Consider the following 57,671-nt stretch of genomic DNA (forward strand, 5'->3'; position numbering starts at 1 on the left):
TCCACTGCTTTGGGAGGAATCACAAAACGAAGGTTGCCTAAGTCATCATAAGCATAGTACGTACACAACCATCCCATATGCCCGGTACCAGGCGTAGCAGATAATTGTACTTTCTTGAGCACCATCCGGTTTTCTTTGTCTTTGTACTCCACTACCTGATTGCCAGCTTCATCGATCGCTACATTCTTATATAACTGGCCCGCGGCATATACGCGGCCGGCGACACTGGTAGGTATTACCTGGCCGTTTGCGAAGTCCCATATTCTTACAGAGTCACTGGCAGCATTTACCAGGTACTGGTTCTCTACGTACTTATTTCCACCCCGTTCTACACCAGCAGGATTGTTCTTTGCCCAGCTGGCCCCAGGAGCATATGTTTTCAGCACCCGGTTTAAAGGAGAGGCTTCGAAATCAACACTGCTGTAATGCACTTTTTCACCCGGCGTTTGGGATAAGTAAAAAGTGTTTTGTGCATTAAACGGATCGGTTTTAAACTTCCCATCGGCGGTTCCGGGAGCCACATAAGGCAGGTACTTCTGTTGTTCCCTGCCAAGGGCATCGTATATAACCGGTGCCACCAGGTCCTTTCCTCCCGGGGTAATGGCTTTGGATACTGTTTGCAATGGCCTGCCAAGACCATCAAAGTATTGAGTAGTTTGCCGCACCTGGTCTACCGTACGTGCGGCAGCCGTAACATAGGCAGTATCCGTAGTGGCTACCGCCGGCTCCCAGGTACGTACGTAGTTGATAGTAGTATTAGTATACGCCGCTGGTACAGCTACCGGCGTGGCTGCCGGCCGCACCGTGGATGTTGGAGTTTGTGCACCCGCCATTACTCCTGCACCTAGCAACAGCATAATAGCCACCAGCTTTTTATTTAAAATAGGGATGTTTTTCATGCTACATTCATTAAGGGGATTAACGCAACAGGGATTGATACTGGTAATCGAATTGTTTAAGGATGCTTTTATTCTGATCTCGGATCACTTTCAGTCTTCCCATTTCATCATACTCGTAATAGATCGTTTTACCAGATGGATCTGTTTCACTGGTCATACCAAACAAAGGAGTATAGGTGAAAGTGGTCACCAAAGCCTGTGGCAGGCTCGTACGAATACCATTTAAAGCTGTCCTTAACTGATCGGGAGTATAACTATCCGTATTGGTTAAATAAGCTGGAGCGATATACTTCATCACCGTATCGTAGGTACTACCCACAATCTTGGCTACAGGAAATTGCTCATTATAACCCCACAGGTATACCTCACGGACGTCATTGGCATTAGCCTTCTCTTGTATATTTCCTTTAGATGTATAAGAGATCACGCTTACCCGGTCCTCTGTCGGACTATTAGTGATCTGCTCTTTCAGGTTTTGAAAAGCGATGATCTGCTTATCAGGCCTGGTAAACATATAAGATACCGTTTTCTGATTCATTTGCCCAGTGCCTACCTTCTTTGTTAATGATATGATCGGGGCAACCATATTTCTGTTAATCATGCTGTCATATACCGCGCCCGTTCCTTTAAGGTCCAGCGGGTAAGTATAGGCCATTGACTGCACTTTTCCACCACTCTGGTTTTCCGACACATCCCTGATCATAACACGATTTGAATCATTGATATAAGAATAGGTCTGCATCTTTTCTACCAGCTTGCCTGAGTTATCACTGGCGTATGTTCTTTCGGTTGTTGATTGCAATGCCTTTCGCATAAAAACAAGTGGGTATCTCTCTATATCCAGGCACGAAATTTCATCAGCTGAAGGTGGATCATATTGGCATAAAGTTGTTGTCAATTTCCTGGTATTATAATTATATATATTGGCCTTAACGGAAAAATCGTAAACATTTTCGATAGCCTTCAGAAGCTGTAAGGAGTCGACACCAGCAGCAGATACCTTCTTATACATATTGGTCTTGGTTTCCCCAATCATAAAATCGCCATAAGCACAACGTGGTGTTCCAAAAATCCTGTTACCCTCTACTATATTGGAATTCAGGATGTCATTATAGGAAAATATGTGCTCAGTTGTCTGCTTTTCTTCTACCCCGTCCATGGTCTCAATAACAGATGAATGGTAGGCACCAGATCCCCCAAGGATGGTGGTAGGCGTTATAATGCTATTCCCGATATACAGGTATATAAGTGTTGCCTGCGGGTAGCATGGAAAGAAGTCAACTGGGAATGGGCCACTCGGGTAAGTACAGGCTGCAAAAAATGGGCTGGTTACGTTTTGATACATGTCCCTGCTAAAAGCAATCCCAAATGTCGAAATAGTAGAATCTTTGAGGTGCATATATTTAAATGACCGGTTACCGGCTTTCACTCCATCACTTGTGTAGGAAGTAATGCCAGATACGCTGACACTACCAATGGCAATAATTATTGGAATAGTATCTGCCACCTGGCCTTCCATCACAAAGTCCACTGACCCATTTGTACAACCACCTACTACGGTGAGACTCAAAATATATTGGCCTGGGTCGAGCAACAATGACAGGGAATCTGATTTATCAAGACCGGCCCCTCCTGTAATTACAGTCTTCAGCGTTGCTGCTTCTTTAATAGTGAAGGTGGCTTTCTGATGGATTGGGTCATAATTACAATCCGGGTTATTAGTATCAAAGTTTGCGCTGGTATATGCATTGACCATCTGACGGAAGGGAATTGTTATGTTTTGCGTAACAGTAACCGCTCCTGTTAAACCAGTACCTTGGGTAATCAGGTTTTCATGTTGGAAATGCTTAACTATTTTAATATCAGGTCCCTTATTATAACTATAACCGATCGAATCGTATCCCCCGGTCGGATAAATTATCTTCTTTAATAGCCCATAAGTCATCAGCGTCGTATCCGGCGTGCGATCTCCAAATCTCGCCCACCCGCCAACAAGATTATTGTAAATTCCTGGATAGTCATTACTGATATCTGGCATCAGGTATTTATTTGATAACTTACCATTGTAATAACCGTAGAAATCCTGTGCGCCCGACCACCGTTGCGGCAGATCATTGCCGCGAATATAATCGAACTTATACCTCAATAACTTACTGGTATCTACCAGGCTGCTTCCTCCCATTTGGCATTCCTTCAGGTACAACCGATATTTTAATGTTGTATCTGATATCATCTTCTTTTCCCCCTGAAGGAAAGCGTCATTAATATCCGTGCTGGAAAAATAGTCTTGTACCAGGGCCATTTGCTTAATTATTTGTCCCTGGTTATTTTTTACGTAAATCCCATTTAACGCAAGTCCACCGCCGTCCTGCCTACTAGTGTAATTAAAATCAACGCTTCCATTGGTAAATGTAATATGGCTCAAAGCCTTACCTCCAATTTGATTTTTGGTGATCCCACAGCTATAACTGCTTGTCTTCAGAAGAGGAGGATCCGTACAAACAACGTGCGCTTGCGCTTCATAATAGAGAATACTAAACGATTCACTTAAATTCGCCAGGTAAGTATGCGAATAATCTGTATAGCTCAGCTGTATGGTATCCTGGTTCGGTTTGATGATGGAAGTCAGGTACCAGGAGGTAATTACCGGATCTGGAAATGGCTTGGGTCCAACGTATCCACTTTCAATAGTAGCGGAAGTTTCCCCAGCATTAAATGTATATACAATACCACTCTCGTCTGTAACCTGGAAACCACTGGTCAACGTCGCCCCAAGCTTTTTTATCTGCAAATTCGTGGTATTCAGGCTTACAGGTTCATTATTCACATCCATGATGAACTTTGCATCAATACCATTCATACTAATAGAAAACAAATCAGACTCCTTATCCGCATTCGATTGTTCCATCGCATAATTATAGATAGGTACAGTCCAGGTACGAAAATCCGTATTGAAGTTATTATACACCTGACCCCACTCCGCCCTCTTCTCATCTGGCTTTCCCAATACAATCCTTGAAATCGCCCCGCCACAATTAAGACTCCAGCCTAAGCCCACGTTCGACGCCAATTCATTCACCCTGATTCCATTGGAGGCATAATTGATCGATATCGGCAAACTTAAGAACCTGGAATTGATGGTATAAAAGGGAATACCCACACTCGGTGTGCCAGTCGACAGATTCACGCTCGCATCACCTCCTTTATTAATGGTAGCCGCATTCGGCGACGGCAGCAATATCCGGTTAGGCTCCAGGTTAGGTGCACCTCCCGCGGGTTCCGTGGCGGCAGCCAAAGATGGAGCTAAAGCCCGCTTATGTGTCACATCAGGCAAAGAGTCCGACGTCTGGGCAAAACCTCCCATCACCACTCCTAAAAAAACACCCAGGAACAAAACAGATTTCCACATGAAAGGTAAACCGCATAATCTATCATTATGCCCGGGACCAATAACCATTTCTCTATTATCAGTTGAATTTATAATTACCATTGACGGCGATTTTGGTATAAGGGGAATAACACCAGGAAATTCCTGTTGCATTATCTTGGGGATGTTAAAATATATACTAAATATTCACAGACTAGGTCAAACAACGACTCATAAGTACAGAAATTTTATTATGGGTTACGAAAATGTTAACAATCAAATTACCTCTCTAAGGTATACAATTTTAAAATTAATCTAAAATCTTTCACTAAAATACCCCTCCGCCACGCACCCTACATGCGCACGCGAAAAAACAGCCATGGTCTTCCTACCAACCATAACAAGCAAACAACAAATTAGATTTAGCGTATATACCTGCCTACCAGAACCGCACGTAAATCACCGATAATAACAACAAAATAGTAACCGCCAATATAACCGACGACGGCTTCAATTTAAACATCTCATAGTCCAGTGCAAACGCCTTGGCGCTCACTTTCGGCCCCGCCAGGCTAATGGCCACCATCACCAGCACCGTGGTCAGGAACGACCACCCCAGGCTGATAAAAAATGGAATCTCGTATACACCGCTGGCATTGTGGAACGCGGAATACAACATCGTTTCCGGTCCAAATACTTTCACTGCTACCTGGTTAAAAAACAGCGAAGCGGCAAAACCCGTGATGATACCGGCAATAGCAGCGGCGCCACTGGTACGCTTCCAGAACATGCCCAGTATAAATGTGGCAAATACACCCGGACTAATAAAGCTGGAATACTTCTGTACAAAGGTATATCCTCCTGCGCCGCCGATGTCCAGCACATCGTTCCAGGTAAAGAACACGCCGATAACGATGGCCGCGATAATGGTTAAACGACCTACCCACACCAGCTGCTTTTCGTCGGCCTCCGTGTTGATATATTTCTTATAAACGTCTAACGTAAAAATAGTGGAGATACTGTTCGACTTGCCCGCCAGCGATGCTACGATGGCAGCAGTCAATGCGGCGATAGCCAGTCCTTTTAACCCTGCCGGCAACAAGGTGAGTATGGCGGCATAAGCGCCATCTTTATGCCCGCCTTCCAGCTGCGGCAAATGCCCATGCTGGTATAATACATATGCTACAATACCTGGCAGCATTACTATTACCGGCATCAATATTTTTAATAATCCCGCGAATAAAATACCTGTACGCGCGGTCTGCAAATCCGCACCCAGAGCGCGTTGCGTAATGTACTGGTTACAACCCCAGTAATTGAGGTTGCTGATCCACTGCCCTGCTATATACATCCCGAAACCAGGGAGTATCAGGTACTTGTTCACATAGTCTTGCGGCGCATCCATTGCAGGCTTCCTCAACATCATATGAAAGTGGTCCGGCGCTTCTTTCATCAGAATATTAAAACCGGCGAGTACATCTTTCCCCAATCCAAATTTTTCACTTACTACTGTTAATGCCATATATGTTGTAGCCAGGCCACCAATAATCAATACGCCTACCTGTATTACATCAGTATAACCAATAACTTTCATTCCTCCCAGGGTAATAATAATGGAGAAGACGGCCAGCGCCAGCATCACCTCATGGAAATAAGCACCGCCTAAAAGCCCGTTGATGGCCAATGCCCCCAGGTATAAAATGGACGTGAGGTTCACAAATACATACAGGAATAGCCAGAATATCGACATAATCAACGCCACTGTTTCATTATACCGCGTTTTCAAAAACTGCGGCATGGTATATATCTTGTTTTTGATGTATACCGGCATGAGAAAAATAGCTACGATAATCAGTGCTGCCGCCCCTACCCATTCATACACAGACACGGCAATGCCTACAAAAAAACCGTCGCCGCTCATACCGATGAACTGCTCTGCTGAAATATTGGATGCGATAATGGAGGCGCCAATGGCCCACCAGGTCAGTGAACCCTCTGCAAGGAAGAAATTCTTGGAAGCACTCGTTACACCTTTCTTCTTCCGCTTGTAAATCCAGTAACCATAGGTAGCAACAATAATAAAGTACAATGCAAACACCAGGTAGTCCTTGAGGACAAGTTGATAACTCATAAGTGGATCGATAACGCGGGTATAAAATACCTAGACTGAATATAACCATTCCGGCGTGGAAAACTTAAAAAATTATCGGGTTGGATGTAATGGCACCCATACCCGATAATGCGATATTATCTGACTAATCAGAACTTCAATGTAGATGGCAGGTATTTAGCCACCAGGTCTTCATAATATGGTTTTAACTCTTTCCAGTTAGGCGGGTTGGGACTTTTGGAATACAAGTCATACGGATTAAACAAATCCACCCACTTAAACATTTCCACATCATGCGCATTCATCAGGTGACCATAGGCATGCTCTCTATGCTGCGGGTAAAAAGAGTGATAACGCAGCATATACAGCCCCGGCTCCGGCAGATGCGGCTTCATGATCTGGTAAATATATTCATCGTGCCCCCAGCTCATATGCACATTATCCAGTCCGCAATTGGGCTCGTACACACCGTATTTGGTATTGTAATCCGGGTTGTTGATATCCGGGTTGTTCTTGAAGAATTCAGGAAAAACAATCTTGTCGGAAAAAGCACAGCCCACCGGGAAAGTATCTCCCACTACTGCCCATTGTGGCTCGCCAAACAAACATAGCACCTTGCCCATGTCGTGGAATAAACCGGTTAACACCATCCAGTCGGGGTGGCCATCCGCACGGATAGCTTCTGATGTTTGCAGTAAATGCTGGAACTGATCCAGGTCGGTATCCGGGTCAGAGTCATCTACCAGCTGGTTCAGGAAATCAAAAGCATCCCATACCGACATCTCTCTCTTGTTGAAGGAAAGAAACTCCTGTTCTTTCTGCCGCACAAAGGCGTACGACTGGTAAGTATGATTCAAACGGTAAAATTCGCGTACGGTATCGCGGGGAGGCGCATCGTAATTCCGGAATTCACTGGTGCTTTTTTCCTTGTTGATATTGGCAGGATCGGGATAGCGCTCCAATAAATCATCTTCCCATTGGTCCAGCGATTGAAGAGGTGCAGGATTAGGCTGCCCATTAACGTTATCCATAATATCAGGTTTTTAAAAAGTTCGTGGAAAAGCAGGAATAGTTCCTTTGCTAAATATGCAATCTTTTTAAAAATCTTCCGCATAATAGAATAACTTTATTTACTTAACCGATTAAGTAACATAGGGTAAAATATGGAGAATGTCACGATCCGGATGCTGGCAGAACGACTACAACTGTCGACTGCCACTATTTCGAAAGCATTGAATAACAGCCACGAAATCAGTGAGGAAACCCGGCAACGGGTGCTGGCACTGGCTGCCGAGCTCAATTACGTGCCCAATCCATATGCCAGCAGCCTCAGGAAAAAGGCCAGCAACACCATCGCAGTGGTAATCCCCGAAGTAGCCGACAGCTTCTTCGCCGAAGCGATCAACGGCATCGAAGCGGTAGCCCAGGAAAAAGGATACCATGTGCTCATCTATCTCTCCCACGAAAACAGCCAGAAAGAACAAACCATCCTGAAAGATTTTCAGAGCGGCCGCGTAGATGGGGTCCTGATTTCGGTGACTACAGAAACTACGGCTACCGGGCTGGAACAACTGGTCCGCGACAAACCCGTGGTATTTTTCGACCGGGTCTGTGAAGAAGTAAAAGCAGCCAAAATTACCACCGATGATGCCACCGCGGCCTACCGGGCCACCACCCACCTCATCGCAGGCGGATGCCGCCGTATAGGGCTGTTATCGGCCTCCCGGCAACTCTCTATCAGCAACAAACGCGCAGAGGGATTCCAGCAGGCACTACTCGACCATCAACTGCCCCTTCTCCCCAACGCCATTACTTACTGCTACAATGAGAGCGCCGCTAACTACCAGCTGCTGAAAACAGCCTTCCTGGAAAATGACTATGACGGCATTATCGCTACTACGGAAAAGCTGTCTACTGCCGTATACGAGGTATGTGAAGCCCTGCAATGGCGCATCCCGGAAGACTTACAGGTGATAGGATTCTCTAACCTGTCTACCGCCCGCTTCCTCAACCCCTCTCTTACTACTATCACCCAGCCGGCTTTTGAAATGGGCAAGGCGGCAGCCACCCTGCTGTTTCGCGCCCTAAAAAGCAATAACTTCCCATTGCAGCAGCAACAGGAAGTTATTCCCTCTTCTCTCATCGCCAGGAACTCTACCCTGGCTAAGGATAAGTAATACGAACAATGCGGTTGGCAGTACGGAAATCGAACTTCGTAAAACTACCCACTACCAGCAGCGACTTTTCTCCCGCCTGCGGTATCACCCGGCTAACCGTGTTCACATTCCCATTCGCCCCATTATCGCCCACCGCCGAAAATCCTCCGAAACTGTTGTAGGTAGCATGCACGGAGCCATCGGCATTCAACACAATCATATTGTTACGCTGTAGTTTATTAAACTGGGTAAACACTCCACTCAGTATAATCTGTCCACCAGGCATAATACCTACGTTGTTGATAAATCCATCAGTTCCCTCTCCTGCATTGAAACCCGGATCGATCGTCCCGTTTTCATTGATCCGTACAATATGCGGCACCTTCACCCCTCCATACATGTTAAAACTCCCCGTGAGTATAATCTTACCATCGGGCTGCCGCTCCATATTGCCAATAGCCTGGTCAGCTCCGGCCCCGGGCATAAAACTGGCATCCAGTGACCCATCCGCATTCAACCGCGCCAGGCGATTCACAGCCTGACCATTGTACTTGGTGAAAGATCCTGCTATGAGCAGTTTCCCGTCTGGCAATAATAGAGAACGATAGATAAACCCATTGGCCCCCTCTTTTCCCATATGCTTTGCCAAATCGTAGTTATAGGTACTATCTATTCCTCCGTCCGGCATCAGGCGGATCAGCCCATTCACCTGGATGGAATCCAGGTGCACAGAGTCAAGATCCGTACCTACTGTCTTCAGGTTGAAATTAGGTTGCACATAAAACCGGAAATTACCGGTAAGCAGTATTTTGCCATCGTTGGGTTGCACATGCATATTATTCACAGAACCCGATACGCCACCCTTTAAAGCGGAAACGGTAATATCCTTGCCGTTGGGCGATTGTATCCGGTTAGCCGCCAGCGAACCATTGTTATTCAACAACGCTACACTGTTTACATAACTCACACCTTCGTAATTATTGAAAGAACCAGCCACCAAGTACTGATAGCCGTTCACCGACTGCGGCAACGCTACAGCACTTGCTACGGTGCTATTCGTGCCGTTCTTGGCATCAGGACCGAATGTACCGTCTACCGTGCCATCATGATTGATCCTGGCTACGCGGTTTAACTTATCCTTTTTACCGGAATTGCCATAATCGGTAAAGTCGCCCACCACCAGGTATTTCCCATCTTCCACCGGGATAATGTTGTTGATGGCACCATTGGCGCCTACCAGGCTGGGATACAGCGTATCCATTTCAAATACGCCTGTTACCCGGAAAAATGGACCGAAAAAATATTGCTGGTCCACCTGGGCGGCCACATTACCGGTAGCTGCCTGAGCTGGCACTTTTACTCGTACAGTCGTATCCGTTAGTGATATTATTGCTGCTTTTACGCCATTGAATAAAATAGCTAACTTATCTTTATTCTTCTCAAATCCCTTCCCGCTGATCATCACTTCTTCTCCTACCCTCGCGCGGGTGGGGCTAATTCCGTCTTTGTTAATATAAATAGCCGGCACCACTGTTTCCCGGTAAGGATCGTTGCCCTTACGAACGGTGTCCTTCTTACAGGCCACCATCCCTGCCAGCAACGCGATGAAACAAATATATCTCTTCATATAAAATGCATTATTGGATTATTGGTTCTGTAATGCCTGCTCAGCAGTCCATAAAAAATCGCCCGCCCGGAAACCAAATACATGATTGTAGGCAAGTGCATGTATATAGCCATTGGTAGGCTGTATATCCGAAGAGGCCACATAAGCATATGGGTTGTTAATAAAATTAACCGGATCGTATGTGATATCGGTCAGCAGCAATATCCGGGCGCCTACGGCTTCTACATTGTTGTAATTCTGGTATACCAATCCTATATTCATAATATAACCGTTATCCATCACATAGTTAATGCCCGGATAGGCGTATACGTTAGCCCGGTCGATACGTGCAAAACTTTTCGCCGGATGTTTTCCCCGCATGATATACCGCTGCAGGTACTTCTTCCATACGCTTCCGGGAACATCCGCCAGCTGCACGCTGTCTTCCACATTCCGGTACCGGTAAAAGTTCAGGTCGGCCAATGCGCGGCCGATGCTCTCGTCAGTAGGCGCAAAAAAAGTAACGGAATCCTGCTGTAACGTCGCTTTCAATCCTGCCTTTTCTACTACGTAGGCAAGGGTATCAAACTGGTACGGGTTATTTACCAGGTAATCGTAGATGGTTCCGTTATAATGAGGATCTGCCACCCCTCCATCGATATAATAATCCTTTTTACAGGAAGATATAAACAGCCCCGCCAGCAGCAGGATAGCATTTATAAATAACAGCTTTCGCATACACACTTAGTTTAACGGTTATTGTATCCAGTACTGGTTGCGGGTAATGAGCGGGTTATTGGCCACTGCATTATTGGATATCGGGTACGTCCAGGCCCTCCGCTCCATCTGTTCGGGCGTCAGCGGGTTTTCCGTTGCATTCTTATCCATCACCCTGCCGGTACGTATCAGGTCATACCATAAATGTCCTTCTCCCATCATCTCTTTTTCTCTCTCATAGAATACCGCATCCTGCAATGGTTTACCACCACCGCCGGTATACAACTTGGCGCCAGCCCTGTCGCGTACGAGGTTCAGCATCTTGATCGACTCAGCTGTTTGACCGAGGTAAGCCAGCGCTTCTGCTCTCAGCAGGATAATATCGGCATACCGGAATAAGATGAAATTGGCATCATAATCCCGGCTGATAGGATCGGTGATGGAAGAAAATTTCAGGAACATTGGCGTCTGATCATTGCTGTAAGGATTATAAAACCACAGGTCCATGCGTTTGTCAGGTTCGCCCCGCGGATAAACGCGATCCAGGTGTTTAACCATGGGTGTAATTTCGCTGCCTCCGTTCAGGTAGTCATGGATATAAGGTTCGTGCAATGTCCACTGGCAGATCAAGGAATGGAACTTGCCGCCGTAGTTGGCGTCCAGCGATAACTCAAAAATCCCTTCTTCAGAACGCCCTTTGAAAATGGCTTGAAATGTTTCTTTGGTATAAGGCAGCAGCTTGTATATATTCAGGTCCATCACCGCTTTCCCCAACTCGGCGGCCTGTTGCCAATATTGCTGCTCTTTGCCTTTATCAAAGCCGGCTGCCCACATATTGATATGCGCCATCAATGCCAATGCTGCACCCTGCGTGCCTCTCACCGCCCGGTTGGTGGGATCTTCATAGGCCAGCGGCAAATCATCTTTGCACGCAGCCAGGTCTTTCAAACAAAAATCCAGTACGGTGAGCATCTGCTCCCGTGGCTTTAATTGGGTATCATAAGGGTCTATTTGCAAGGGCACATCTCCATATAACCTTACCATATAAAAATAGATGAAGGCCCTGAGAAACCTGGCTTCAGCCACTAGTGCCTTTTTATCGCGGGTGGCAAAATTAGGATCGGTAATACCGGGAATTCTGTCGATACATAAGTTGGCCGCCGCAATGGCCTGGTAAAACTCCTTCCAGTCCTGTGGATTGTCTGCCCCATCGCCGTTGCCGGTACTGAGCATTTTATTGGTGCCTACTGCCCGCAGGTTGTTCTTGGAAAACCAGTTCCAGTTACCTGCCCTGAAATCGCCCACATTGTATAAAATACCGGCGGTAAACTTGCCCAGCAATATGCTGTAGGCACCGGAGATAGCCTTCTGTGCATCTCCCTTCGTTTTCCAGAAATCATTCCCGGACAAGGTATCCAGTGGTTTTACTTCCAGGAATTTCTTACAGGCGCCCACCCCTATCAGCAAACAGGCTAACGCGCCGATGATATACCATTTTCTCATCTGAAAATAATTTTTAAGGTCATTAGAATTGAGCGCCTATACCAATGGTGAAACTCCTGGCATTGGGATACCCGTTGATGTCATCCCTTCCCAGCGAGGTAACCGTTTCAGGATTAGGTCCTGTATACTTCGAAAACATCGCCACATTATAAGCGGTGAAATAGGCACGCAGCAAGCGTAACCGGAGCTTTTTCATAAAATCGAAACCCCTGAACTGGTAGGCCAGCGAAATCTGGTTGATCTTGAAATAAGAACCATCTTCCATATACAGGCTCTGGTTCAGCCGGTTGGGCTGCACCATCGCATCGCGGTAAAAAGAGCTCACGATCGCCGGGTGCGTAGCGCTACCGCCGTTGGCTTTCCAGTAATCAATAAGACTGATATCATACAGGTTAACCGGCCCCTGTACGCCGGCATTGGTGGGCGTATACTGCACATAAGGGTACAACAAACGGTTGATCCTCGCGGCTATGGCGTTGTTCAACACACTGCGGTCGTAAAGGTAACTGCAGTAAATACTCAGGGAAAAATTCCGGTAGCTGAATGTATTATTGAAACCACCTACCAGCTTGGGTTCCGGGTTACCCATAATCACATAGTCGGCATCAGTCAGTGAATAATCGCCATTCAGGTCTTTCCAGATAGGATCGCCAGCCTGCAGGAAACCGCCGCCGGCCTTAAAACGTACACCTCTCACCGGATCTACCGGTACGTCGGCCGTAGCGTTGTAAATACCCAGCGTTTCGAACAGGTAGTTGCTCTGAGGATTCCTGCCAACCTTCAATGCCGTTCCCTGGTTGTAGATATCATCCTTATTCAGGTAAAACTGCGAGCCACCTGGCAGCTTGGTAAGCACGCCATCATTATAAGCACCATTCAGCGATACAGTCCACTGAAAACCTTGCGGGTTCAGGTGCACAACAGGACGTACGGTAAGCGCCAGCTCGTGACCATAGTTCACAATGGCGCCGCCATTGACTTGTATCTTGCTATACCCCAGTGAATTGGGCAGGAAATTATCCCGCACGATGTTATAGTTATTTTTGTAGTAAGTATCGTAGATGATTTCCACGCGCCCTTTAAACAATCCTAGATCCACGCCAAAGTTGAACTGGGACGATTTCTCCGGCTCCATGGAAGGATTGGCCAGCACCGAAAACTCCGGGATGATGGAAGTGCTGTTGTTATAAGCCCCGGTGCCTTTGTACACCCCCAGGGAGTTCAACAGGGTGGCCGAAGGCCGGCTGTTAACACCATAGGTAACGCGAACAGACCCATAGTCCAGCCAGCTCCATTGCCGCATCAGGTTTTCCTTATTGAAATTCCACCGAAGGCCCACAGACGGATTCTTCGTATAGGGGTTATTGATACCGGCGGCTGAACTGCCATCTAGCCGGTAAGCCAGGTCTATACTATATTTGGTGCGGAAGTTATAAGACAGGAATCCCGCCCAGGATGCAGCGTGATAAACATACGATACCGGCGTACCATTCACATTCACCTCCGACGCATTATTCCAGGGATTGCCCGGGTAAAAACGGGGCGAATATCCCCTTGGCCCCCAGTAGTAGTCATTCGGACCATTACGCACATCCCTCACATGCTGATCATCTGATTTCAGGTTGATTTCACTAAATACGCTGGCATAAATATTATGCCCCTTTTCCTGGTCCCGCTTATTGGTACTGTAGCTATAGTTAACGCCATTGCGGGTGTTTAGCTCATCATGCCGTCCTACGAAACCATATAGCCCCGTAGCGTTGTTGTTGGAAAACGACATATTAAACCGGTCACGCGTATCTGTATAATAATCGTACGACGTGGTGGAATTAATCCGCAGCCCGCTCAATAGCTCGTAATCCACATCCAGGAAGCCGCGTATATTCACGGTGTTATTATCATCCACGTTATTTTCATATCCGTCCAACTGCGGATTCCCTATAAACTTAGACGGTCCCGGCAACAGCGACGAGGTAAAGGAGTTACCAGCCCCGTTACCGGTTAGGCCTCCTCCATTTCCCCGTTGCTTTTGCCCCAGCGCGCTGAATAACTGCGCGCCTATACGCAGCCGCGGCATAGGTTGCATGTTGAGCTGCATGTTGAGACTATACTTGTTAAAACCGGTGTTCTTCAATACGCCCTGGTTCATCTGGTAGGCGAAGTTGGCCTTGTAGTTCATCTTCACATTACCTCCGCTGATCTGTACATTGTTATTGGTGTTGAGCGTGGTCTGGTAAAATAATCCCTGCCAATCGGTAGAGTTATTGTAGAAAGGATTCAGGCTGTCTGTCAGGAACTGGCTACCATCGGTGGATTTGAGAGAACCTATCTGCGACAGGATATCTCTCGCGTCGTCGATACTCATGGCATTTTGCAAAATGGAACTGATGCGGTAACGACGTTCCAGGTTGCCGCCAATAGTAGGCCGCAGTTTAGGCGGCAGGTTAATGAAAATACTGCTGTTTATATCTATGATCGGTGTGGGAGAGTTACCTTTCTTAGTAGTGACCACAATTACGCCGTTGGCGCCCCTGGAGCCGTACAATGCCGTGGCCTGGGCATCTTTCATCACCTCGATAGATTGTACATCTTCCGGTGGGATCAATGCCAGCGGCCCGGTAGCAGCGCCGGGCTGTAACATGGACTGGGAAATACCGCCATCAAAATCAACCGGCACATTGTCGATCACCAGCAGCGGATTATTGCTCGTCAGGTAGGCCTGGTCGCCACCACCACTTACATTTAGTTGCGATACCCCTCTAACGGACATGGTACCACGAAAACCAGGTGCGCCGGTATTGTTCTGGATATTCAACCCGGCGACTTTTCCCTGCAATAACTCCTGTATGTTGGATACGGGTACATCCTGTAATTCCTTACCGGAAATAACGGCAACAGAGCCTGATACCGTTTCCTTGGTACGCTTCTGGTAACCCACAATTACAGCTTCTTTCAGCGATTTATTTTCGGCCGACAATGTCACATTTAACATTGTTGCTTTGCCAATTTTCACGGTTTCAAAACGGTAGCCAATATAACGAAACTGGATGCTTTTATCGGGATCGGCAGTGATCGTAAACCGGCCATTGGCATCGGTAACACCCAATCCTTTATTGTTTTTGATATCGATGATGGTTACGCCAGGAATACCTTCCCTGGAAGTGGCATCTGTAACCCTGCCCTTAATGGTAACCGCTTGCTGGGCATATACCATGCTCCGGCTGCCTGCCAGCAATAGCAGCAGGCAAATGAGCTTTATGAGGTACCGTTTATTCATGGAACGGAGATTTTAATGTTTACAGAATAGGTTAATCATTACTAAACCGTGGATTCACCTTAAACTTGATGATCACATCCCAGCTACCAGCTTCAAACAGGGCAAAGGTGAGCCCCAGCGAAGCAGGGGTACGTACGCCGTAAGAAATACGCTCATACGAAAAGTTGATGCTCGCTTTCTCGTCTATCCCCACATCTGCCAGCACCGGGAAGGGATTCGGAATATCCCAGGTTACCACTGTACTATCTGCTGTCATCTTGCGGTTAAAGCCAAAATATACCCGCGCGTCAATGGTGTTGCTGCGGTAAGCCAGGCTGTCCCATTTGGTGATGTTGAAAGCGGGCAAACGAATAGGTAGGGAGTCTTTATCAAAAAACTTAAAGGAAATGGTATTCTTTGCCGTACCTGTTTTCCGGAAATAAACATTGATATTTTCCGCTTTCAGCTCGTTGTTAAGCTGGTCTTTGATACCAGATACCGAAGGATGGATAATACCTCCTTTGTCGGCTGCCAATGGCAGGCCCGTCACAGCATCCCACTCATAAGGCTCATAGGGGCGCGGACGGCGGAGGTCCAGCTTCCTTTTCTGAAAAAGCTTCTGCCCTCCTTCATTCTTTACGAGGATATCAAAAGTATATATGCCGGGTTTTAGTACAGCCGTATCCGTTGACCAGAATACCAGGTTGCCGGAATTGGCCTGCAGGTCCATCAGCGGACGTTTTACCTGAATACGTTTGGCATTGATTTCATCTACGCTCTTTTCTGTGCCGCTGTAGTAGGTTTTCCACTGCCAGGTATTAACCTCCTGCTTGAACTCCGGCGCCTGCGCACCATCCGGGCGTTGTATGTTTTGCAACTCAAAAGTGAGTGGCTGCGTGGAATAATCAGGATTGAATTTTCCGTAAGAAACGTTGGCACGGCCGAAATAAGCCACATAGGTATCTCCGTCGAAATTGCAGTTATTACTGAAGTGAGCTTTCTCTTTTGGCAACATAGCCTTGTAACAGCTACTGCCAGCCAGCAACAGCCCTATGGCCATGATATACTTATATACTTGCGTATTCATTGTGGATCGGTTTATAATTTCGTGAAAATGATGCGGTGCAGGTTGAGGTTTGCCTTCTTGATCCGTACCTTCATCTGGTGTACGCCAGCAGGCAGGTCTGCGGTACCAAAGGCGCCCTGCCAGCTTTGCCAGCCCCCCGTACCCTGAATCGGAATTTCATCAGATACTTTTACCCCATCTATCTCCAGGTAAATAATTCCTCCGCCATTACCAGCAATGCGCAGCTCCACTTTGTATTTGCCCGCAGCCTTAATGTTCACGGTATACCTTACCCAGTCGCCATCGCTGGTCCAGCCAATATTGTAGTTGCCTCCCGCGCTGACCTGGTTATCACCCTGCGAACAGTTTTCCGTACCCGGCGCATCAGGGCGGTAGTTATGATTACCATTGGGATTGTTGTAGTGAAACGCTACTTCTTTAGGCCCTTCGTCATAATCAGCCGCATTCACAATACCAGGTATCTCCACCGGGTATCCTAAATAGGGTCCCTGTATAGGTTCCAGCGAACGTGGATAAGCCTTGCCCACAAAGGAGGTAAACCCAAACACATGCCTGCTTTCCAGGATATGCATGATGCCATTTTTGGAGGTGATATCCACGTTTTGCGTTAAAGCTACCGACCAGTCTTTTATAAACCGGGATTCATTGCGGTCGGCAAACTGTATCACCTCTGTACCACCACCTACCTGCCCCGAAGCATTGGTGCCGGCCACTTTCCCATTCATCCCATGCTTGTACAGCGATACCAGGTCGCTGCCGTCGGCATATCGCAGCGAGTCGGCATCTACAATGCCGGCAAGGATGTACCGGCGTAACAGGCTATCCCATACGATATCAGGCACGCTGTCCAACGTCCAGTTGCCGGCATCGCCCAGACGTGCCCGCGCAAAATTCAGGTTGCGCATAGCTGTTTGAATGCTGATGTCCTGTGGCACAAAAAAAGTGACCTTTTCATTTTTCAGCAGGTCCGCCAGGTGTACCCGGTTAATCAGTAATAACAGGGTATCATATAGCCCGTTCTGTTGTTGCAGGAAGTCGTAGGTACTTACCTTTACCTCAGATACCGGCTTGGCATGCCGGTAGTCCTGCAGCCCTTTCTTACAGGCAAAACACCCCAGCAATGCCAGTAGTAATAAATAATTTTTCATGGCTGTAATTGATTATTTCCAGAAACTATTTTGTGTCAGGGATTTGTTGTTGGACAGTGCTTCCTGCGACAAAGGCCAGAAAGCTACGCCCCGGTCTACATCTGCCTGTGTGAGTTTGGTAAACCGGGGAATCCGTTTAAAATGCATGAGATCATACCAGTACCAGCCTTCTCCCATCAACTCCCTCCGCCTTTCCAACAGGATCGCATCCAGCAGGTCTTCTCCCGCTAAGCCCGCATTTACCGCCTTCAGCGAGCGATTGCCCCTTATCTGGTTAAGGTCTTTCTGCGCATCTGCTGTCATTCCTAAACGCGCTTTGGCTTCTGCACGCAACAGGTATAACTCTTCGTAACGAAAAACAATAATGCAGGAGGAATACATCTTCAATACAGGGTCTTTCACACTGGTATTGATTTGTTTTATTTTATAGAAGATGGGATAGGCATCATCCAGCTTGGTGAAAAAATAATCAGCACGCTGCTCATGGGGTTCTCCATAAATTTTTAAGATACTGTCGCGGGGAACATAAATCTCCGATTCCTGCTTGGGGATATACGGATCTCGCAGGGTCCAGTCTTCCAGCTGACCAGTAGAGGATATTTCCGCATGGTCGAAGTTCATATCTATCTGGAAAATATTAGCCGGAATACGGCCACGGAATGCACCATCCAAACGGGTCAAATCATTCAGGCTTACAAAACCGTAGCCGGTATTCGACTGATTATTGATCACTGTATTGGCATATTCCAGTGCCTTGTCATACTGGCCTTTCCAGGTATAAATATGCGCTAACAACGTATAGGCCATCCCTTTAGTAATGGTGATGGAAACATGATGCGACTCTCCCTGCCCCCGGTAATCACCCTGTTGTTCCGGCGATTTCCCATTGTATTTCCAGGGTAGCCCATCTATACTGCGCAGGGCCTCTGCCGCTGCATAGTCGAGCACTTTCTGCCAGTTTTCCCGGGTAATACTTTTGGCAGTACCATCACTCGCCACCGTTACCAGTGGCACATCTCCCCAGATCCTCACCATATAGTAATACAGGAAAGCACGGATATAAATAGCCTGGGCAATATCCAATTGCAGGTCGTTTTTTGAATAGCGATAGTCGGCCATGGTCACCTGGGGTAATTTGGCAATGGTGAGATTGCATTGCGCAATGGCTGTATAAAATCTACGCCAGTCGCGCCATTCATCCATGGTGGAAAAGCTGGCGTTCAGGTTACTCTCTACCACCGCCTGCAGGTCGCCACGCTTGGTTACCTGGAAATCTCCGGCACGTAATTCACCGTATACCCAATGCGCATTTTCATTAGCCATGGCCGCCCGCATCAACGCATAACAGGCAGATAAACCAGCGCGCGCATCATTTTTGGTCTGCCACATATTCGCTTCTGTCAGCGCCCGGTGCGAGGGCACATCTAACATTTTTTTGCACGACAACATACCTACCGCCAGGAACAGGAGCATTCCGGCAACAGCAATATTTTTCATGATCTTGGTTTTAAACATCAGAATTGAAAATTGAAGCCCAGGGTAAACGTACGGGGAGCGGCCCAGTTATAATAGCCTTCATCATAGCCGAAATAACTCACCGCTTCAGGGTCTCCGCCTTTGTAAGGACTCCACGTCAGCAGGTTATTGCCTGTAGCATAGATGCGCAGGTGATCTATACCCGACCGTTTCATCCAGGCGGAATGCAGGTTATAAGCCAGGGTAACAGCACGCAGTTTTACAAACGAACCATCTGCCAGGAATAAGGTCTGATCTGGCTGGTAAGCATAAACGGCACTCCAGGGATTGTAAGCCGGTACCTTACTATAGTCGCCCTCTACCTTCGACCACCAGCTGATTTCTTTAATGGCCTTGGGATCATCTATCCCTTCCCTGTTGGCAAAATCAAAACGGTTGGCTAATGCCTGGTTAATAATTTTACGGCCAAAGGCGTAACTCACCAGCGCATTCAACTCCCAGTCGCGATAGTAAAAGGTATTCGTAAAACTACCCATCACCGCAGGCGACAAGCGGCCTTTCATTACCCTGTCTTTGTCGTTGATATCATAATTGCCGTCCAGGTCTTTCCAGCGGGGATCGCCTTTGCGCAGGGTAACGCCCTGGTAGGTCATCTTCTTACCGGTAGCTGGATTCACTGGTACTTCTCCATCGGAGTTGTAAATGCCCTCGTTGATCAACAACCAATAGCGATCGGTGGGCTTGCCCACCAGGAAGCGGCGCTGGCTGATTACCAGGTCGGTGAGTCCATCGGGCAATGCCAGCAGCTTATTTTGGTTGGTATACGCGCTGATACCGGTTGTCCAGCGGAACTTTTCTCTGCCTACCACATCTGCTTCGACAGATAATTCATAGCCATAATTACGGATGGTCATCCCGTTTTTCACAATACCGGTATACCCTTCCTCTTCCAGCGTTGGAATTTTCAGTACCAGGTTACGGTCTGTTTTGGCATATACGTCCAGGGAAGCTCTCACCCGGTTCTGGAACAAACCGATATCAATACCACCATTCAGCTGCTCTACAACCGGCCAGGAAGTGCCGGGAACAATGTACCCGGTGGTATAGCCAGCGTTGATTACAGGAAATGCATTGTAGGTCGACATATTAGGCACCCCGTTCCAACCCGCGTCTACATTGTATACCGGGCCTCCCCTGTAATATTCATCCATCAGCAAACGGCCCACCCGGCCCCAGCTGCCCCTTAATTGCAGGTTATTCAGCCAGGTAGCGTTTTTCAGGAAATCCTCCTGGGATATTTTCCAGGAAGCAGATACGGTAGGAGATACCAGCCAGCGATGATCGGTGTCCAGGTAAGAAGTGCCGTCCCTTCTCACGTACAGGGATATAAAATATTTACCGTCAAAATTGTAGCCGATGTTACTGTAAAAAGAAGCCAGCCTCGACTGCGTAAAATCTTTGGTATTAAACATCAGCCGGAAATTTCCAAACCGCCCTTCCTTCTGATCGTCCGATCCGGGTTGGTATATTTTAATATAATCGCTGGAGCCTTTGTATGCACGCCCATAATCATAGCGCCATTTGTCCCATTGCCCATATTGCCCCAGCGTCACTTCCAGGTGGTGTTTCCCGGAAAAAGTATTTTCATAGCGCAGCGAGTTGTCCAGCACCAGTCTTTTGTTTAATCCGTCGAAGTTGGACACATAGCTATTTCCTTCTCCCAGCGAGGTAGGTACAAAATAGTCGCGGAAATTCTGTCCGTAGTCGATGGCGAAGCGTGTATTCCAGGTGAAATGACCGGCAAAGCTATATTTCACATTAGCGATAATACGGGCAGAGTTATTCTTGTTCCGGTTAATCGTATTGTCCAGGGCCGTGTAATACTGCTGCAGGTAGGCTTTATTAGGCGATAATGGCGAACCGTAGTTGAACAGGTAATCTTCATCGCCGGCCCGGTCCCGGATAAACTCATTGCGTTTGCGGTTCAGGTTAGCTACGGCTACTTGTGTGGTAAACACCAGGTTTTTCAAGGGCTGAATGTTGATACCAAAGTTCACATCATAGCGCCGGATGCCCGTTTTGTCGTACACGCCTTGCTGCGATGACTGCCCTATACTAAAGCGGAAGTTAGCCAGGGGCGTACCACCGCTTACCGATGCCTGTATACCATCTGTAAAGGCATTTCTGAGAAACAGGTCATCCCAGTTGGCAGGGCCAAAATATCTCGCCTGTGAAGAGTCGGCCAGGTAGCGTGGAAAGCTGCGCCACTGTGTTTCATTCGCATACTTTTGATAAAACGGTAACCTGAAATCACTCTCGTATTTTCCGTTCACCGCATCTACCTGCGGGCGAAGCGACAGCCCTGCATAAGCATTTACAGATACCTGCATCTGCCCTACCCTAGGTGCTTTGGTAGTAATACTGATAACGCCATTGGCCGCATTGGGACCATACTGCGCACTGGCGCCAAAATCTTTCAATACCTCTATCCGCTCAATGTCATTTACATCCAGGAACGATAACAAATTGGTTTCCGTCCCCATCCGGTTAAAGTCGAAACGCTGGATATCATAGGCAAAGGCATGATCCATGATTAAAGGCACGCCATCTACCACATATGCCGGCTGTGCATAAAAGATATCCCGGTTACCCAGCAACAATGAAGACGTCCCCCTGATAAATACACTGTTCCGCTTACCAGGTTCGGCAGACGGCGTTCGTATATCCACTCCCGTTACCCTTCCTAGCAGCATCTGGTCTATACTCACATAAGGCAATTTCTTTACTTCACCGATATCCACAGTGGATACGGCGCCATTGACACTTCGTTTCAGAAAAAGTTCGTTGTTAGGCAGGTAGCCAATCGTATCGCGTTTGGTGCTGGTTACCCTTGAAAGAATAATGGAATCAGCATTGGCAGTACTACTGGAGTCACTGCCAGTATTCCTATACAACGTGCGCTGGGCCTGTATTTCCAATGTACACAGGCATAAGAAAAACAAAAGGTAAATGTATTTCATACAAGCAATTTTTAGGAATGCGACTTCCAGGGCGCAAAATCATTTTTGCACCAACAATAGTTTTCAAATACATAAAAAGGCATAACATGCCCACTCCCCTCGCAGGGAAAGGACTAACACCGCTAAATCAACACGCCAACAGTGACTACAACAGGACAATAGCCGTCAGGCCGCATGCAAAATATCGCATACGCGCAACAGGGCAATACTTGTAATCTGTGGAAACACACCGCCAGGATGCTAGGGGCATCGGGCCACCCGGACAGGTTGCAATGAACAATGACTCATGGGAATTTTTATTTAACGTGAAATTTTAAACAATCTGTCGCTCTGGATTTCAATAATTGCTAATACCAACACACCGCGGGTAACTGTCGCAAACGTAGGGTCTCTATGTCTATCAGTACTATCAATACTCTTTAAATTTTGGTTGTCACTACAAACGCTACTTTCCAAATGTAATTAGCTAAATGGATTTTTCATAGCTTTTTTCAAATTATTTTAAAAAAATATTGAAGGTCGCCACACCTACTTTTATAAGGGGCCGTCACGTTGTTATATCTAAAAACGGGTAACCAGCTAAGAACGCTCAAGGAAATAGTCGACGCCTATCCTTCCTCCACCAAATACCAGCAGGGTAAATAACATCACCAGGTAGTACAACGGTATCTCATAGCCGTTATCCCCCGCAGCAAACCCGTTGCTCCAGTGAACAGTAGCAATAGCCACTACCATACTAAACATAAGCGGAAGCGTAATATAGCGTACAAACAAGCCAAGGGTTAACAACACCACGCCCGCTGCCTCGGTACATCCTACCAGGTAAGCACTGATATAAGGTAAAGGAATATGCAATTGTTTAAACCAATCTCCTATACCATGTATATCGCTCCACTTCATCCTGGCCGGCAGGTAAAAACCATAAGCCAATACCAGTCGCATCAATAATAGTGGAAGATCGCTGATCACCGATAAACGGCGGGCCAGCCGGGCATATGTACGCATAAATTATGATTGAAATCCCAATACAAAATGTTGCTGTTGCATCTCCTTTAAAAAAGCCAGCGTATCCGATTCCAGTGTATCCGTATCCGTTATATTCAACTGTGGCGCATAATCCAGTATATCCCTTACCGTTATTCCAATGGCCAGCTGCTCTGTTAAAAATGCCAGCCAGGGCGATAAATCCGTAAACTGGATGCTGCCCGTTTCCGGATGACGGTATAGCAATGCGAAGTAAATGCCTTTACGGGGCATCAACTCCCTGCGCTTGGCCTTCAGGTGAACCGGCCATCTAAACGACAATAGCCGGTGCTCCGGGTTCAATACCAATGGCGTATCCAGCCAGTTGCCTTTTATACAGTAGGCCGGCGCAGGAATGTCTTCCATGTTATATAGTTCCATTTCTGCCCACTCAAATGCCAGCAGGTCGTTCAGGTAAGGAATATCGTATTGCTCGTCCCAATTATGCTCTACCGCATAGGTATAAAACTCTAACGGCAATTTCCATAACTGGTACGATTGACAGGCATGATGTGCAAAAAAATCTTTCACCATCTTATCCCACTTGCGGGTGGGGATATTATTAAAGGCAATGGGAAAAGCATTTTCCATGGTATCATGGATATTATTAAATACCAGGCGCCGGTAATGTGCCAACCTATCGGTAGCTACACCGGGCAGCTGTACTTTTTTGCCGGTTCTGCACCAGTCCGAAAAAGTTTGCTGTATATGGTAAGTGTCAGGCAACAAGTTCATCTTTCAACTTCCATTGTTTGTGACAAATATTTTTCAATCTTGATATTTCCCCCTGTAATTCAGCCATCTCCGGGATATTAAAATCCCTTTCCAGTAATACAGGTACCGGTTGCAGATGCGCCAGGGTCCATTCAAACAAGTCGTACACCGGGTCTATAATAGGTTCGCCATGTGTATCAATAATCAGGTCGGGCGCCACCTGTTCGTGCCCTGCCATATGTATATAGGCAACGCTGCCCAACGGCAGTTGCTGAATAAATGCCTTTGCATCGTACTGATGGTTGAAAGCATTTACATAAATATTATTTACATCCAGTAATAACTGGCAGCCAGAACGCTTTACCACTTCATTAATAAAATCAATCTCGCTCATTTCTGCAGCTACCGGCGTATAGTATGATACGATTTCCATCGCCAGCGGGCGCTGCAGGTAATCCTGTACCTGCTGTATACGCGATACAATATGCTGCACTGCATCCATCCGGAAAGGAATGGGCAACAGGTCGTACATATGTGCATTGTCGCATTTGGAATAACTCAGGTGCTCTGAATATAACTGTACTTTGTACTCCTGGAGAAATGCTTTTACATACGCGAGAAACTCCTTATTCAACGCATCGGGACTACCAATCGATAACGAAAGCCCATGACATAATACGGGATATTTTTCTACCACGCGGTGCAATATCTTCTTCCAATAGCCGCCTATGTTCATCCAGTTCTCCGGCGCCAATTCAATAAAATCGGGCCTGATATGCTCCCCGCTGATCAGTTCTTCGGCAAACTCCCGCCTGAAACCAACACCTACCATGATGATACGATTTAGGGTGTTCAAAAAATGAGGAAAGGCTGATGGTTGCGTATTGCACCAGCCTTTCCTGCTGATAAAAAATTACCGGCCAGATTTAGTTGGGGCTGGCTTGGCTTTGCCTTTTGCGTCGCCTTTTTTCCCGCCTTTTTTGTTACCGCATTTTCCTTCTCCACATTTGCCTTGTCCGCATTTGCCGTCTTTTGATTTGCCGGCAGAGGCACTGTCTTTCTTTGCGCCGCAGTTCAGCTCAATAGTGTTAGCAGTAGCACTGGAAGTACCTGTTAATGCATTTCTCACAGCTGCGCCAGAACCCAGGTTAGTGTAACTAACAGGTTTCGCAGACACCTGCAGGGAAGCTAAACCCATAATAGCGCCGGCTACCAGTGAACCGGAAAACAGTACATTTTTGTTGATGGCTTTGTTGTTTTTCATGATCTTAGAATTTTTAAAAAAACGGAGTGAAAAAAGTATGTATGTAGTTGTTTAGACGCAGTGATGAAATTTTCCTTACAGGTTGTTCTCATTATTTTTTAAATATGCCGCCACCACTGCTTCCCACTGCTGCTTTACCTGCTCATTGGGAGCGGTAAAAGCAGCCTCCCTGTATTGCTGCAACTGCCGGTGTATAATAGCTATCTGCTTTACATATCTCCTGCAGTACACACATAGCAGTAAATGGAATTTTAATCCCAGTCGTTGTATCCAGGTCAGTGGTTCCTGCTGTAAACGTTTCTCTGCCAACATCGTCGCATCTTTACAACAGGGCATCAGGTGATGTAAATGTTTTCCCATTGTCAATTACTGAACCAATTTTTTTCAAGACATGCCCTTAATTGCAACCGGGCGCGGTGAATGATCACCCAGTAGTTAGACGAAGTAAGCGAAAGTTCCTTACAGATATCCGCAGATTTTTTTTCATCAAGATATTTATGTTGTATAATCGCCTTGCCTACGCTAGTTAATTTATCCATACAGGTTCTTAATATCCGGAAAAAATCGGCCTGTTCCGCTTTGTCATTGATATCGGTAGTCCATGGCCGGGGAGCCATCTCTTTACGCCAATGTCCTTTCTCATTAAAAAAAATCAACTGTGGGTCAGGGTCTTCAACATCAATTGTTGTCATAACAGCTTTACCCGACGTACGATAGTGATCATTTATTTTATTCTTAAGAATAGCCAGCAGCCAGGTCTTCTCTGAGCTTTCACCCCGGAATTGGTGCATAGCCTGTAAGCCGCTAAGAAAAGTGTCTTGCACCAGGTCTTGTGCCAGCCCGGTATCTGATACCCGGCTACAGGCAAATTTATACAATTCGTCTGCATATAACTTTACCCACACCGTTGGATTACAGGTTGTCATAACTTGTAGTACTGTTGACTGCAATCTTTTTGTTGCTTATACCCGTGAGGTATATCGCTAAAAAAAGCTTACGGAAATATACCTGTTTTGGTTTTCTCACGAACCCAAAAAAATGTTAAAGGCGGATAACCGGCACCAAAGGAATGGTAAATGGCAATAGGGGGCCTACTACTATTCGGCGTTTTATAGTAATTTTGACAGGTACCCAATGAAATATGAATTAAACTCGGCCCATGAAAAATGAAATGTCGCCTGTAACGTACACTTACTTTGTTACACTATTAAAAGCGTATCTACGCGGTACTAAAACAAGACAGGAGCTGATCGAAGAGCTGCGTGGTGTTGCCCCATGGGAAGAAAAAGAGGAAAACATACATACCGAAGTTAGCCGCCTGCTGTTTCAGGTCGCCAACGAGGTAAATGAAAATTTCTACCAGGATATCGTCAGTGCCATCACCCACGCTACCGATACCGCTCCCACCCGGGAAGGCATGATTCACCAGTTGGAAGCCGTCCTCACCGGGTTTATCACGCCAGAACAATTGTACCAGTGGGCTACCTGGCATAATGAACCAGATATGGAAGCCGTTTCATTCTTTAACGACATTGCGGTTGACTATTTCTGCACACAGCTGTTACCGGCCTCCTTTGAGGAGTTAACGCTCACAGACTATAAACAGGCCCTGAAAATCTTCCAGTCGCCACATCACGACAGCCTGAAAGATAAAGTGGCCCTGGTACTGCTTTCCCAGAAGGAAAGACAGCGCTTCCTGTTCTACCTGGGCGATTATATCCAGGGACATAGCTCCCCGGAACAACTGGATGTATATCTTTTACACAAATTTGGGATGGACCACCTTTCTTTTCCTTATATGTCAGCGCTCTCTACCATGATGCATGAACCGGCTAAATTACCGGCATTGCTGCAAATAGCGGCTATGGCCGAGTAACTCAACTCACCATCAGACTACACCCTCTCAATGCTGAGTTATCCAGTCGGCCCAGCACTTCAAACAAACCATTGGCGTGTATGCGCCCAATATCTTCCGTGGCGATAAACGCACAGGAATGGATATTGGCCAGGTCAATCACATTAATAACCCCGGCGCCTTTACCGGTGCTTAGCTGAAACGGATCATTCTCATCTCTCAGCAAAATTTTCATCCAGGGAGGAGTGGCAAACAAACCATTCCCTTTGGAATAGGCCTGCGACAACAGCTCTGTCATCCCATATTCAGCATGAATAACGGAAGCGCCCAAACGTTCCTGCAGGAACGCATGTACTTCCTGGCGGGTCCATTCCTCCCGGCGCCCCTTCATCCCACCCGTTTCCATCACAATGGTATGGCGCAGATCCAGGGTATACTGCTCTGCAAAATCCAGCAGCCCGAAAGTGACCCCAATTAACAATACCCGCTGTCCCCTGGCCTCCAGCGCCCGTAACTGATGATACAACTTATCATGTTCGTACAAATAAAAGCCGCTCTCCGGATGACCACTGCGGGTCACCATCTCCTGCACCATCCTCACCAGCGATGAATGTTGCCGCTCCAGGTAAGAAGGCAGCAGTCCCAGGATCACGTAATCATCTACCGGCCCATAAAACTGTTCGAAGGCCGTCATGAAACTACGGGTATAAATGGCGGATTCCTTCACCAGGTGGCGGCTGTTGATGGTTTGGGTGGTACCGCTGCTCTCAAATAGCAGCTCCGGCTCAAAAGTGCCGCTGACCACCGTATGGGATTTGAAAAATTGTATCGGTAGATAAGGAATTTCCAGGATACTCTTTACGGAAGCCGGCGCAATGCGCAAGGCATCCGTATAGGCCCGGTACAGGTCATTTTCCCGGTACTGGTAACGGAAAAGCTCCAGGGCGGCGGCTTCCAGTCCGCCTCCCTGCAGTGAAAAAATAGTGTCCGGTGATACCACGGTCATGTATAGCTGGCTTTAAAATCTGACAAAGTTAGGGAGAAGAATAAATCTAACGCCAGTAAGTAACAATTGGCATGAAAAAACGTTTTTAGGAAGAAGGGTAGAGATAGCTGAATATTTGTATATTTCCTAAATTAATGTAGGTTTGTTTTATGAAGAAAATTCTGTTTTTGTTCCTGGTGGCCGGATTACTTTACGCCTGTAAAAAAGATAAGATAGGTAGCAAACCTATTCTCACCTTCAAAGGATATACAGCGGATAGTGTTACAAACACCCTGCAACAACTGAGCGTTATTATGAATGTCCGGGATGGAGATGGCGACATCGAAGACTCCCTCTGGATAGCTGTTCGATATAGAAATTCCGGCACTTCCGATACCCTGTATTCCATTAAACAAATGGGCAGCATTGGCGCTAACAAAGGTAATAATGTAAACGCCGACGTATATATCAACCTGCTGCCTACAGAATTCAAAATATCGCACCCCTTTATCGCAGACGACAGCATTCACTTTGTAGTATTCATAAAGGATAATGCCGGTAACTTTAGCGATACCGTTGGCACCAGAGGCATTCCATACAATGCACAATAACTAAATTAACTTACATTTACGATATTGCAGGGATTCCTTTAATTAAGGAATCCTTTTATTTTTAGTTTTACCACTCATTTCTAGCATATGGATAAATTAGAGGAATTACAGTCGAAGATAACCGAAGCCATGTTGGGTGGCGGCGAAGTGCGTATCGCTTCCCAGCATAAAAAGGGTAAGCTCACCGCCCGGGAAAGGATACAACTGCTGATGGATGAAGGCTCCTTCGAAGAGCTGGATATGCTGGTAACAAACCGCAACCGGGGCCAGACAGCCGACCAGGAACAATTCCTCGGCGATGGCGTGGTAACCGGCTATGGTACTATTAACGGACGCCTTACCTACGTATTTTCCCAGGATTTTACCGTTTACGGTGGCAGCCTCTCTGAACCTCATGCCCGTAAGATTTGTAAAATTATGGACCTGGCTATACAAAACGGCGCACCTGTGATCGGGCTTAACGATAGTGGAGGCGCCCGTATCCAGGAAGGCGTGGTTAGCCTGGGTGGCTATGCCGATATCTTTTACCGCAATACCAGGGCATCTGGCGTTATTCCCCAGATATCCGCCATCATGGGTCCCTGCGCCGGCGGAGCCGTATATTCCCCCGCTATCACCGACTTTATCCTCATGGTGGAACAAACGTCCTATATGTTTGTGACCGGTCCTAATGTGGTAAAGACCGTTACCCATGAGGAAGTAACCTCGGAAGAACTGGGCGGCGCCCAAACCCATGCGGCCAAAAGCGGCGTAACACACTTCGCCTGCGCCAACGAAGTGGAATGTATACAATATGTAAAGCAACTGCTGAGCTATATCCCGCAAAACTGCGAAGAAACGGCCCCTGTATACCCTTACGAGCCTGGCAACGAACGCAGGGAAGCCCTTAACACCCTGATCCCCCTGCATCCCAATCAGCCCTACGATATGAAGGAAGCTATTGAACAGATCGTGGATGAGGGCAGCTTCTTCGAAGTACACAAAGACTTTGCAGAAAACATGATCGTAGGCTTCGCCCGCATTGCCGGCAGAAGCATCGGTATCGTGGCCAACCAGCCAGCACACCTGGCCGGCGTACTCGATATACACGCCTCCGTGAAAGGCGCCCGCTTTACCCGCTTCTGCGACGCCTTCAATGTGCCCCTGCTGGTACTGGTAGATGTACCCGGCTTCCTCCCCGGTACCGACCAGGAATGGAATGGTATCATTACCAATGGCGCTAAATTGCTGTATGCCCTCTGCGAAGCAACGGTGCCAAAATTGACCGTCACCACCCGCAAAGCCTATGGCGGCGCCTACTGCGTGATGAACTCCAAACATATCGGAGCCGACCTCAACTTCGCCTTCCCCCAGGCCGAAATCGCCGTGATGGGCGCAAAAGGTGCAGTAGAAATCATCTTCAAAAAAGAAATTGATGCCGCCCCCGATCCGGAAACACGCATGAACGAGCTGGTGGCCGATTATACCGAACGATTCGCGAACCCTTACCTGGCTGCAGAAAAAGGATATATCGATGAAGTCATCTCACCCGATCAAACCAGGATCAAACTGATCAAAGCATTCAAAATGCTGGAAAATAAAGTGGTAAATATGCCGAGAAAAAAACACGGCAACATACCTTTGTAGTAGCTGGGCATCAGCGGTTGGCAGTGCGCCCCATTGCCAACCGCCGATAGGTAAAAGCACACCCGTTACTATGTTTCGACAAATTTTCAACTTTATCCTTTTCACATCGATCTATATTTCGCTGTGCGCACTGTTGATGATCTGGCAAACCAACCGACTGCTGGATCTTCAATACCCGGAAAATACCTTCTATCTCTTTGTTTTCTTTTCAACTATCTGCAGCTATAACTTCCACTGGTACCTTACGCCCGGCACCTATTCCTCTTCGGAACGAATCCGCTGGGGCAACCGGCACCGCGTCCTCATGCTCCTGCTCTGTGGTATAGGCGCCATCGGCTCGCTCTGGTTTTTCTGGCAACTCCGGGAACATTGGCTGGTGCTCTCCGGCAGCGCCATCCTTACCTTCCTTTATTCAGCGCCTAAACTACCCCATGCTGCCTTCCGCTGGCTCAGCAAAATAGCTATTGGCAAAACCCTGTTCCTCACGTTTGTATGGACCTACGTTACTACCATATTACCTGCATTGGTAGCCGGCAAGTTCCAGGTAGAAGCGCTGGTATTCCTCTCCCTCCACCGCTTTTTCCTGATTTATGCCATCTGCATTTTGTTCGACTACCGCGACCTGGAATCCGATAAAAAAGAAGGTATCCGCAGCCTCATCACCTATCTCGATGAAAAAAATCTCAACAGGTTATACTATTTCGCATTGCTCATGGCAGCAGTATCAGCGGGACTCATGGGTCCCTTCTCTACCCTGCCTGCCATCATAACGTTGATGGTGCCGGTGATTACTACCGCCCTCATCACCCGTAAAGCGCAGCATACCGACTCTGACTACCTCTTCTATTTCGTACTCGATGGATTTATGGCACTATCTGCCTTGTTATACCTGCTGGGTAATCTCTAAAAAGCTATTTTCCTTACATTTGTCCGGTCTCAATCTGGAACATTATGTCTAAAAAACAGAAATCAATATTTACCAAGGAATCGCTGGCATTCCTCGCCAATTACCTGAATAACCCTTCTCCGACCGGCTTTGAAAAAGAAGGACAAAAGCTCTGGTTGAAATATCTCACGCCGTATATCGACGAACACTTCGTAGATGCCTATGGCTCCGCAGTGGGTGTTATCAATCCTAAAGCGCCTTTTAAAGTAGTCATTGAAGCACATGCCGATGAAATTTCCTGGTTTGTAAACTATATCTCACCGGAAGGACTGATCTACGTTATCCGCAACGGTGGCTCTGATCAACAGATTGCTCCCTCCAAGAGAGTAAATATCCATACAGAAAAAGGCATGGTGAAAGCCGTATTCGGCTGGCCCGCCATACATACCCGCATTCGCAGCGGAGATGGTAAAGAACCACAACCTAAAGTAGAAAATATCTTCCTCGACTGTGGCGCCCGCTCCCGTAAAGAAGTAGAAGACCTGGGCATCCATGTAGGTTGTGTATGTACTTTTGAAGATGGATTTGAAGAGCTGAACTACGATTACTATATCTGCCGTGCCATAGATAACCGCATCGGCGGCTTTATGATTGCAGAAGTAGCCCGCCTGCTGAAAGAAAAGAAACAGGAACTGCCTTTCGGTCTTTATATCGTCAACGCCGTGCAGGAAGAAGTAGGTTTAAGGGGCGCAGAAATGATTGCCAAACGCATTAAACCCAATGTGGCCATCATTACCGATGTAACCCACGATACCACCACGCCGATGATCAATAAAAACATCGAAGGAGAAATCAAATGTGGCAACGGTCCCAGCATCACCTATGGTCCGGCGGTACACAACATTCTCCGCGACCTGATTATCAAAACAGCTAAAAAGAACGATATCCCATACCAGCTACACGCCGTAAGCCGCAGCACCGGCACCGATACCGACGCTTTTGCGTACAGTAACGATGGCACACCTTCTGCCCTCATCAGCCTTCCACTCCGCTATATGCACACTACCGTGGAAATGGTGAAGAAAGATGATATCGAAAATACCATCCAGCTTATTTATCATACCCTGCTGAATATTACGCCTAAGACGAATTTTCAGTATTTATAAGAGCAGAAAGCCTAAAGCAAAAAGCTATTGTGGAGAAGAAGTTAGCGAGTATTTAAAATTCGCTTTAATCATTCTCGACAATAGCTTTTTGCTTTTTGCTTTACGCTTTCAGCTAATTTTTAAAGAAATCCTGTGCCCTGGTGGTCTGCTCTACCCAGGCGCCTGAATTGGGCTGCATCACATACTCGCTCAATCCCACATGCTTGGCGCCCGGCGCCCAATCGTAAGTATATCCCATCCGTGTCCAGGGATAGTGATAATCCGTAGCGGAAGTAAGCGGATGATAATACGCGAAAATAATATAGTTGTTAAACCACGTGGTATAATCGGCCGATACACCGCTCACCAGCACAGGGCCGGTAGTTTTAGTGTCGATCGCCGGGTTGCCGGCCGGCCGGTACAAGCGATCAGCCTTTACCCACATAGTGGATATATGCGTATTGGTTTTGGCATTCACTGGCGGAAGTCCTAACAGCTGGCAAATACGTTGAATGGTATCAGAGCTGGCCGTAAAGGAAGGACCAATCTTGTTTTTCATCTGTTTGGGAATAAACAGCCAGGCATCCCCCCATACCGTGGTAATGGAGTCGCCGGCGGGATAACTGGAAGGATAACGCATAAAGGTACCCATTAGCACATATGCCTGCCCGTTGATGGTTTTCCATTGTAAATCCGGGTTGGTGGGCGTAATGGGCCACAGCTGATCGGTAATTTCACTACTATCCGCCACCATGGCATCCTGTACGGCCTGGGCATACAACTGCGCTAAACTGGGGGTGGGGGGTGGTATGGGGTCGTCATTTTTTTTACAACCTGTAAAAACGAGAGCGGCCATTAAAAATAGCGCCAGCAGCGCCTGACCATTGAGGTGATAGTGTTTCATAGAAGTGGTTTTCTGGATAACGGTGATGAAAATATTGATTATTTCGAGCGCTGCAAGTATATGTATTTCAAGGGAATAAACAAAAAAAGTATCCACACGGAAAGAAACCAAAAAGTAAAGCCGCAAAGAACTGACAGTTCCTTTGCGGCTTTAATGCATTATTGTTTTGTTTGATATACTCGCTAATCAATCACAAAATACTCCACTCCCAACTGGTAGCCCTTCAATCCCAGGCCACAAATACAACCCACGCACTTAGGCGCAATCAGCGAGGTATGCCGGAATTCTTCCCGGGCATATACGTTGCTGATATGGATTTCCATCACCGGTGTTTTAATCCCGGCAATAGCATCCCGGATGGCAACAGAAGTATGCGTATAGGCGCCCGCGTTAAGCAGGATACCATCGTAGGAAAAACCCACTTCATGCAGATAGTTAATCAGTTCCCCTTCTACATTGCTTTGATAGTAAGTAAACGTGACGTCGGGAAAATGTCTCTGCAGGTGCTTAAAATATTGTTCGAAAGATTCACTGCCATAAATGCCTGTTTCACGCTTCCCGAGCAGGTTTAAGTTAGGCCCGTTAATAATAGCTATTTGCATGATAATGGTTATAAAATTGATGAATGCGGCTAAGATAGTTAATCCTCTTTATTATCGCTACCCCAGCGGAAGGTTTGTTGTGCTATACCAGCCAGGTCAATGATCCGGTCTACCACGGTGGCGGCCATTTCTTCGAGGGTGGTGGGCACGCTGTAAAAGGAAGGTGTAGCCGGACAAATGATGCCACCGGCCATTGTTACCGCCTCCATGTTCTTAATATGTATCAGGTTATAGGGCGTTTCCCTGACCACGCAAATCAGTTTCCGCCGCTCTTTCAATACCACATCGGCCGCGCGGGTGATCAGGTCGTTCGAAATACCAGTGGCAATACGCCCCAGCGTACCCATAGAACAAGGGCAAATAATCATGGTATTAAACCTTCCGGAACCGGAAGCAAAAGGTGCATGGAAGTCCTGCTGGGTATAAAAGCGGAAAGGCAATTGCTTATAATCTTCGTCTCTCAGTTCTGTTTCCCATACAGTCTTGGCATTTTCGGTCATTACAACGGCTACCTGGTCCAGCTGCGCATGCGCTGCCTGTAGCTTCTGTAACAACTGTCGGGCATAGATGGAACCACTTGCCCCGGTAACTGCTACTACTATACGATGTTTCATTTGGCTATGCTGTTGATGACACAAAGCTAGCCTATTATCTGTTACCGGGTGACAGTTCTTTATAAAACCGGGAGATTATAACCCCGCCTGATCAGCAATTTCATCCATCAGGATACCACTGTGACTCTCATTGTAAATGCAAACGCCATTACGGATCAGCAGTACCTGGGGAGATTCGTGAGGTATTTGGTATAGTGCGGCGATTTTATCAGATATTGGACGGTAAGACAGTAAGTCCAGGTAGTAAAACGTTAACCCTGCCGGCTCACCTGCCCGTTCCAATCTCGCTTTTGCCATCGAACTGATAGAACAACGCGTGCTGTGCTTAAAGATAGCTACCGGCTGATGAGCAGATGCGGCATTGATCTCAGATAGTTGTTCCTCGCTGGTTAACGTTTTCCAATTCATTTTTTTAACATGCTTTATTAGGTGCTGTCGCGTGCGTCTTCGCCATGCCTCTCATCGGACATCCAAGTTTCTGGTGCGTTGCGCAGGACGTTAAGAGAAGCGCAAAGATACAAACCATACCGGTGTAGCCCAAAATTCTTACAAAAGATTGCATACTGGGAGATTTAAAATATTATAACTAAAACGAATTTTTCACAGGAATATGATACGACAACTTTTTTAATCGTCTTTTGTGACGTTATTTTGCAAATATAGAAAATACATTAAAAAAAACAACAATGTCATTTTCGGGCGGCCCGAAAATATTCAGCGTTATGACAAAAGTACATTTTATTGCTATAGGCGGCAGCGTAATGCATCAACTGGCCATTGCGCTCAAAAATAAAGGCTACCAGGTAACCGGCAGCGACGACGAAATATTTGAACCCGCACTGTCAAACCTCCGGCTGGCAGGCATCTTGCCGGACCATACCGGCTGGGACGCTACGCGCATAACGCCCGATCTCGACGCCGTGATCCTCGGCATGCACGCCCGGGAAGACAACCCCGAATTGATTAAAGCCCGGGAATTACAACTCAAAATATACTCCTTCCCGGAATACATCTTCCAGGAAAGTAAAAATAAAACACGGGTAGCCATCGGTGGTAGCCACGGCAAAACCACCACCACCGCCATGGTCATGCATGCCCTCCAGCACCAGCACCATGCATTCGACTACCTCGTAGGCGCCAAACTGGAAGGATTTGCCCAATCGGTAAACATTACCGACGCCCCGGTCATCGTATGCGAAGCGGATGAATACCCCGCCTCCGCCATCGAAAAAAGACCGAAATTCCATTTCCTCCATCCGCAAATTGCCGTATTAACCGGCATTGCATGGGATCATATCAACGTGTTTCCCACCTACGAAATCTATAAAGAACAATTTGCCATATTTATACGCCAGATGGATCCCGGACAAGTACTAATTTACAATAGTACCGACGCCGAATTGTCCAACCTGGTTACCGCCACCGGGCAACACCTCACCCTGATCCCTTACGCATTGCCGGAACACCGCATTACCAACGGGGTTACACAGGTGTCTTTCGGGGATCACCACGCCAGCCTGGAAGTGTTCGGGGATCATAACCTGCTCAACCTCCACGCCGCCAAACTGGTATGCAACCAGCTGGGACTCTCTGATGAGGCATTTCTCGCCGCTATTGCCAGCTTCAAAGGCGCCGCAAAGCGACTGGAACTGGTGGCGAAAAATGAACACTGCGTTATTTACCGCGACTTCGCACACGCCCCTTCTAAGGTAAAAGCCACCATGGAAGCCACCCGCCACCAGTTTCCCCTCCGGAAACTCATCGCGGTGCTGGAACTGCATACCTATAGCAGCCTCAACGCTGACTTCCTAGAGCAATACCAGGGCGCATTAGATAGCGCAGATATAGCCGTCGTGTTTTACAGCAAACATGCCCTGGAAATTAAAAGAATGCCCGACCTGGCACCAGAACTGGTAAAACAACGCTTCGGCCGCAACGACCTCCACGTTTTCTCCAACCGGGAAAACCTGGAAGCCTTCCTGCATGCCCAGCAATACCACGACACCAACCTGCTCCTGATGAGCTCCGGTACGTACGACGGCCTCGATTTCGGCAAACTGAAAGAACTATTACCCAATCACTAAATCTTCCCAATCACAAAATATAAACATTATATATAATGCCTTCTTTGCTCCTCAAAAGGCCGCTGGCCGTTATCGATCTCGAAACTACCGGTACTAACGTAGCTTCTGATCGTATCATCGAAATTGCGATCATTAAAGTATTTCCGGACAAAACAACCCAGTCCAAAGTAAAACGTATTCACCCCGGAATGCCGATCCCCGCAGGATCTACAGCAATTCATGGTATTAAGGACGAAGATGTGAAAGACGCCCCTACCTTTAAACAGGCGGCTCATGAACTCAAACAATTTATGGACAATTGCGACCTCGCCGGTTACAATTCCAATCGCTTCGATATCCCCCTGCTGGTGGAAGAATTCCTCCGCGCCGGCATTGAATTCGACATCAGCAAACGCAAATTCGTAGATGTACAACGGATTTTCCACCTCATGGAAAAACGTACCCTCGCCGCTGCCTATAAATTCTATTGCGATAAACAACTGGAAAACGCCCACAGCGCAGAAGCCGACGCACTGGCTACCTACGAAATACTGGAAGCCCAGCTCGGACGCTATGAACACCTGCAGCAGGATGTGGATGCCCTGGCAGAATTCACCAAAGAAGAAGACTATATCGACTTCGCCAGACGCCTCGTCATGCAGGGTGGACAAGAAGTTTTCAACTTCGGGAAATACAAGGGCCGCTCCGTCAGAGAAGTGCTCAAGGCCGAGCCACAGTACTACGACTGGATGATGAAAGCCGATTTCCCCCTCAATACAAAACAAAAACTGTCAGAGATCTTCCATAATATGATGTTAAAAAAAATGTAATGTTAACGCTGAAGATCATATCTTGCGGCGGAATTGAATTATTTTCGCAGTCCAAAAATATTATCTCAGGAATTGGAAAAGCTCGTTATCATTCCTACGTACAATGAAAAGGATAACATCCGGAACATCATTGACGCAGTATTTTCCTTACAGGAGAACTTTCATGTACTCATTGTGGATGACGGATCACCCGACGGTACCGGCGCTATTGTAAAATCTTTACAACAGCAACATCCCAATGAATTATTCCTGGAAGAAAGATCCGGCAAACAAGGTTTGGGTACGGCTTATATCCATGGCTTCAAATGGGCCCTGGCTAAAGGTTACCAGTATATCTTTGAAATGGATGCCGATTTCTCGCACAACCCCAAAGACCTGGTACGCCTGTACGACGCCTGCGCCAAAGAAGGAGCCGACGTAGCAGTAGGCTCCCGCTATGTAAAAGGCGGTAAAACCGAAAACTGGCCATGGGACCGTGCCGTATTATCTTATGGCGCCTCCATCTATGTGGGTATGATCACCTGGATGCCGGTGAAAGATCCCACTGCCGGATTTGTATGCTACCGCAACACCGTACTGGAAGCCATCAACCTCGACCAGATACAGTTTGTAGGTTACGCCTTCCAGATCGAAATGAAATTTACCGCCTGGAAACTGGGCTTCAAAATCAAAGAAGTATCCATCACCTTCAAAGACAGGAAAGAAGGATACTCCAAAATGAGCAAAGGTATTGTGAAAGAAGGTATCCTGGGGGTCCTGAAAATACAATGGCAAAGCCTCTTCCGTAACTATAAACGACGGGTGCAGAACTAACTTAATCTAATAATTTGCATAGCGTTTAGGGATTTGCTCCTTTTTATATCCAGGTATGAAAAGGAACAAATCCCTAAATACATTAAATGGGTCATGAAAAAAGCATTTCTCCAGTTACATCTCTCTGTATTTTTAGCTGGATTTACCGGTATTTTGGGAAAATTAATCACCTTAAACGAGGGATTATTAGTGTGGTACCGGCTCCTACTTACATCGATTACTTTATACGTATTATTCCGCTTCCAGGGCACCTTTAAAAAACTCCCCTGGAAAGATATTCTCCCCATAGGCGCCACCGGCGTGGTGGTTGCCCTGCATTGGCTGTTTTTCTATGGCAGTATCAAGTATTCCAACGTATCTATCGGAGTGGTCTGCTTTTCACTCACCAGCCTCTTTACCGCCATCTTCGATCCACTAATCAACCGGCGCCGCTTCGATGTGGCTGAAATGCTTCTTAGCCTGCTCACGCTGGCAGGTATCCTGCTCATCTTTCACTTCGATACACAATACCGCTTCGGGATCATCCTGGGCATTATTTCCGCCATGTTTGCTGCCCTGTTTACGGTGTTCAATAAACGACTCATCAAACGATTCGATACGTCCACCATTACGTTCTATGAATTGTCTACCGGCTTCGTTGTGCTGACCATGGCCCTGCCCCTGTACCTGCACTTCTCGCCCGTAAATACCCTCCTGCCCTCCGGTATTGATTTTCTCTATCTCCTGGTATTGGCCTGGTTCTGCACGGTGCTCATGTACCTGCTGAGCATGAACGCACTGAAAAAAATATCACCGTTCACCGTCAATCTTTGTTTCAACCTCGAACCGGTATATAGTATCGTCATGGCTTTTGTATTGTTTCATGAAAACAAATTCCTAAACAACGCTTTCTATGCCGGGCTAGGCTGTATCATCCTTTCCGTTGGACTCCAAATGTTGCGCGTCGCAAAGGGGAAAACAGCCGCTGATAACGTTTCCCACTAGATAATCAGGCGTATTTTCGTACATTGAGCGTTGGATTAATTACTTTAGCGCTTATGAGAAAAGCTTTTTTGGGGTTATCCCTTCTGGGAGCAACCCTCGTTACCTATGCCCAACAACCTGCCAAAAAGCCGCTGGACCACAGCGTTTACGACAGCTGGCAGAGTATTGGCGCTAAACTGATCAGCAACAACGGACAATGGGTGGTATATACCATAATACCACAGGAGGGAGATGGCAACCTGTTTATCTATGACCGTAAAACCGGCCAATCCACCATCATTCCAAGAGGCAGCAGCCCCGTTATCACAGAAGATGCCCGCTACCTGGTTTGCAGCATCAAACCTCCGTTTAAGGATACCCGTGAGGCCAAAATCAAAAAGAAGAAAGCGGCCGAAATGCCCAAAGATTCTATGGCCATTATCGCACTCGGGCAACCCGGTATCCTGAAAATATCTTCCGTAAAATCTTTTAAAACACCGGAAAAAGGCAGCGGCATACTCGCCTTCCTGCAAGATACGCCCGCGGATACCAGCAAGGCCAAAGGCAATAAAAAGCCCGCCGCCAGCGATGACGACAGGGCCGACGATGACAAAACCGGCAACGCCGGTACAGAAAGTGGTACCCTCGTGATACGTCAGCTACTCACCGGTTTGCAAGACAGCATAAAACATGTGAAAGAATACGCCTTCAGTAAACCTGGTAACCAACTGCTGGTTGAAACCGGTACCGACAAAAAAGATTCCCTCTCCCGCAATGCTGTACTGCTGTGGCACACCGCCACCAGGAAAACAGATACGCTCAGTCAGGGCAACACTGACTATAAACAGTTTGCCTTCGACGAAAAAGGAGAACAAGCCGCCTGGGTGGCCACCGCCGATGCGGAAAAAGCCCTGCAGCCTTTCTTTAAACTATACTACTTCAAACCCGGGCAGGACAGCGCTGCCGTGATTGCAGATAAAAACAGCCAAGGCATCCCGGCCAACTGGGCCATCAGTCCCAATGCCATGCTGGGTTTCAGCAAAGACGGGCAACACCTGTTTTTCGGTACCGCGCCCATACTACCCGTGAAGGATACCAACCTGGTAGATTTTGAAGTAGCCAAAGTAGATATCTGGAACTATAAAGACGATTACCTGCAACCCATGCAGCTCAAAAATGCCGACAAGGAACTGAAGAGAAGCTATGCAGCCGTATACCACCTGGCCACCAAACAACTGGTACAGCTGGGCGGTAAAGACATGGAAACAGTGCTCTTCCCGGCAGAAGAAAACAGTACAAACGCGCTCGGCTATACGGATAGCGGCGAACGCATTCCCCTGCAATGGATAGGCCGCACCCTGAAAACCGCGTACCTCCTGGATATCAGCAAGGGCACCCGCAAAAAAATTATAGAAAAACTGGATGGCCAGCTGGCTATTTCTCCCAACGGAAAATATATTATCTGGTACGATCTGGCCAACAAAAACTGGTTTAGCTACAACAATGCTACCGGCGCTACGGTGAACATCAGCCAGGGAATTCCCACCAAAGTATACGATGAGGAAGACGATCATCCGGATGTACCCGATGCCTATGGCACCGCCGGATGGCTGGCCAACGATGCCGGCCTGCTGATCTACGACCGCTACGATATCTGGAAAGTAGATCCTTCCGGTAAAGAAACGCCTTCCAATTTCACACAGGGACTAGGCCGAAAGGAAAAGATCCGTCTTCGCTACCTCCGGCTCAACCCTGACCTGAAATATATCCCCGGCGGCACACCGCTGGTGTATTCCGCTTTCCAGGAAAATACGAAGTACAACGGCTTCTACATACAAGACTATCCTAAAAGCCAAAAACTTAAAGCGCCCCGACAAGTGGTACTCGGCCCTTATACCTATGCCGACCTGCAACGGGCTAAAACCGCGCCTGTGTTTACTTTCGTAAAAAGCCGCTATGAAATGTCGCCCGATGTATATGCCGGTGAAGAGATAGCAAAAGCTTCGCAGCTGAGTCATACCAATCCACAACAGCAAAGCTATAACTGGGGCACCGCTTCCCTGTACAAGTGGACCACCTTTAGTGGCAAGCCTGCAGAAGGTATTCTCTACAAACCGGAAAACTTCGACAGTACTAAAAAATACCCGGTGATCTTTTACTTCTATGAGAAGTTAACCGATGGCCTATACGGTTATCAGGCCCCTGCGCCAACGCCTTCCCGCCTGAATATCTCTTTCTTTGTAAGTCGCGGTTACCTGGTGTTTGCACCGGATATCAGCTATGAAGATGGATATCCCGGCAAAAGTGCCTACGATTACATTGTAAGTGCGGCGGAAAACCTGGCTAAACAGCCCTGGGCCGATGGCAAAAACATGGGTATACAAGGACAGAGCTGGGGTGGCTACCAGGTAGCTTACCTGGTTACGCAAACCAACCTGTTTAAAGCCGCCTGGGCGGGCGCGCCGGTGGCCAATATGACCAGCGCCTATGGCGGCATCCGCTGGGAAAGCGGGATGAACAGGCAGTTTCAATACGAACATTCCCAGAGCCGTATCGGGGCTACCTTATGGGATAAAACAGCACTGTACCTGGAAAACTCCCCGCTGTTCAGCCTCCCACGCGTTACCACACCGATCGCTATTATGGCCAACGATGCCGATGGGGCCGTACCCTGGTACCAGGGCATTGAGTTGTTTACCGGCTTACGCCGTTTAGGCAAGCCCGTTTGGCTGCTCAACTATAACAACGAAGCGCATAACCTGGTACAACGCCAGAACCGTAAAGATATACAGCGCCGGGAGCAGCAGTTTTTCGACCACTTCCTCCAGGGAGCACCTGCTCCGCAATGGCTGGAAAGCGGCGTACCTGCTACCGAAAAAGGAATTAACTGGGGCTGGGATCTGCAACAGTAATCATCACTGCCAAATACTAAAAAGGGGAGAAAGCGCTGGCCTTCTCCCCTTTTTAGTTAAAAACATTTTTCTTAATATAAAATATTTAACATATATTTACAACAACATCGCCACTTTAGCGTATGGTGTGACTTGCAGCGATAGCGATATCCTTAAACACACTTCATTATTGTACCTATGAACTTCCATATCTGTCATCCCGCGGATGCACTTCGCCCTTTTGTAAAGCAGTATTATTTCTGGGAAGATGATACCCGTGGTATTATCCAGTTGCCGCAGAATTTATTTGCCCTGGGCGATCAGTACATGGTATTTATCCTGGAGGGTAAAGCTGAAATCAAACCTACCAACCACAAGGCATTTACACTCCCTTCCAATGCGGTACTGGGGCACCTTACCTGCGCTTGTCAGTTACAGGTACAAGGACCGGTAAAAGTGGCCGTGGTACAATTAAATGCATATGGGTGTTACCGTTTACTGGGACTGGAAGCAGCAGGTTTCACCAACTATTACCGCAACCTGGCCATGACAGATCAACCCGGCTGGCAGGAACTATCGGCTGCTTTAAAACAGGTAACAGATCCCGGGGAGATAGAATCCCTGCTGGACGAAGCCTGTATCAAAGCGCTGGCTACCCGCGACTGCACGCTCCGGGAAGTAGATGATATGGTAGATTATATGTTGATTATGCAGGGCAACGTGAGTGTAGAAGAGTTGTCGGCCCGCTACGGGCTCTCCCGCCCTACGCTGGAACGCATTTTCAGTGCTATCGTAGGTATTCCTCCGCAATTATATGCCCGTATGATCCGGTATAAAACGGCCCTCAGTGCGCTGCGGCAGCTGAACCTGCCCGAATGGCAATCACCGGTGGCTACTACCGCCTACTACAACCAGGCGATGTTTATACAGGATTACCTGCAGTTTAATCACCAGGCGCCTTCTTACTTTGGTGCTGCCACCATTGCACACCTGCCGGTGGCTGGTCTTCACCAGGTGGCGGTTGCCAGTTAAGCCGGAACCGATAAAAAATATTCCCGTATTTTAGTGCATACAACATCCACTGAAATATGGAAACCATTGAAATACACGAAGGCGAATATACCGTGTCTACCGACCGGTCCAGGCTGGATATCAACGCTATACATGATTATTTGTCACGTGAGTCCTACTGGTCGCAAAACATACCATTTGATATCGTAAAGCAATCGGTGGAAAATTCGATACCTTTTGGCGTATATCATGGTCAACAACAAATAGGTTTTGCCAGGGTCATTACCGATAATGCGTTATTTGGTTACCTGGCAGATGTATATATACTAACGCCGCACCGCGGCAAAGGATTGTCAAAATTACTGATGCGCACCATCATGGACCACCCGGTTATAAAGGGCCTTCGACGGCTGTTGCTGATTACTTCCGATGCCCACGGCCTATACCGGCAGTTTGGGTTTACAGAAATTCCCAACCCGGAAAAATACATGCAGGTACATATCGCAGACCTCTATACGAAAAAAGAGTAGCGCCCCTGCTTTTCGTTAATCGACCATAACAGGTATCCATGCAATATTCTGCCGCCCATTGGCGTGAACAACTGAAATTACAATCACATGTGGAAGGCGGCGCCTTCCGCGAAACCTATCGTTCTGATTGGGTACTGGATATGACTACCCTGCCTGCTGGCATGAGTGGCAACCGGAATGCCTCTACCTGTATCTATTTTCTGCTGGAAGCGGGCGAATTTTCCGCTTTTCACCGCATTGCCGCCGATGAAATCTGGCATTTTTACGATGGCCATACGCTCACCATCTACGAAATAGTGCCGGGAGGCCAACTGCTGGTGCATAAACTGGGACGCGATATTGCCAACGGCGAAAATTTACAGGTCATTATCACCGCCGGCAACTGGTTTGCTTCCCGGGTAGAAGTTCCCGGGGGATATGCCCTCACCGGTTGTACCGTAGCCCCGGGCTTCGACTTCGCCGACTTTGAACTGGCAGAGAAAGCGCCGCTGCAAGCAGCCTACCCGGCACATGCTTCCCTGATCGATAGTTTGACCAGGTAACGGTCACGCACACACGCCATTACCTGGCCGCTTTTTATTAAATTGCAGTCATGAAAAAAATCATTTACCTCGTTGCTTTGGTACTCATCGTTGTGCTGGTTTTCTGGCTGGGCAAACGCTTTGGCAGCACAGATATGAGCCAGCAGGTAATTTCCAACAGCACCATTGTAAAAGAGATCGCAGAACTGGCCAGCCTGGATGTACAGGGCTCCGCCAGCATCAAAAGAAGTAATATTGAAGAAAGTGGCGACTGGACCGATAACCTGAAAAAGGCATTCCTGGAAAATACGGTCTGGGTGACGGTTCCCTATGAGGCAAAATATGGCATCAACATCGATGATAAATCCTTCAAAGTACAGCTCACGGAAAAGAAAATTACCATTCACCTGCCAGCTCCCCGCTTATTGAGCTATGAACTGAAAATGGACCGTATGGAAACGGCCAACCGTAAAGGCTGGCTGCTCACCCAAAACGATGAAACCTACACCGATGTACAGAAAAAGCTGTATCAAACCTCCCGCGGGCAACTGGAAAACAATGCCTTGTATATCCAGCAGTCGAAAGAAAAAATAAAGAAGATACTGGAACAGTATTATGCACCGTTCCTAAAAGATCATACCCTGGAAATTGTGTATGATGGCGATACCAAAGCCCCTGCCCTGAACTAGGCAGCCTGCCCGGCAATATATTTTACCAGGCTTCGCTTCGCGATGGGTAACAAGGTTTCGTCTATGGGCACCACCAGCGGCGTTTCTATGCAGTAAACAGCCGGATTGGGCAGCGCATTCCGCTCCCGGATCAACGTGGTTTTTATATGCCCAATGGTATTTATCACGTCTTTCCGGTATTCCTGTACATATTGGGTATGAATACCCCGGAATTTTTCATCGTGGCGTTCAAAAATCGTTAACCGGTAAGCATATACCAGCGTGTTATTACATTTCCCGTCGCATAGCAGCAGGTAGCCTTCCGCCGTATCCAGCGGGATCAGTCCTACCGGGAAAATATTGAGGTTTTCTTCCACGTACTCGTAAATTTCTGTTCCCTCTTTGATCGTGTTATTCAGCTGTGGCAGGGAATATTGGATAATATTCTCCAGTTCGGCTATTAACTCGTCATCCGCAATCAGTTGTTCATACAGCAACTCCAGTTTCTGTAGATTTACCGCAGTAAGGCGCTTGGGAAACTGCTGCTGCAAAAACTGTTTGTTGTCCCGAAAAGCCACCAGGTTGTTGTAATGAAAGATAATGTCCGACAGCTGCGGGTACAGCTTGCTCTGGGTAAAGTAATGATTGATATCCTGCAGGTAAGCGAGCAAGGTATATTTCTTCAGCTCAAAATCGATATACCCGTCTGCAAACCAGGTTTCGCTTAACGCTCCCATATGAATTAAATTTAATGGATCATGTCCTGAATTTACGAAAAAAAACCGGTAAAAAGGAGGGTTTTGCAGCGATAGACAGACATTTTAAATAATATTTCTATGTCGGGGAAACTGTTTACCACAGAGGATCTTGAATCATCCTGCAGTGGTAAAAGCATAGATAATACCAAAAATATTTTAATGCTAACTTTTTTATTAGACTAATTTTCATAACTTCAGGTATATTATTTTTCATTTTTTTAATTTCAGTTATCATGAACATTTACGTAGCCAACCTGCACTACAGGTTGACCGATGAGGATCTCCATCAGATTTTCAGTGATTTTGGAGAGGTTACCTCCGCTAAGGTTATCAAAGACCACGAAACTGGCCGCTCACGTGGATTTGGTTTTGTGGAAATGCCTAATCAGGAAGAAGGGGCAAAGGCTATGGATAGTTTGAACGGAAGCGAAATCGAAGGAAAACAATTGATGGTAAACGAAGCAAGACCTAAACAACCGAATAATAATTTCAAAGGTGGCGGTAACAACCGCGGCGGCGGAGGATATGGTTCCCGCGACCGTCGTTATTAATAAATAATCTCCCTTTATTCGGCACAAAGGAACTGAAAAGGCGCCCTTTCAATGGGGCGCTCTTTTTATGCCCGGAAGGGCAGAAAGCACAAAGCTATTTTAGTGAATGACCAGAGCGAGTAATTATTATCCGCCTAGATCATTCGCTAAAATAGCTTTGTGCTTTCTGCTTTACGCTCTTCTACAACGCTCTCTTAGGATCAAAATTTTCCAGTTCCTGGGCTACAGCGGTCAGGAAAGTAGCGCCCAGGGAGCCGTCTACAATACGGTGATCGTAAGACATAGACAGGTACATCATATGGCGGATACCAATGGTATCCCCATCTTCTGTTTCTATTACCACCGGGCGTTTCTTGATAGCGCCCACCGCCAGGATGGCTACCTGGGGCTGGTTGATAATAGGCGTTCCCATCAGGCTACCAAAAGTACCTACGTTGGTCAGCGTGAAAGTGCCGCTCTGGGTATCTTCCGGCCTCAGTTTATTCTGACGGGCCGCATTAGCCAGGGCATTTACCTGCTTGGTCAACCCCACCAGGTTCAGCATATCTGAATTCTTGATCACGGGTACGATCAGGTTCCCGGAAGGTAATGCAGTCGCCATGCCTATGTTAATATCTTTCTTGATGATGATCTTGTCGCCATCCAGGGAGCAGTTGATCAGCGGGAAACGCTTGATACACTTTACGATAGCTTCTATAAACAACGGCGTAAAAGTGAGCTTCTCCCCTTCCCGTTTCTCGAAATCACCTTTCACGCGTTCCCGCCATTTCACCAGGTTAGTAACATCTGCTTCTGCGAAACTGGTCACATGCGGACTTGTTTGCTTGCTCATTACCATGTGGTTGGCAATCAGTTTGCGCATGCGGTCCATCTCAATGATTTCCACGTTGCCGCTATAGGTAGGAGAGGCTACAGTGGTATTAGGTACTACAGCAGCACGGGCGGCTACAGCAGCAGGAGCTGACACCGGTTCCGGCGTTACATCGGGGATCACCCTGCCTTCGCGGCGGTCTGCCACATATTGCAAAATATCTTTTTTGGTAACTCGGCCATCATTGCCGGAGCCGGGAATCTTTTCCAGGTCGGCAAAACTAACTCCCTCCTGCTGTGCGATAGTCAGTACTAAAGGAGAGTAAAATTTGGCGCCACCACCGGTAACCGGCGCAGGGGTAGTAGTAGCTGCTGTCACTGCAGGTACAGGCGCTGAAGTAAACTTTGGTTCCGCTGCCGGAGCTGCAGGTGCCGCCGGGCCTGCCGGAGCCGCTGCATCAGCATTGGTGTTGATCCGCGCAATAATAGTACCTACCGGCACTACATCGTTTTCCGCGAAAAGCACCTCTGTGATTGTTCCTTCTCCTGTGGAAGGAACCTCGCTATCCACTTTATCGGTGGCAATTTCAAGTACGGTTTCATCTACTTTTACGTGATCGCCGACCTTTTTATGCCAACGGAGGATGGTGGCTTCCATGATGCTTTCACCCATTTTTGGCATTACCAATTCTATAATGGCCATAAGATTGATTTTTGCTTTAGTGCGCAATTAAAGCTGTTTGATAAACATTTGCAAATCAAAATACACAATTGCTATCTGAACAGCAGTAACAACGCCCTTTTGATTAATTTGGTTTTATGTTCTGGTGTATTCAATGATCAAATATTTAACTAAATTAGACCTAAAAAAAGTCATAATGTTTGTTCTCTCAAATGGATACATTTATTTCTCCCATTACTGCGATGACGCCCGTGCCAGAGTATCCACCGGCATTAAAGGGGTTAAAGATAAGGAAAGTATTAATATGTCTGTATTGAAGAAGTCTGAAGAGCTTACTCTTGCCAGAATAAAAGATGCAGCATTAAAGTTTGAGGAATCAAAACGTATTGCCCAGGAGCCGGTTATAAAAACAGATATGGAGGCTATAGTGAAAAAATCCCTAGGTAAGGTAATCAAAAATACAGGCGATATTAAGTCAGACTTCTTTCAGATGCTTGCTGATATGAGATCAGGAAATATGTTGAAACCAAAAACCAAAGATCGATTTAGCGATGCTAGTATTACTGGATATGACCAAATGTACAGGTATCTCACAGACTATTGTACAGAGAAGGGGGTGGTATTAACATACAATATTAACACATCCTGGATATTACAATTTATCTCCTGGCTTACACAAAAGGATTTTTCTAAAAATACAATATCAACAGTTGTTGGGAATATAAAGACCTTTTTTAAGTACATGCACAAGGCGGGGAAGCATGCCAATCGTATATTCGAAGATGACCAGCTTATATTATCCAGGGAGGAAGCCGATACTATTGCACTTACAGTTCAGGAAATAGAAACCTTGTACAGGTTAGACCTCCCTCCTATCGAGGATGCGCCCAGGGATGTTTTTATATTTGCGTGCTGGGTAGGGTTAAGGAAGAAAGACCTGCGTGCTATAAACAAGTATAAGCTGAGAGGCAAGGTATTTGACGTTCTTACTCATAAAACTGGTGCCAAGGTAATTATACCTGTACACTGGATGGCAAAAGAAATCTATGAAAAGTACGATGGTAAAATGCCGGTATTCGATACCAATAGTTTAAACTACCATATTAAAAAAATATGTAAAAAGGCAGGTATGACTTCGCCTGAATTGGTGGCGATGACTACCGGGGGAATTAAAAAAGCTGAATATGTTGAGCGATATAAGCTTGCCAGTATACATACTGCCCGACGCAGCTTCGCTACCAATGCTTATAAGGCAGGTATCAAATCTATCGACATTATGAAAATAACAGGCCATAAGACTGAGTCAGCCTTTATGAAGTATATTCGTATTGATAAGGAAGAAAATGCCCAGAACCTTGCTGAACACCCGTTTTTTACAGGCGACTAAGCCAAAAATAAATGAAGATGATTTATTACCTGATCAAATAATGGGTAAAATAATATTCATAATAAATATTACCATCAATAGGCCCTGTTGTTTTTTGTGTTATTACTACTTTAGCTGGGGTTAATGTTAGGATATTGTATTCATTTCCACCATAAGGCTGAATAGTAAACCCCTTGCCTATAATGGAATATTTTTTGTTATCAAAACTATATCCAACTATTGCTGTATTTTTACAGGATAATAAATCACCTGTAAATTTCCAATAACTATTCGTGAGATCATAATTAGCCCGAGTAGTATCTTTCACAGTCCCATCTGGATTTAATACAGTACATCCAGTATTACCAGAGCACTTCCATATACTTTTAATTTCTAGGCGAGAATAAACCCATTCACCCTGTAATAAATTATACGTCTTCTCCTTCTGTTCTTTGAATGGGTCAGGGGGCACGGGATCATTATTTTTACCACCACAGGCAAACAATGCGGGTATTATTAATAAGAATAGTCTTTTCATATCTACTTGTTATATTCTAAAAAACCTTTTGTAATAAATATTCCATTGGGGATTAATGTTGTATCAATATAACTAATCTTCAATACGCTACCTGAAAGTTCGTTGATATTAAATAAAGCCCTTTGCCCATCTATAGTTGAAGTGGTTTCTACCTGATTACGATTGAGTGTGAATACCCCAGTATCCCTATATTGACCTGTACCATGATTATTGGGAACATATGTGTAATAGATGCTATCTTTATTAAATTGGACATATCCACTATCATTGTTGGAAACAGTAGTATCATTACTTATGATGGCTGTACCGTTATACGTAGTTTCAATATAGATAGATTTTGAACTATTCCATTTACCAATAAGGGTTGGTACAATAGGATCTACAGATGGATCGGGGGTAACCATTTCCTGGCTACAAGAAATAATTAATAATACTGGCAGAATAAAGGCTTTTTTCATATGGATACGTATATAGATTGCGTAGTGTAAAAATAATTTCAGTAGACACTGTACCTGGCACCAGTTTTTACCCTCAAATATACTGAAGCATGCGAAAGAAGAATGCAAAGCGCAGAAAAAAAATCAAGAAGGAAGCTTCAATCGATCCCTTATCTCTCTTATCTTTTCTTGAACGTCCGATTCAGCTTCGTCTAACACGGCATCGAGGGTTGCCCCCTTGCGACTCGGAACAGTTGCAATTTCAATTTCCGCCATTCTAGCCAGAATTACGGACTCAAAAGCCTCATTACGTATCAGTTGTGCAGTTATAAACTCATTCTGGTACCTGATGAGGCTTTTTTGTGTTTCCACTAAATCCCTAAGAGCCTCCTTCTCAGAATCAGCCCCTTGATCATTCGTCATTCGTTCAAATAATGTTTGAACATCTGTATTCAATATTTCAGCTGCCTTCTCCTTAATCTCAAAATCCAGCCTGTCCTTCAAAAACTGATAGTTCAGAGTCGTCCGACCGCTATAGCCCATCATCTCAGCGAATTGCTGAACCGTCATCCCTGCATCCCGGATAGCTTTTCTTAATATTTCGCCTTCTTTTTTAGACATTATTCAAAAAATTGATCAAAATTTTTGATGATTATGTTTGTTCATTTGAACAAAATGTTTGTACTTTGCACTAACATACTGTACAACAAATGTACAACACAGTATCAAAATGACAATAAGTATAAATACGTGAAATGATAACACCGGAAAAAAGAAGGGAGATACTGGATCGGCTGAAAGAAGTTGATACGTCAGAAATGTGCCGGAGAGCAGGCGTAAAGCGCAGGACTTTCTACGCTGTGCTTGATAATGAATCATCTCATTATGAAGTTGTAGAAGCTGTGCTACAGCAGGCAGATATTGAACTTAATTCACGTTTAGAAAAAGTCAATTCCCTCTAAAATGGAAAGCATTCAAATCGTATCGCTATCCGTAGCTGAGCTGCAACAGATGCTTGATAAATGCGCCCAGGATGCAGCAAATAAAGCAGTGGCGCACATCATGGCAGTTAAACATGATCCGAACGAGGAATTGACTGTTGCTGATCTGGCAGACATGTTTCACTGTAGTAAGCATACGATATACAGAAGAATAAAAGGCCATAAGATCAGCACCGTAAAGGTTGGAAGGGACATAGCAGTAAAAAGGAAATTCCTTGATCTGATTAAAAAACCTGTTGTAACAGACAAATAAACCGAACAATTATGAAGAAAGAATTTATAGCCAAACTGTGGACCCTTTGGAATACGACTAACATATTTGATGATATGGAAGAGTTTTCAGCTATGGCTGAAGCGCTGATGGCAGAAAGAAATGTCAGGTTTGAGAATGAAACCACCAGGGAGTGGTTCTACGAAACTATTAACAATAGTCCAAAGATGCCTATACGAGAATTCATTGTTGCAGGTACCATGGCGTTGGACTTTTCACAATGTCTTATTCATAATGTGGAACTAGGATGATAGCAATCCGGCTGTATGTTTCTACATGTGGCCCTATCTATAACAATAACTAAAGATTATAAAAAAGGGCCGGTATTACCAGTACCGACCACATTAATAAACAATCTCAAAACACAAATTTATGCAAATCAAACTTCAAATCAAATCTATTCTTGGCTCTCTGATCTTTGAATGCGAAAAAGAAGATAACACAATTGCGGAGACGCTGAAAGAGGCAATCAAGTCTGGCGCGAACCTGTCTGGCGCGGACCTGTCTGGCGCGGACCTGAGAAGCGCGGACCTGAGAAGCGCGAACCTGAGAAGCGCGTACCTGTCTGGCGCGAACCTGAGAAGCGCGAACCTGAGAAGCGCGAACCTGTCTGGCGCGAACCTGTCTGGCGCGGACCTGTCTGGCGCGGACCTGAGAAGCGCGGACCTGAGAAGCGCGAACCTGTCTGGCGCGGACCTGTCTGGCGCGGACCTGAGAAGCGCGAACCTGTCTGGCGCGAACCTGTCTGGCGCGAACCTGTCTGGCGCGGACCTGAGAAGCGCGTACCTGAGAAGCGCGAACCTGAGAAGCGCGAACCTGTCTGGCGCGGACCTGTCTGGCGCGGACCTGAGAAGCGCGAACCTGAGAAGCGCGAACCTGAGAAGCGCGAACCTGATGCCGATCAAATCTGACTTTTTTGAAATTCTCATACACGCCATTCCTGAAGTGTCTGGGCTCAAAAAGAAGCTTATTGAAGGCAAGATCAACGGCAGCGTATACGAAGGGGAATGCTGCTGCCTTGTAGGCACCCTAGCAAATGAAAGGATGTGCCGGTATAACACCATGAATGGTATTGTACCGGATGGAGGAAGACCAGCCGAACGATTCTTTGCCGGCATCATGCCTGGAGATACACCTGATAATAACGGTCCAGCAAAAATTGTCTTGCAATGGATCGAAGAGTTTGAATCGCTTGTAACTCCTATTCCAGTATCAAAATAATATTTCATAGGTAAAGGGATAATAGGACAGCCGGTCCTGTTCTCAGGACTGGCGCTTATTTCTCACAAACTCACCACAATGATTACTACTTATCTCATTATACAACATCTTCTCGCAGCTGTTTGCGGTATCGCCGGCATTGGATACTTGGTGATGCTTATCATAGAGGCATTAAAATCCACATCGAAATGAGCTCGCTATTATTCTTCTCTATATGCTTCCTTGTACTGGCAGTTGTCTTTATGGTCGATCAACGACCGCGTAGGGCTTGTAGGCATATGTCTTATCCGAGGTTGGAGCCAGAGCAACAAAACTGATCATGCCGGGATGGATGACCATACGAATAAATAATGCTGTCATAGCCACTACGCGGTACGAAACAGCCCAAGGAAGACATGCTATTATCTCACTTTACAAAGTTCTTTATGCAGCAGAAAAATACGCTTTTACACTGGTACCTGATGAATACACAGCCGCTGAAGCCATCGCGGCGCGTACGACGGGCGGAAAGATTGAAGGTGGTAGCCGGGATTATCATATTAGCAGCACTGATCACCCCAGTAGTGCTTTGGCTTCTTAAAAAATATTAAGACGTTTTGGGGTCGCCTTGCCGGTGGCGCAATACCGGCCATATTGATCTATGGTGTAATGGTAGCACATCGGGCGTTGGACCCGATAGTTTGGGTTCGAATCCTTATAGATCAACCACCGGGATGTAGCTCAATGATTAGAGGCGTCTGATTGCTGCAGCAAGATCAGAAGATAATAGTTCAACTCTATTCTTCCCGGATTTTTTAAATCCACAAAACAAAACATCAAATGACAAACATTATTCAAACTGGCATTCACAAAGCAATTGCCGGCATCATGAAGGGTGTTGACTTCATAAAGAAAGATAGAAAGAACGCCGCACAGGGATACAATTTTCGTGGAATAGATGATATGTACAATGCGTTGCATGGTCTATTCGCTGATGCTGGTGTATTCATATCTTCTGAAATCACCAATACCCGACGGGAAGAAAGAACCAATACTAAGGGGACGCTATTGATCTGGACAATCGTTGACGCCTGTTTTACTTTCTATGCGGAAGACGGAAGCTTTGTTAAAACTACTATGGTAGGTGAGGCAATGGATAGCGGGGATAAGGGTTGTAATAAGGCGATGAGTGCGGCTCTGAAATATGCTCTTATGCAGATGCTGCTCATTCCAACAGAGGAAAGTAAGGATACAGAAGATGATACGCATCAACTGGCAGCAGGCCAGCAAAAAATACCTACTGGCAATAAGGAAGCAGAAACTCTAGGTATTCCACCTGAAAAGAAGCCTATCCGTACCAAGACGGTTATCACCCAAAAACAGTTTGAGCAGGCAGTAGAGCGGATCCAGAAAAACGACGAGCATAGCCAGGGCGTATATGACAACACCGTGAAATATTTTGATCTGTCGCAGGCCCAGCTGGATACTCTGTCAGGACTATTAAATAGCAATCCACAAAAGAAAACTGCATAGTTATGGCAAAGATACTTATAACCGCTGTGTCTCCCATGATGAAGCTTTCCTTCCTTGTTCCACAGCGGAAAGTATGTCCTATCCTGAGAAGGATAAAGACAATGCACCAAAATCAGGTAAAAGCATCCGGGAGAAGATTTGTTAAAAATGAGCTTGTGGGTCGGAGCTGGAAGCCGGTATTTAAATATAACTACGAAGGAAAGTTATATGTAACCACGTCAGTAATCGCATAATGAGACAGCTCAGACCATACCAGGAAGATAGTATCACCCGCGTGGCTCAGAAGGTTGCCGACGGTAAGCGCAAGGTTGTTTTCCAACTCCCTACCGGCGGCGGCAAGACGGTTACATTCGCTGGATTATCCCGCCGGTACCTGGCCCGTAATAATAAGAAAGTACTTATCATGGTGCATCGGGAGGAACTGCTGCAGCAGTCACGGCGCACACTATATGAATGGTATGACATTGTAGGTCACCCGGTGGTAGCTGGCAAAACATACCTGCCTAATGTGCCAGTATATACGGCGATGGTGGAGACAGCCTTTAACAGGTTGAAGAAGAACCCAAATTATTTCGGTAATGTGGGCTTAGTGATCATCGACGAATGCCACCTGGGTAATTTCAAGAAGATGCACCAGTACTTTAAAGATGCCATATTCATAGGCTTCACCGCTACTCCTATCAGCGCCAGTAAGAAAGAACCACTCAAAGACCTGTATGACGATATCGTTACCGGAATTGATGTACCGGACCTGATACAGATGGGCAGCTTAGTCAAGAATCGCACCTACCACATTAAAAACATTGATCGTAAGACCTTGCGTATCAAAGGTGGTGAGTTTGACGATAAGCAGATGGGACAGGAGTTTTCCCGCGCAAAGCAGGTTAATAACACTGTTGAAGGCTACCGGCAGCACTGCGAAGGTTCTCGCGCAATAGTATTCAACTGTAATGTTGAGCATAGCAAGATTGTCAACGATGCCTTCATAGCTGCCGGCTATCCATCCAGACACCTGGATGCTACCTGCGGAGAAGCGTACCGCCGGGAATGCCTTACCTGGTTGCGGGATACGCCTGGTGCCATTCTAAATAACGTTGGAATACTTACCACCGGGTTTGACGAGCCAAGCATCTGCACTGTAATAGTAAACAAGGCCACCACTTCATTGCCACTTTGGCTGCAAATGACCGGCCGCGGCGGCCGCCCATTCCCGGGCAAGGATTTCTTTACCATACTGGACATGGGAGGGAATGCCCTGGTACATGGTGACTGGTCTGCGATACGTGATTGGTCTGAGTTATTCCACCACCCGGAGAAACCGAGTAATAAAGAAGGCGTCGCGCCGGTGAAGGAATGCCCGGAATGCGAAGCTATTATCCATGCCAGCGCGACTACATGTGAATTTTGCGGCGCCAATGTAAAGAAGCCAATGGAGATAGATCCGCAGTTAGCCGAATTTGAATTGCTTACCGAGGAACGCCCGCTTTCTATACATGTGGACCGGGTAATAAAAGAGTCAGAAGCCGCCGGGCGAAAAGATTATTTCGCCATCCATAAAGTGAAGTATGAAATCATCAACACAGCCAAACGGGAATGGAAGGTCAAACACATGACCGAGTCGATAGCAGATAAGCTGCGTGGCATGTTCCAGGAGAAAGTGCGCGAATGGTGTAAGGAGAAGGGGAAACGCTACAACCAGTGGCACCGTGACACCACCCGCCAATGGTTTGATGAAGAACTACAAAAAGTATTTAAGTACCAGCCAATACCGGCAGCGCCGGTAGAGGCATAGATCCACCAGCATGTCATCAACAGTAAGCATATATAATAATATCTACGCACCTGCCGACGGTAAGGAGATCCCGGTTGACATTCTGCTGCATTACATTCAGGATGGAGAATGGCAGGATGACGTGTTGGCTGTTCGTACCGGCAAAAAGGATAAGGTAAAGTTGCCGGCGGCGTGTATGTCAGGCAAGTTCAGGGAGCGGCAAATGTCCGGGCTTATCCAGCATAGCGGCTTTATCTGCATAGATATTGATGATGTAGACCCAGAGGAATTAAAATCACTCCTTTGCCCGGATAAACATGTATACGCTGCTTTTGTTTCCGCCGGCGGAAAGGGGCTTGCGCTGCTATTCAAGATCAACCCGGACAAACACGCAGAAGCATTTGAGGGGTTACAGGAATACCTGTATACTAATTACCAGGTAGTCGTTGACCCCTCCTGCCGGGATGTGTCCCGCGCTCGCTTTGTTAGCTATGATCCGCACATGTATCTAAATGAGAAGGCGGATAAATTCTGTCAGTATCCAAAGAAGCCGCCAGTAGCACTAAAGAAGGTCCCTGATATCGTTTTTGTTAAGTCAGATTTTGATGCGATTGTTAAAGAGATCACCACGCGTCGCATTGATATCACCGGCGACTATGCCACCTGGTTGCGCATCGCCTTTGCAATAGCTGACCGCTTCGGGGAGAATGGCCGGGATGATTTCCACCGGGTTAGTCAGTTTGGAGCTACATATAAATATGAAGTAGCTGACCGTCAGTACACCAACTGCCTGAAAGCGAATAAGACAGGTATAACGATTGCCTCCTTCTATCACTTTGCCAAACAGGCCGGTATCCGGCTTTTTAGCGATCAGACCAAACTGATAGTGCAGACTGCAACGTTTGCTAAGAAAGGCGCGCGCTCCCGTGAAAGCGTGGTAAAGATGCTCCAGGAGCAGGAGCATATCCCCGCCAGCGCATCCGCTGACATTGTTGACCAGGTATTTACTAATAATGTAAAGGTAGACGGCGATAGCGAGATAGACGCCGTTGAGTTGTGGATGCGCCAAAACTATGACCTGCGCCGTAACGCCATCACCCGGTACATTGAGAATAACGGGAAGCCTCTACAGGCAAAGGACTTCAATAGCATTTATATTTCGTCAAAGAAGGTATTCGATAAAGGTTCTTATGAGCTGATCGACCGGCTGATAAATTCTGACTTCACCCAGGACTATAACCCGTTGTTAGAGTTCTTCGAACAGAACAAAGACCGTCACCCCAGCGGTGTTATTGCGCAGTTGTTTGATACGATCAACACAGACACCGGCGTGCGGGGTAGCGAATTTATGCCGCACTACGCCTCTTACTTTGGGACAAAGTGGCTGGTTGGCGCTATCAGCGCAGCACACGGCGTGCACTCTCCGCTTATGCTGGTTCTTTGTGGCGCCGTACAGGGCACCGGGAAAACCGAATGGTTTCGGAGGTTACTGCCTACCGCTCTGCGCAGCTATTATGCCGAGTCAAAACTTGATGCCGGTAAAGACGATGAAATACTGATGACACAGAAGTGGTTTATCTGTGATGATGAGATGGGGGGCAAGTCAAAGGCGGAAGAAAAGCGTCTAAAAGAGCTGACCAGTAAGCAGGTATTTTCACTACGTGAGCCATACGGACGTAATAACGTAGATCTGCTGCGCCTTGCCTCCCTATGTGGCACTACGAATGATGGAGAGATATTGAGCGACCCTACTGGTAACCGTCGAATCATTCCGGTGAATGTGCTGTCCATTGATCATGCTACCTATAACAGCATAGATAAGACTGATGTGATTATGGAAGCTTATCACCTATGGAAGGATGGGTTTAACTGGGAGCTGACGCGTGATG

The 57,671-nt window shown here is 46.7% G+C and carries 54 protein-coding genes and 2 tRNA genes (1 of these 56 running past the window's edge); 28 read left to right on the top strand and 28 right to left on the bottom strand.

What is annotated here, in order from left to right; all coding sequences use genetic code 11:
• The 4 genes from FHW36_RS19245 to FHW36_RS19260 form a co-directional block, all read right to left on the bottom strand.
• Positions 1 to 899: DUF6443 domain-containing protein (locus tag FHW36_RS19245; RefSeq protein ID WP_246121192.1), on the bottom strand; the 899-nt coding region annotated here is incomplete at its 3' end.
• Positions 900 to 918: 19 nt separating this feature from the next.
• A complete protein-coding gene (locus FHW36_RS19250) occupies positions 919 to 4,308 on the bottom strand; it encodes an RHS repeat domain-containing protein (protein ID WP_186452532.1) in 3,390 nt (1,129 codons plus the stop codon).
• A gap of 397 nt (positions 4,309 to 4,705) precedes the next feature.
• A complete protein-coding gene (locus FHW36_RS19255) occupies positions 4,706 to 6,397 on the bottom strand; it encodes a sodium:solute symporter family transporter (protein WP_145671219.1) in 1,692 nt (563 codons plus the stop codon).
• A gap of 128 nt (positions 6,398 to 6,525) precedes the next feature.
• Entirely contained in the window at positions 6,526 to 7,407 is an 882-nt protein-coding gene (locus FHW36_RS19260) for an inositol oxygenase family protein (RefSeq protein ID WP_145671220.1), read from the bottom strand.
• Between the two features lie 132 nt (positions 7,408 to 7,539).
• On the opposite strand from FHW36_RS19260, the gene FHW36_RS19265 reads away from it, so the two are divergent.
• The gene (locus tag FHW36_RS19265; protein ID WP_145671221.1) at positions 7,540 to 8,553 is read left to right on the top strand and encodes a LacI family DNA-binding transcriptional regulator; all 1,014 of its coding nucleotides are present in this window, start codon (positions 7,540 to 7,542) and stop codon (positions 8,551 to 8,553) included.
• Here FHW36_RS19265 and FHW36_RS19270 read toward each other — a convergent pair.
• The 14 genes from FHW36_RS19270 to FHW36_RS19335 all read right to left on the bottom strand — a co-directional run bounded on the left by FHW36_RS19270 (position 8,540) and on the right by FHW36_RS19335 (position 26,272).
• Positions 8,540 to 10,159: an IPT/TIG domain-containing protein gene (locus FHW36_RS19270; RefSeq protein WP_145671222.1), complete on the bottom strand. Its 1,620-nt coding sequence runs from the start codon at positions 10,157 to 10,159 to the stop codon at positions 8,540 to 8,542. The two genes, FHW36_RS19265 and FHW36_RS19270, sit on opposite strands and share 14 nt — an antisense overlap.
• A gap of 18 nt (positions 10,160 to 10,177) precedes the next feature.
• On the bottom strand, positions 10,178 to 10,876 hold the full coding sequence (locus FHW36_RS19275; protein ID WP_145671223.1) for a fasciclin domain-containing protein: 699 nt from the start codon (positions 10,874 to 10,876) through the stop codon (positions 10,178 to 10,180).
• An 18-nt stretch (positions 10,877 to 10,894) separates the two neighbouring features.
• Complete coding sequence (locus FHW36_RS19280; protein WP_145671224.1) at positions 10,895 to 12,358, bottom strand: RagB/SusD family nutrient uptake outer membrane protein; 1,464 nt, start codon at positions 12,356 to 12,358, stop codon at positions 10,895 to 10,897.
• A gap of 22 nt (positions 12,359 to 12,380) precedes the next feature.
• A complete protein-coding gene (locus FHW36_RS19285; protein WP_145671225.1) occupies positions 12,381 to 15,635 on the bottom strand; it encodes a SusC/RagA family TonB-linked outer membrane protein in 3,255 nt (1,084 codons plus the stop codon).
• Positions 15,636 to 15,666: 31 nt separating this feature from the next.
• The gene (locus FHW36_RS19290; protein ID WP_145671226.1) at positions 15,667 to 16,701 is read right to left on the bottom strand and encodes a DUF5007 domain-containing protein; all 1,035 of its coding nucleotides are present in this window, start codon (positions 16,699 to 16,701) and stop codon (positions 15,667 to 15,669) included.
• Positions 16,702 to 16,712: 11 nt separating this feature from the next.
• Positions 16,713 to 17,849, bottom strand: coding sequence for a carbohydrate-binding protein (locus tag FHW36_RS19295; RefSeq protein WP_145671227.1), 1,137 nt, complete (start codon positions 17,847 to 17,849; stop codon positions 16,713 to 16,715).
• A 12-nt stretch (positions 17,850 to 17,861) separates the two neighbouring features.
• On the bottom strand, positions 17,862 to 19,346 hold the full coding sequence (locus FHW36_RS19300; protein WP_186452533.1) for a RagB/SusD family nutrient uptake outer membrane protein: 1,485 nt from the start codon (positions 19,344 to 19,346) through the stop codon (positions 17,862 to 17,864).
• A gap of 17 nt (positions 19,347 to 19,363) precedes the next feature.
• A complete protein-coding gene (locus FHW36_RS19305) occupies positions 19,364 to 22,345 on the bottom strand; it encodes a SusC/RagA family TonB-linked outer membrane protein (RefSeq protein WP_145671229.1) in 2,982 nt (993 codons plus the stop codon).
• Between the two features lie 579 nt (positions 22,346 to 22,924).
• On the bottom strand, positions 22,925 to 23,350 hold the full coding sequence (locus FHW36_RS19310) for an HvfX family Cu-binding RiPP maturation protein (protein ID WP_145671230.1): 426 nt from the start codon (positions 23,348 to 23,350) through the stop codon (positions 22,925 to 22,927).
• Positions 23,351 to 23,353: 3 nt separating this feature from the next.
• On the bottom strand, positions 23,354 to 24,103 hold the full coding sequence (locus FHW36_RS19315) for an HvfC/BufC N-terminal domain-containing protein (protein WP_145671231.1): 750 nt from the start codon (positions 24,101 to 24,103) through the stop codon (positions 23,354 to 23,356).
• Entirely contained in the window at positions 24,087 to 24,914 is an 828-nt protein-coding gene (locus FHW36_RS19320) for an HvfB family MNIO-type RiPP peptide maturase (RefSeq protein WP_145671232.1), read from the bottom strand. The genes FHW36_RS19315 and FHW36_RS19320 overlap by 17 nt, the downstream gene beginning before the upstream one ends.
• An 81-nt stretch (positions 24,915 to 24,995) precedes the next feature.
• Positions 24,996 to 25,346 carry a hypothetical protein gene (locus tag FHW36_RS19325; RefSeq protein ID WP_145671233.1) on the bottom strand — a complete coding sequence of 117 codons (351 nt, stop codon included), beginning with the start codon at positions 25,344 to 25,346 and terminating at the stop codon, positions 24,996 to 24,998.
• Positions 25,347 to 25,421: 75 nt separating this feature from the next.
• A complete protein-coding gene (locus FHW36_RS19330) occupies positions 25,422 to 25,706 on the bottom strand; it encodes a hypothetical protein (protein WP_145671234.1) in 285 nt (94 codons plus the stop codon).
• A 2-nt stretch (positions 25,707 to 25,708) separates the two neighbouring features.
• On the bottom strand, positions 25,709 to 26,272 hold the full coding sequence (locus FHW36_RS19335; protein WP_145671235.1) for a sigma-70 family RNA polymerase sigma factor: 564 nt from the start codon (positions 26,270 to 26,272) through the stop codon (positions 25,709 to 25,711).
• A 233-nt stretch (positions 26,273 to 26,505) separates the two neighbouring features.
• Here FHW36_RS19335 and FHW36_RS19340 point away from each other — a divergent pair, with 233 nt between their 5' ends.
• Positions 26,506 to 27,222, top strand: a complete 717-nt coding sequence (locus FHW36_RS19340; protein WP_145671236.1) for a hypothetical protein — start codon at positions 26,506 to 26,508, stop codon at positions 27,220 to 27,222.
• A 1-nt stretch (position 27,223) separates the two neighbouring features.
• Here FHW36_RS19340 and FHW36_RS19345 read toward each other — a convergent pair whose 3' ends face one another.
• Positions 27,224 to 28,207, bottom strand: coding sequence for a LuxE/PaaK family acyltransferase (locus FHW36_RS19345; RefSeq protein WP_145671237.1), 984 nt, complete (start codon positions 28,205 to 28,207; stop codon positions 27,224 to 27,226).
• A gap of 149 nt (positions 28,208 to 28,356) precedes the next feature.
• Between FHW36_RS19345 and FHW36_RS19350 the strand changes: the two genes are divergently transcribed.
• The 4 genes from FHW36_RS19350 (at position 28,357) to FHW36_RS19365 (ending at position 32,475) form a co-directional block, all read left to right on the top strand.
• A complete protein-coding gene (locus FHW36_RS19350) occupies positions 28,357 to 28,797 on the top strand; it encodes a hypothetical protein (protein ID WP_145671238.1) in 441 nt (146 codons plus the stop codon).
• An 87-nt stretch (positions 28,798 to 28,884) separates the two neighbouring features.
• Positions 28,885 to 30,423, top strand: a complete 1,539-nt coding sequence (locus tag FHW36_RS19355) for an acyl-CoA carboxylase subunit beta (protein ID WP_145671239.1) — start codon at positions 28,885 to 28,887, stop codon at positions 30,421 to 30,423.
• A gap of 70 nt (positions 30,424 to 30,493) precedes the next feature.
• Complete coding sequence (locus tag FHW36_RS19360) at positions 30,494 to 31,330, top strand: UbiA family prenyltransferase (RefSeq protein ID WP_145671240.1); 837 nt, start codon at positions 30,494 to 30,496, stop codon at positions 31,328 to 31,330.
• A 44-nt stretch (positions 31,331 to 31,374) separates the two neighbouring features.
• Complete coding sequence (locus tag FHW36_RS19365; RefSeq protein ID WP_145671241.1) at positions 31,375 to 32,475, top strand: M42 family metallopeptidase; 1,101 nt, start codon at positions 31,375 to 31,377, stop codon at positions 32,473 to 32,475.
• A gap of 112 nt (positions 32,476 to 32,587) precedes the next feature.
• Here FHW36_RS19365 and FHW36_RS19370 read toward each other — a convergent pair whose 3' ends face one another.
• The 4 genes from FHW36_RS19370 to ytxJ all read right to left on the bottom strand — a co-directional run bounded on the left by FHW36_RS19370 (position 32,588) and on the right by ytxJ (position 34,982).
• Positions 32,588 to 33,358: a hypothetical protein gene (locus FHW36_RS19370; RefSeq protein ID WP_145671242.1), complete on the bottom strand. Its 771-nt coding sequence runs from the start codon at positions 33,356 to 33,358 to the stop codon at positions 32,588 to 32,590.
• 182 nt (positions 33,359 to 33,540) lie between these two features.
• Positions 33,541 to 33,960 (bottom strand): type II 3-dehydroquinate dehydratase, encoded by a 420-nt coding sequence (gene aroQ / locus FHW36_RS19375; protein ID WP_145671243.1) that lies wholly within the window; start codon positions 33,958 to 33,960, stop codon positions 33,541 to 33,543.
• Between the two features lie 38 nt (positions 33,961 to 33,998).
• Positions 33,999 to 34,574: a UbiX family flavin prenyltransferase gene (locus tag FHW36_RS19380; RefSeq protein WP_145671244.1), complete on the bottom strand. Its 576-nt coding sequence runs from the start codon at positions 34,572 to 34,574 to the stop codon at positions 33,999 to 34,001.
• Positions 34,575 to 34,649: 75 nt separating this feature from the next.
• Entirely contained in the window at positions 34,650 to 34,982 is a 333-nt protein-coding gene (ytxJ, locus tag FHW36_RS19385; RefSeq protein ID WP_145671245.1) for a bacillithiol system redox-active protein YtxJ, read from the bottom strand.
• 314 nt (positions 34,983 to 35,296) lie between these two features.
• Here ytxJ and FHW36_RS19390 point away from each other — a divergent pair, with 314 nt between their 5' ends.
• The 9 genes from FHW36_RS19390 to FHW36_RS19430 all read left to right on the top strand — a co-directional run bounded on the left by FHW36_RS19390 (position 35,297) and on the right by FHW36_RS19430 (position 44,885).
• Positions 35,297 to 36,658 carry a UDP-N-acetylmuramate--L-alanine ligase gene (locus FHW36_RS19390; protein WP_145671246.1) on the top strand — a complete coding sequence of 454 codons (1,362 nt, stop codon included), beginning with the start codon at positions 35,297 to 35,299 and terminating at the stop codon, positions 36,656 to 36,658.
• A gap of 35 nt (positions 36,659 to 36,693) precedes the next feature.
• On the top strand, positions 36,694 to 37,467 hold the full coding sequence (locus FHW36_RS19395; RefSeq protein ID WP_145671247.1) for a 3'-5' exonuclease: 774 nt from the start codon (positions 36,694 to 36,696) through the stop codon (positions 37,465 to 37,467).
• A 72-nt stretch (positions 37,468 to 37,539) separates the two neighbouring features.
• A complete protein-coding gene (locus FHW36_RS19400; protein ID WP_145671248.1) occupies positions 37,540 to 38,280 on the top strand; it encodes a polyprenol monophosphomannose synthase in 741 nt (246 codons plus the stop codon).
• Between the two features lie 93 nt (positions 38,281 to 38,373).
• Positions 38,374 to 39,264, top strand: coding sequence for a DMT family transporter (locus FHW36_RS19405; RefSeq protein WP_145671249.1), 891 nt, complete (start codon positions 38,374 to 38,376; stop codon positions 39,262 to 39,264).
• 53 nt (positions 39,265 to 39,317) lie between these two features.
• Positions 39,318 to 42,155 (top strand): alpha/beta hydrolase family protein, encoded by a 2,838-nt coding sequence (locus tag FHW36_RS19410; RefSeq protein WP_145671250.1) that lies wholly within the window; start codon positions 39,318 to 39,320, stop codon positions 42,153 to 42,155.
• 177 nt (positions 42,156 to 42,332) lie between these two features.
• Complete coding sequence (locus FHW36_RS19415) at positions 42,333 to 43,166, top strand: DUF6597 domain-containing transcriptional factor (RefSeq protein WP_145671251.1); 834 nt, start codon at positions 42,333 to 42,335, stop codon at positions 43,164 to 43,166.
• 56 nt (positions 43,167 to 43,222) lie between these two features.
• Positions 43,223 to 43,675, top strand: coding sequence for a GNAT family N-acetyltransferase (locus FHW36_RS19420; RefSeq protein WP_145671252.1), 453 nt, complete (start codon positions 43,223 to 43,225; stop codon positions 43,673 to 43,675).
• Between the two features lie 38 nt (positions 43,676 to 43,713).
• Positions 43,714 to 44,217, top strand: coding sequence for a cupin domain-containing protein (locus FHW36_RS19425; protein ID WP_145671253.1), 504 nt, complete (start codon positions 43,714 to 43,716; stop codon positions 44,215 to 44,217).
• A 50-nt stretch (positions 44,218 to 44,267) separates the two neighbouring features.
• Positions 44,268 to 44,885, top strand: a complete 618-nt coding sequence (locus tag FHW36_RS19430) for a DUF4230 domain-containing protein (protein ID WP_145671254.1) — start codon at positions 44,268 to 44,270, stop codon at positions 44,883 to 44,885.
• Here FHW36_RS19430 and FHW36_RS19435 read toward each other — a convergent pair.
• Positions 44,882 to 45,601 (bottom strand): hypothetical protein, encoded by a 720-nt coding sequence (locus tag FHW36_RS19435; protein ID WP_145671255.1) that lies wholly within the window; start codon positions 45,599 to 45,601, stop codon positions 44,882 to 44,884. The genes FHW36_RS19430 and FHW36_RS19435 overlap by 4 nt on opposite strands.
• Before the next feature lie 254 nt (positions 45,602 to 45,855).
• Here FHW36_RS19435 and FHW36_RS19440 point away from each other — a divergent pair, with 254 nt between their 5' ends.
• Positions 45,856 to 46,173: an RNA recognition motif domain-containing protein gene (locus tag FHW36_RS19440; RefSeq protein ID WP_145671256.1), complete on the top strand. Its 318-nt coding sequence runs from the start codon at positions 45,856 to 45,858 to the stop codon at positions 46,171 to 46,173.
• 181 nt (positions 46,174 to 46,354) lie between these two features.
• Here FHW36_RS19440 and FHW36_RS19445 read toward each other — a convergent pair whose 3' ends face one another.
• On the bottom strand, positions 46,355 to 47,686 hold the full coding sequence (locus tag FHW36_RS19445; protein ID WP_145671257.1) for a dihydrolipoamide acetyltransferase family protein: 1,332 nt from the start codon (positions 47,684 to 47,686) through the stop codon (positions 46,355 to 46,357).
• 175 nt (positions 47,687 to 47,861) lie between these two features.
• Here FHW36_RS19445 and FHW36_RS19450 point away from each other — a divergent pair, with 175 nt between their 5' ends.
• A complete protein-coding gene (locus FHW36_RS19450; protein ID WP_186452534.1) occupies positions 47,862 to 49,052 on the top strand; it encodes a tyrosine-type recombinase/integrase in 1,191 nt (396 codons plus the stop codon).
• A gap of 25 nt (positions 49,053 to 49,077) precedes the next feature.
• Here the strand turns inward: FHW36_RS19450 and FHW36_RS19455 are convergent, their stop codons facing one another.
• From FHW36_RS19455 to FHW36_RS19465, 3 genes are all read right to left on the bottom strand, one after another.
• A complete protein-coding gene (locus FHW36_RS19455) occupies positions 49,078 to 49,569 on the bottom strand; it encodes a hypothetical protein (RefSeq protein ID WP_145671259.1) in 492 nt (163 codons plus the stop codon).
• Positions 49,570 to 49,571: 2 nt separating this feature from the next.
• Positions 49,572 to 50,027: a hypothetical protein gene (locus tag FHW36_RS19460; protein WP_145671260.1), complete on the bottom strand. Its 456-nt coding sequence runs from the start codon at positions 50,025 to 50,027 to the stop codon at positions 49,572 to 49,574.
• Between the two features lie 123 nt (positions 50,028 to 50,150).
• Entirely contained in the window at positions 50,151 to 50,627 is a 477-nt protein-coding gene (locus tag FHW36_RS19465; RefSeq protein WP_145671261.1) for a helix-turn-helix domain-containing protein, read from the bottom strand.
• A gap of 134 nt (positions 50,628 to 50,761) precedes the next feature.
• Between FHW36_RS19465 and FHW36_RS19470 the strand changes: the two genes are divergently transcribed.
• The 11 genes from FHW36_RS19470 to FHW36_RS19515 form a co-directional block, all read left to right on the top strand.
• On the top strand, positions 50,762 to 50,968 hold the full coding sequence (locus FHW36_RS19470; protein WP_145671262.1) for a hypothetical protein: 207 nt from the start codon (positions 50,762 to 50,764) through the stop codon (positions 50,966 to 50,968).
• Between the two features lies 1 nt (position 50,969).
• Entirely contained in the window at positions 50,970 to 51,260 is a 291-nt protein-coding gene (locus tag FHW36_RS19475) for a helix-turn-helix domain-containing protein (protein WP_145671263.1), read from the top strand.
• A gap of 11 nt (positions 51,261 to 51,271) precedes the next feature.
• A complete protein-coding gene (locus FHW36_RS19480) occupies positions 51,272 to 51,529 on the top strand; it encodes a hypothetical protein (RefSeq protein ID WP_145671264.1) in 258 nt (85 codons plus the stop codon).
• 121 nt (positions 51,530 to 51,650) lie between these two features.
• Complete coding sequence (locus FHW36_RS19485) at positions 51,651 to 52,499, top strand: pentapeptide repeat-containing protein (protein ID WP_145671265.1); 849 nt, start codon at positions 51,651 to 51,653, stop codon at positions 52,497 to 52,499.
• 331 nt (positions 52,500 to 52,830) lie between these two features.
• On the top strand, positions 52,831 to 53,079 hold the full coding sequence (locus tag FHW36_RS19490) for a hypothetical protein (protein ID WP_145671266.1): 249 nt from the start codon (positions 52,831 to 52,833) through the stop codon (positions 53,077 to 53,079).
• A 54-nt stretch (positions 53,080 to 53,133) separates the two neighbouring features.
• Positions 53,134 to 53,207, top strand: a tRNA-Gln gene (locus FHW36_RS19495).
• Between the two features lies 1 nt (position 53,208).
• A tRNA-OTHER gene (locus FHW36_RS30575) sits at positions 53,209 to 53,288 on the top strand.
• A 30-nt stretch (positions 53,289 to 53,318) separates the two neighbouring features.
• Entirely contained in the window at positions 53,319 to 54,011 is a 693-nt protein-coding gene (locus FHW36_RS19500; protein ID WP_145671267.1) for an ERF family protein, read from the top strand.
• Between the two features lie 2 nt (positions 54,012 to 54,013).
• A complete protein-coding gene (locus FHW36_RS19505; RefSeq protein WP_145671268.1) occupies positions 54,014 to 54,244 on the top strand; it encodes a hypothetical protein in 231 nt (76 codons plus the stop codon).
• The gene (locus FHW36_RS19510; protein ID WP_145671269.1) at positions 54,244 to 55,803 is read left to right on the top strand and encodes a DEAD/DEAH box helicase; all 1,560 of its coding nucleotides are present in this window, start codon (positions 54,244 to 54,246) and stop codon (positions 55,801 to 55,803) included. Before FHW36_RS19505 ends, FHW36_RS19510 begins: the two co-directional genes overlap by 1 nt.
• A 10-nt stretch (positions 55,804 to 55,813) precedes the next feature.
• Positions 55,814 to 57,671, top strand: partial view of a VapE domain-containing protein gene (locus FHW36_RS19515; RefSeq protein ID WP_145671270.1) — the 5' portion only. The gene runs 305 nt beyond the window's last position; the window shows 1,858 of its 2,163 coding nt (coding positions 1–1,858); the start codon lies at positions 55,814 to 55,816; its stop codon lies off the right edge, out of view.

The organism is Chitinophaga polysaccharea (assembly GCF_007829335.1).
Taxonomy (GTDB): Bacteria; Bacteroidota; Bacteroidia; order Chitinophagales; family Chitinophagaceae; genus Chitinophaga; species Chitinophaga polysaccharea_B.

Bases quoted from the DNA above. Each gene is read 5' to 3' on its own strand.
- FHW36_RS19250 (WP_186452532.1), bottom strand. From the start codon at position 4,308: ATGTGGAAATCTGTTTTGTTCCTGGGTGTTTTTTTAGGAGTGGTGATG.
- FHW36_RS19255 (WP_145671219.1), bottom strand. From the start codon at position 6,397: ATGAGTTATCAACTTGTCCTCAAGGACTACCTGGTGTTTGCATTGTAC.
- FHW36_RS19260 (WP_145671220.1), bottom strand. From the start codon at position 7,407: ATGGATAACGTTAATGGGCAGCCTAATCCTGCACCTCTTCAATCGCTG.
- FHW36_RS19265 (WP_145671221.1), top strand. From the start codon at position 7,540: ATGGAGAATGTCACGATCCGGATGCTGGCAGAACGACTACAACTGTCG.
- FHW36_RS19270 (WP_145671222.1), bottom strand. From the start codon at position 10,159: ATGAAGAGATATATTTGTTTCATCGCGTTGCTGGCAGGGATGGTGGCC.
- FHW36_RS19275 (WP_145671223.1), bottom strand. From the start codon at position 10,876: ATGCGAAAGCTGTTATTTATAAATGCTATCCTGCTGCTGGCGGGGCTG.
- FHW36_RS19280 (WP_145671224.1), bottom strand. From the start codon at position 12,358: ATGAGAAAATGGTATATCATCGGCGCGTTAGCCTGTTTGCTGATAGGG.
- FHW36_RS19285 (WP_145671225.1), bottom strand. From the start codon at position 15,635: ATGAATAAACGGTACCTCATAAAGCTCATTTGCCTGCTGCTATTGCTG.
- FHW36_RS19290 (WP_145671226.1), bottom strand. From the start codon at position 16,701: ATGAATACGCAAGTATATAAGTATATCATGGCCATAGGGCTGTTGCTG.
- FHW36_RS19295 (WP_145671227.1), bottom strand. From the start codon at position 17,849: ATGAAAAATTATTTATTACTACTGGCATTGCTGGGGTGTTTTGCCTGT.
- FHW36_RS19300 (WP_186452533.1), bottom strand. From the start codon at position 19,346: ATGAAAAATATTGCTGTTGCCGGAATGCTCCTGTTCCTGGCGGTAGGT.
- FHW36_RS19305 (WP_145671229.1), bottom strand. From the start codon at position 22,345: ATGAAATACATTTACCTTTTGTTTTTCTTATGCCTGTGTACATTGGAA.
- FHW36_RS19310 (WP_145671230.1), bottom strand. From the start codon at position 23,350: ATGCGTACATATGCCCGGCTGGCCCGCCGTTTATCGGTGATCAGCGAT.
- FHW36_RS19315 (WP_145671231.1), bottom strand. From the start codon at position 24,103: ATGAACTTGTTGCCTGACACTTACCATATACAGCAAACTTTTTCGGAC.
- FHW36_RS19320 (WP_145671232.1), bottom strand. From the start codon at position 24,914: ATGGTAGGTGTTGGTTTCAGGCGGGAGTTTGCCGAAGAACTGATCAGC.
- FHW36_RS19325 (WP_145671233.1), bottom strand. From the start codon at position 25,346: ATGAAAAACAACAAAGCCATCAACAAAAATGTACTGTTTTCCGGTTCA.
- FHW36_RS19330 (WP_145671234.1), bottom strand. From the start codon at position 25,706: ATGGGAAAACATTTACATCACCTGATGCCCTGTTGTAAAGATGCGACG.
- FHW36_RS19335 (WP_145671235.1), bottom strand. From the start codon at position 26,272: ATGACAACCTGTAATCCAACGGTGTGGGTAAAGTTATATGCAGACGAA.
- FHW36_RS19340 (WP_145671236.1), top strand. From the start codon at position 26,506: ATGAAAAATGAAATGTCGCCTGTAACGTACACTTACTTTGTTACACTA.
- FHW36_RS19345 (WP_145671237.1), bottom strand. From the start codon at position 28,207: ATGACCGTGGTATCACCGGACACTATTTTTTCACTGCAGGGAGGCGGA.
- FHW36_RS19350 (WP_145671238.1), top strand. From the start codon at position 28,357: ATGAAGAAAATTCTGTTTTTGTTCCTGGTGGCCGGATTACTTTACGCC.
- FHW36_RS19355 (WP_145671239.1), top strand. From the start codon at position 28,885: ATGGATAAATTAGAGGAATTACAGTCGAAGATAACCGAAGCCATGTTG.
- FHW36_RS19360 (WP_145671240.1), top strand. From the start codon at position 30,494: ATGTTTCGACAAATTTTCAACTTTATCCTTTTCACATCGATCTATATT.
- FHW36_RS19365 (WP_145671241.1), top strand. From the start codon at position 31,375: ATGTCTAAAAAACAGAAATCAATATTTACCAAGGAATCGCTGGCATTC.
- FHW36_RS19370 (WP_145671242.1), bottom strand. From the start codon at position 33,358: ATGAAACACTATCACCTCAATGGTCAGGCGCTGCTGGCGCTATTTTTA.
- aroQ (WP_145671243.1), bottom strand. From the start codon at position 33,960: ATGCAAATAGCTATTATTAACGGGCCTAACTTAAACCTGCTCGGGAAG.
- FHW36_RS19380 (WP_145671244.1), bottom strand. From the start codon at position 34,574: ATGAAACATCGTATAGTAGTAGCAGTTACCGGGGCAAGTGGTTCCATC.
- ytxJ (WP_145671245.1), bottom strand. From the start codon at position 34,982: ATGAATTGGAAAACGTTAACCAGCGAGGAACAACTATCTGAGATCAAT.
- FHW36_RS19390 (WP_145671246.1), top strand. From the start codon at position 35,297: ATGACAAAAGTACATTTTATTGCTATAGGCGGCAGCGTAATGCATCAA.
- FHW36_RS19395 (WP_145671247.1), top strand. From the start codon at position 36,694: ATGCCTTCTTTGCTCCTCAAAAGGCCGCTGGCCGTTATCGATCTCGAA.
- FHW36_RS19405 (WP_145671249.1), top strand. From the start codon at position 38,374: ATGAAAAAAGCATTTCTCCAGTTACATCTCTCTGTATTTTTAGCTGGA.
- FHW36_RS19410 (WP_145671250.1), top strand. From the start codon at position 39,318: ATGAGAAAAGCTTTTTTGGGGTTATCCCTTCTGGGAGCAACCCTCGTT.
- FHW36_RS19415 (WP_145671251.1), top strand. From the start codon at position 42,333: ATGAACTTCCATATCTGTCATCCCGCGGATGCACTTCGCCCTTTTGTA.
- FHW36_RS19420 (WP_145671252.1), top strand. From the start codon at position 43,223: ATGGAAACCATTGAAATACACGAAGGCGAATATACCGTGTCTACCGAC.
- FHW36_RS19425 (WP_145671253.1), top strand. From the start codon at position 43,714: ATGCAATATTCTGCCGCCCATTGGCGTGAACAACTGAAATTACAATCA.
- FHW36_RS19430 (WP_145671254.1), top strand. From the start codon at position 44,268: ATGAAAAAAATCATTTACCTCGTTGCTTTGGTACTCATCGTTGTGCTG.
- FHW36_RS19435 (WP_145671255.1), bottom strand. From the start codon at position 45,601: ATGGGAGCGTTAAGCGAAACCTGGTTTGCAGACGGGTATATCGATTTT.
- FHW36_RS19440 (WP_145671256.1), top strand. From the start codon at position 45,856: ATGAACATTTACGTAGCCAACCTGCACTACAGGTTGACCGATGAGGAT.
- FHW36_RS19445 (WP_145671257.1), bottom strand. From the start codon at position 47,686: ATGGCCATTATAGAATTGGTAATGCCAAAAATGGGTGAAAGCATCATG.
- FHW36_RS19450 (WP_186452534.1), top strand. From the start codon at position 47,862: ATGTTTGTTCTCTCAAATGGATACATTTATTTCTCCCATTACTGCGAT.
- FHW36_RS19455 (WP_145671259.1), bottom strand. From the start codon at position 49,569: ATGAAAAGACTATTCTTATTAATAATACCCGCATTGTTTGCCTGTGGT.
- FHW36_RS19460 (WP_145671260.1), bottom strand. From the start codon at position 50,027: ATGAAAAAAGCCTTTATTCTGCCAGTATTATTAATTATTTCTTGTAGC.
- FHW36_RS19465 (WP_145671261.1), bottom strand. From the start codon at position 50,627: ATGTCTAAAAAAGAAGGCGAAATATTAAGAAAAGCTATCCGGGATGCA.
- FHW36_RS19470 (WP_145671262.1), top strand. From the start codon at position 50,762: ATGATAACACCGGAAAAAAGAAGGGAGATACTGGATCGGCTGAAAGAA.
- FHW36_RS19475 (WP_145671263.1), top strand. From the start codon at position 50,970: ATGGAAAGCATTCAAATCGTATCGCTATCCGTAGCTGAGCTGCAACAG.
- FHW36_RS19480 (WP_145671264.1), top strand. From the start codon at position 51,272: ATGAAGAAAGAATTTATAGCCAAACTGTGGACCCTTTGGAATACGACT.
- FHW36_RS19485 (WP_145671265.1), top strand. From the start codon at position 51,651: ATGCAAATCAAACTTCAAATCAAATCTATTCTTGGCTCTCTGATCTTT.
- FHW36_RS19490 (WP_145671266.1), top strand. From the start codon at position 52,831: ATGACCATACGAATAAATAATGCTGTCATAGCCACTACGCGGTACGAA.
- FHW36_RS19500 (WP_145671267.1), top strand. From the start codon at position 53,319: ATGACAAACATTATTCAAACTGGCATTCACAAAGCAATTGCCGGCATC.
- FHW36_RS19505 (WP_145671268.1), top strand. From the start codon at position 54,014: ATGGCAAAGATACTTATAACCGCTGTGTCTCCCATGATGAAGCTTTCC.
- FHW36_RS19510 (WP_145671269.1), top strand. From the start codon at position 54,244: ATGAGACAGCTCAGACCATACCAGGAAGATAGTATCACCCGCGTGGCT.